This is a genomic window from Lacibacter luteus (genome assembly GCF_004118265.1).
Classification (GTDB): Bacteria; Bacteroidota; Bacteroidia; order Chitinophagales; family Chitinophagaceae; genus Lacibacter; species Lacibacter luteus.
This window is the reverse complement of the sequence record NZ_SDHW01000001.1, coordinates 1,268,770-1,326,097: the sequence shown is the minus strand read 5'-3', so window position 1 is coordinate 1,326,097 and position 57,328 is coordinate 1,268,770. Positions and strand designations below refer to the sequence as shown.

Here is a 57,328-nt window from a genome sequence, read left to right as displayed (position 1 = left end):
GGTAGATGCAAGCTGGTACATTGGAAAATTCTTTTTCAATCCACAGGTATATATCGATTATTATTTGCTGAGCAGTCAGTACAAATGGTCGTCGATGTTTAGTATACAAACAGGATTTATGTTTTAATCTTCTGTACATAATTCCTTCTTAACATATTTTTACAGCGCTAAAAAAATGATTGGCACTTAATTAGCCGTTAAACATCTAACTAAAATCAAATCGAATGAAAAAGATTCTTGTTATCCTTCTTGTTGCAATCACCGCATCTGCTACATCATTTGCCCAGTTTCGTATAGGCCCGAAATTAGGCGCCAACATCGGTAAGATCGATGGTAAAGGTTTTGATGAACAATATAAACTGGGTTATCATTTAGGTGTGTTTGCCGAAATTCCACTCGGAAAGAAATTCGGAATTCAACCCGAAATTTTATGGAACCAGATCAACTCCGATACAGTTTCCGGTTTTAAAAGTATTTATACCGAATTGCAAAACCAGGATATTAAAAATCCTCAATTGAATTATTTGAGCATTCCTTTATTGCTTTCGTACAAACCATCTAAGTTTCTTTCGTTGCAGGCAGGCCCTCAGTATGGTATTCTCTTAAACAATAGCAAGAGCTTTGTGGAAAATGGCAAAGAAGCATTTAAAAACGGCGACTTCTCTTTGTTGATGGGTGTGCAGGTGAAAATATTAAGTGCACGTGTGTATGGCCGTTATGCGATTGGGTTAAGCGACATCAATGACATCAGCGATCAAAACAAATGGAAAACAACAGGCTTTCAACTTGGTGTAGGTATCGGTCTTTAAAGCTTACAATCAACATATATCAATGGCCTTCCGTTACGGAGGGCCTTTTTTATGCCATTTATAAACATGTTCTTCTTATAACTGCAGTACACTCGCTATATTTAACTTCTAAAAACGCTTCTATGAACCGAACAAGATTAAACCTGTCATTGTCCATTGTATTTCTTTTTCTTTTTGTTTCAACATTTGCACAACAGCTTACCGGTAAACTGCCTTTCGATACAAAGGTGAAAACAGGAAAGCTCGAAAACGGACTTACATTTTTCATCCGCCCCAACCAAAAGCCCGAAAAAAGAGTAGAGCTGCGTTTGGTTGTTAATGCCGGTGCTATTAATGAAGATGATGATCAGCTGGGGTTGGCACATATGATTGAACACATGGCCTTTAACGGCACAAAGAATTTTAAGAAGAATGATATCGTATCGTACCTGCAGGAAATTGGTGTGGGCTTTGGTAACGATCTCAATGCATACACAAGTTTCGACGAAACTGTGTACATTCTTCCCATACCAACCGATAAAGCAGGTAACCTTGAAAAAGGTTTTCAGATACTGGAAGACTGGGCGCACAATGTTTCCAACCTGAATGAAGATATTGATGGCGAACGTGATGTTATACTGGAAGAAAGCCGCCTGGGTAAAGGTGCCGATGAACGCATGTTCCGTAAAATATTACCCGGCTTGTTTGCAGGTTCGTTATATGCCGATCGTTTGCCGATTGGTAAAGACAGCATCATTAAAAACTTTAAGTACGATGTTATCCGCCGTTTTTATAAAGACTGGTACCGTCCCGATCTGATGGCAGTAATTGTGGTGGGCGATATTACTGTTGAACAGGCAGAAGCATTGATCCGCAAACATTTTGCCGGCATTAAAAATCCTGCAATGCCACGTGAGCGCAAGTATGCATCTGTACCTCCTTATGCTGCAAACGAAGTAATGGTACTTACCGATAAAGAAGCGTCATCGGCAGAAGTGTCTATCAACTATCCTGTTTTTAAAAGTGAAGCAACAACTACTGTTGCAGATTATCGTAACAGCATTATCCGTTCGTTGTTTACCCGTATGCTCAACCAGCGTTTGCAGGAGTTAACACAGAAAGAAAATCCACCGTTCAATTTTGCATCGGGTGGTTTTGGTTCGTATGCAAGAGGCTACGATGCATTTTCTATTTATGCAGGTGCAGGTACAAGCGATGTAAAGAAAACATTGCAGGCGTTGCTGGAAGAAGTTGAACGTGTAAAACGTTTTGGCTTTACTGCATCCGAACTGGAACGCAGCAAAAAAACAACAGAGAGTTATTACGAACGTGCTTACAACAACCGTGATAAAAATGAAAGTGCAAATTTTGTAGATGAATATGTGAACTATTTTCTCAAGAACGAACCTTCGCCTGGCATTGAATACGAATTTGCAAAAGTAAAAGAATTGTTACCCGGTATTACTATTGATGAAGTAAATGCATTGGTGAACAAATATGTGAAAGCTGTTGACAATCGCTTTACCTACATTACACAACCCGAACCAAAAGCAGGGGAGAAACTGCCGGAAACAAAAGAGTTGCTTGCTTATTTTTCTGCAGCTGAAAAAGCAGAGATCAAGCCTTACGAAGATAAAGCCGTTGCATCTACACTCATCGAAACAAAACCTGTTGCAGGCAAGGTAACAGCAACAAAGAAAGATGCAAAGCTGGGTACAACCGAATTAACACTCAGCAACGGTATTAAAGTAACCTTAAAGCCAACCGATTTTAAAGCCGATCAGGTATTGATGTCGTCAGTTCGTCCCGGTGGTAAAAATCATTATGGCGCTGCGGATAAATACAATGCCGAATATGCGGTGCAGGTTGTACAGTCGATGGGAGTGGGAGCATTTTCACCAACCGATCTGCGCAAGGTACTTGCAGGCAAAACGGTGCAGGTGAATCCATACATCAACAATGCAAGTGAAGGTGTGCGTGGTAATTCAACAGTGAAAGACATTGAAACGTTGTTCCAGTTAATATGGTTGTATTTTACAAACCCACGTGTTGATACAAGTTTGTTTAAATCGTTTGTGCAACGCAACCGTTCGCAATATGCCATGATGAGTGCAAATCCGCAGTTTGCATTTGTTGATACATTGTACAGTGTGTTGTACAACAACGATCCATTGGCGCCTGTTGCTTTACCCAAGGCCGAGAACTTTAATAAGATTGATCTGAAGCGTGCGGTTGAAATTTATAAAGAACGTTTCAGCGATGCGGGCAGTATGGAATTTGTGTTTGTTGGAAGTTTTAAAGAAGCAGAAATCATTCCGTTGATTGAACAATACATCGGCAGCTTGCCAACAACAACAAAGAAGTTTACAGCGGTTGATAACAAAGTGCGTACGGTTAAAGGCAAAAAAGAAATGACGGTGAAAAAAGGTACAGATGAACGTAGTTTGATTGTTCAGTTTCATTCGGGTGAAGTGCCATATAGCCAGGATCTGGAAATGAAAGCACAGGCTGCAACGGAAGTGCTCAACATACGTATCATTGAAGAGTTGCGTGAAAAGATTGGGGGTATTTATGGTGGTGGTATTTATGGTGGGTTGGAGCGTGAGCCGTATAACAATTATTCGTTTGCTGTGCAGTTACCTTGCGGACCTGAAAAAGCAGATACATTATTAAAAGCGGTGAACAGGGAGATCAAAGACATAGCTGTAAAAGGTCCATCGCAAAAGAATCTTGATAAAGTAAAACAGCAATGGCGTGAGCAGCACAAAATTGATCTGAAAGAAAATGAAGATTGGTTAACTGCACTTACCGAAAGTAAATTTCCGGGTAACAATATCGATTACTTTATCAATTACGAAAAGTATGTTGACAAGCTTACGGTAAAAGATGTTCAGCTTGCTGCTGCAAAATTGCTCAATGGTCCGAATGTGTTTACTGCTATTCAGATGCCGGAAAATTATGTGCCGGGCGAAGAAAAGAAAACAGCCGAACGTGCCAATACTATTCTGCAGACCATTGAAATTGATAAACCCGAGATCAAGATTGAGTTATTTGATAATGGCGAAATTGATGGCGACAGTGTAACCGTTTATTTCAACAGTTATCCGGTACTCAGTAAAAAGCAATTAAACACACAGGCCATTGTACTGAATGTAAAGGCGCTGAAAGGCAGAAAGAATACATTGGTGATGTTTGCAGAGAACCTCGGCAAAACGCCTCCTAACACAGCTTTAATGCGTGTTACAGCGGGAGGTAAAGTGTACAACATTACTGTTGAGAGCGACACGAAGAAAAACGGAACAATTGTGTTTAAGTGGAAGGAATGAGAGGATGAGTAATGAATGATGAGTTATCAGAATGGTTATCCCTCCCTGGAGGGGCGGCAACATCTAAAACTTTCTACATAACAGAAAGGGTGGGTAAAAGAAGAGGCCGATGCATCGCATCGGCCTCTTCTTTTTATGAATGATGTTTGTTGAAACCCTGTCGGCGGCTTACAGCCCCGACGGCGGTTGAAGTGAAATTTGGTTGTCACCAAGGTCGAATCTCGACTCTCACCTTCGCAGAGCTACGGAGAGCAGGTCGCTCGATTCTTCCGTCCGCCCTTCGGTCCTGAGCGGAGCCGAAGGACGCTCAGGATTAAATCACTTCCACATTCCTTTCAACAAACGCAGTAAGATCTGCACCTTTCAACATGCCTTGCGCAAGCAATGCCAAATCAAAAGCCTGCTTTGCAATAGCTGTTTGCTGTGCTTCATCGGCCGATAAAATTTTGCTGATGATCTTATGGTTTGCATTCACCGCAACTTTGTAGTTGTCGGGCATGTTACCATAAAAGCCCATCATTCCGCCGCCGCCCATTTTGCTCATCTCTTTCATACGACGCATCCATTCTTCCATGGTAATGGTTACGGGCATCGCTTCTGCAGGCAAGCTTTCAATCTCCACTTTCATTGCAGCATTGTTGATGGCTTTTTCAAACACTGCTTTCAGTTTTGTTTGTTCATCATCTGTAAGCTGGTGTTTTTCTGCATCGGCTTTTTCAATCAGCTTATCCAGCACATCCGCATCTACACGCTTCATACGTGTTTTGTCGAGTTTCATTTCCAGGTGCTGAATAAAGTGCGTATCGATAGGTGAGTTCATCAGCAACACATCGTAATTCTTTTTTGTTGCAGCCTGTACAAAACTGTGATGATGTTCGGCATCAGCCGTATAGAGGTAAACAAGATTGCCATCCTTGTCAGTTTGGAAATCTTTCACCTTTGCGTTGTATTCCTCAATGGTGTAATGCTCGTTGCTGGTATTGGTGAGCAACAAAAAGTCTTTTGCTTTATCGTAGAACTTTTCGTCGGAAATGGCACCGTACTTTACAAACAAACCAATGTCGCTCCATTTTTCTTCATAACCCTTGCGGTCTTTTTTAAACAGCTCGCTCAACTTATCAGCAACTTTACGGCTGATGTAGCTGTTGATCTTTTTTACATTGCTGTCGGCCTGCAAAAACGAACGGCTTACATTCAACGGAATATCCGGCGAATCAATTACACCATGCAGCAACAATAAAAATTCAGGAACAATATCTTTTACTTCATCGGTAATAAATACCTGGCGGCTGAAGAGCTTGATCTTGTTTTTCTGTACTTCAAAATCATTTTTCAGTTTAGGAAAGTAGAGTACACCGGTAAGGTTAAACGGATAATCTACATTGAGATGAATCCAGAACAAAGGCTCTTCGCTGAAGGGATAGAGCTCACGGTAGAAATCAAGATAATCTTCATCTTTCAGTTCGCTGGGTGCTTTTGTCCAGATAGGGTTGGTGTTGTTGATGATGTTATCAACTGTAACCGATTTGTATTTTGTTTTGCCTTCTTCATCAACACCATCTTCCACACTTTCTTCTTTTGTACCAAACTGCACAGCCACCGGCAAAAATTTCGCATATTTATCGAGGATGCTGCCAATGCGTTGCTCTTCTAAAAACTCTTCCGATTCGCTGTTGATGTAAAGAATAATATCGGTACCACGTTCGGTGCGGCTGCCATCTGTAATTTCAAATTCTGTACTGCCATCGCAGGTCCATTTTGCAGGCGTTGCTCCATCCTGGTACGAGAGTGTTTGAATTTCTACTTTCTCTGCCACCATAAATGCAGAATAGAAACCTAAACCAAAACGGCCAATGATCTCATTCGCATCTTTTGCTTCTTTAAATTTTTCCATGAACTCAGTAGCATCTGAGAACGCAACCTGGTTGATGTATTTTTTAATTTCATCAGCCGTCATACCAATCCCGTTGTCGGAAATGGTGAGTGTTTTGGCAGCTGCATCAACCGACACGTTTACTTTCAGTTCGCCTGTTTCTTTACCGTAGTGGCCAAGACTTGCAAGACGCTTTAATTTCTGCGAAGCATCCACTGCATTGCTCACTAATTCACGCAGAAAAATTTCATGATCGGAGTATAAAAACTTTTTAATAATGGGGAAGATATTCTCCGTGTTGATCGAAATGGTTCCTTTTTCCTGTATCATATACGTTTAGATATGGTTTTTTAACTGCTTTCTCTTCTCAATTGCTGTTCCAAACAGTGGTTATTTGCCACATTGACAGCACCCGACAGCCAGATAGTTTGCCAACAAAATCATTTTTGGCACTGACTTTGAAAACACTAACCCATAAATTGGTTTTTATGAAAAAACTTATCATGGCTGTTCTGCTTGTATGTGGAGTAGTTACAGCAGAAAAAACATCGGCACAGGTAAATGTCAATATCGGCTTACAGCCCGGATGGGGACCCACAGGTTACGATTATGTAGACTATTATTATCTCCCCGATATTGAAACCTATTACTATGTACCGAAGAAGCAATTTATTTATCTCAATAATGGTCGCTGGATTTATTCGGCAGGCTTACCATCACGCTATCGTACATACAACCTGTACAACGGTTACAAGGTGGTTTTAAATACGCCTAAACCTTACTTGCAGCATGCCACATACAAAGTGAAATATGCAAAGTATAAGGGCAATAACGGCAAACAGGTTGCATTAGGTAAAAACAAAGTAAAAACAGCGTCGTACGCACCTGGTGCAGGTAAAGCAAAAGCCGGTAAGCCCGGTGGTGGCGGAGGTACAAGTAAAGGAAAAGGTAAAAACAAACATTTATAGGTTTACAGATGGTTCAACAGTTGGTGGTTTAAAAACAAAGCCCTCTCTTTCGGGAGGGCTTTCTGTTTGTGTATGAAATAGTTTAGTTAAGCGTAACATCGTAAAAATTCCAGCAACCTTCTGTACAGTTTCCTTCACGTACTGTAATACGTTTTGTATCGTCGGGTATACGTTCAAAAAACACAAAAAAAGTTACAGCGCCTTTTGGTTGATAACTGTAACTGTTAAACCCTCCAAAGCCATACTGCCCGAGCAGATTGTACACTTTCCCGTCTTGATCGGTTATGCTGAAGGCATGTTCGTTACCCGGCGGATTGAGTGTGAAATTTTGTGCTGTGGATTCAAGATTCTTTGCTGTAAAACGTAACACCGTATAACGTGCAGTGTTGAAAGCTGTATCCAGTTTAATATACTTACTGGTTGATGCCATACTGCCTGCCAGTTTAAACATCTTTTGAATACGTGGCACCATATAGTCCCATTCTGTACCTACGGTTGATAAAGAGCTGTCGCCCCACGACCATGATCTTTCAGGAAACTTTGCCTGTTCAATACGGTTGATGAAAAACACATCGTGTGCAGCTGCAATAAACGGCGATATATAAAACAGGTTTATCGAGTGCGTGGTAGTGCCACGCAGGCTGCTGTTGCTTTCAATTACCGAAACACTGGCATTTTTACTGCCGAGGATCATCGATTTTTTGCGGTTGCTGTTTTCATTCAGCGGTTCCCAATTGCCCGATGCATTTTTTTTGAAGATGGTAATGTTGTTCGTTTCAACTTTTACATATTCATCTTTTGAACGAAGGAACTGCCATTCGCCTTCAAGTGTACCACTGGAGTACGTTTGCGAAAAAGTAAGCTGCACTGATAAACAAAGAAATGCAGCCAGAATAAATGTTTGTTTCATATACAGATTTTGTGATTTGAGGAAATGCGAAAATAAAGGTTCATTACTTTTCAGCAATACCTACAATGCAGTAATTTAACTGTAAAAAAAGATGAACAGCGATGCAGGTAAATGGATCATAGTGGCAGGAGTGCTGATTGTTTTGGTTGGTGTAGTTGTTTATTTCTTTCACGATAAACTACATTGGATAGGCCGGTTGCCCGGCGATATCCGTATAGAAAAGGAAAACTTCCGCTTTTATTTTCCGCTTACAACAATGATTTTGGTAAGTGTGCTGCTCAACATTGTTATACGTGTTGTAAAACGTTTTACAGAATGATGAATGAACTGCAACAAATGCTCGATGCTTGCAACTTGCCTGCAATGAAAGTACAACAGGTTACAGGTGGGGATATTAATGAAGCTTATCTTTTGTACAATCATGAACAACGCATTTTCTTAAAACTGAATGATGCAATGCGGTATCCTGAAATGTTTGTACGTGAAGCAGAAGGGTTAAATGCATTAAGAGCCGCAGAGGCATTTCATGTGCCCGAAATAATTGCAACAGGTGTAACCGGTACAAAACAATTTCTGTTGTTGCAATGGATCGAACGTACACAACCGGCACTGCAGTATTGGGATGTTATGGGGAAACAGCTGGCTGCATTGCATTTGCAAAAGCAACCAATGGCCGGTTGGAAAAACGATAATTACATTGGCAGTTTACAACAAAAGAATACGGAGCAGAACAACTGGCCTTTGTTTTATGCAGAGCAACGTATACTTCCTTTAGCAACGAAATTGTGTAACAGCGGAGCGTTTACAGCCAAACAAATGCAGCATACAGAACAGCTTTGTAACCGGATTGCAGCTATTTTTCCCAATGAACCACAAAGTTTGCTGCATGGCGATTTATGGAGCGGTAATCATTTCCCCAATGAAAAAGGGCTTCCCGTGCTTATAGATCCTGCTGTTTACTGTGGTCATAGAGAAATGGATATTGGTATGAGCTGTTTGTTTGGTGGTTTTGATAAACGTTTTTACGAGGTGTACAATTACTGGTATCCGCTTGAAACCCTTTGGCAGCAAAGGTTACAGCTTACACAGCTTTATCCTTTGTTAGTGCATGCGGTATTGTTTAGCGGCAGTTATATACAGGAAGCGGCAGCAATTTTGGCCCGTTTCGGACAATAAAAACGGTATGTAAAAAACAACGATTTCCCCAATGAAAACACAGCTTATTCACATTCTGAAAAACCTTTTTTTGAGAATGATTGCTGAATATAAATTTTGTCCTAAATTCATTCTGTTAACAATTACTATTACCCATTTTTATTCTAAAATTTAAAACAAATGGCAACAAAAAAGAAAGCCGCTCCTAAAAAAGCCGCAAAGAAAGCTGCTCCTAAGAAAGCCGCTCCTAAAAAAGCTGTAAAGAAAGCTGCTCCTAAAAAAGCCGCTCCTAAGAAAGCTGCTCCTAAAAAAGCTGCAAAGAAAGCTGCTCCTAAAAAGAAGTCAGCTCGTAAGCCAAATGCTGCATTTATGAAAGCGCTTACTCCAAGTGCTGATCTGGCTGCAGTAATCGGTAACAAGCCTGTACCACGTACAGAAGCTGTTAAAAAAATCTGGGCTTACATTAAAGCAAATAAATTACAGGATGCTAAAAACAAACGCATGATCAATGCAGATGCTAAACTGAAGCCGGTATTCGGTGGTAAAGGTCAGGCATCAATGTTTGAAATGGCGAAGTTCCTGAACAAGCATTTAAGTTAATCAACAGATTCCTGATAGACGAAAGGGCATCCATTGGGTGCCCTTTTTATTTGCAACAGTTTTTACTGCTACTGTGTTTCTCCTTTATTTTGCGGCATGAATGAATGGCTGCTTTATACGCTTGTTTGTGTTGGTGCCATGTTTGCCGGGTTTATTGATGCGGTGGTAGGTGGTGGCGGACTGATACAGGTACCTCTGTTGATGATCTTGTTTCCCGAACTTTCGCATGTACAGGTAATTGCGAGCAATCGTTTTGCATCGGTGGCAGGCACATCGGTTGCAGCCTATCAATACATTACTAAAATAGGGGTTGATACAAGTGTGGTGCTTGTAACAGGTACAATGGCTGCTGTAACATCGTTCAGCGGAACATTTGTAATGGAGATGATAAAGCCCGAAGTATTTAAACCACTGTTGTTATGCATCATTATTGTGCTGGCAGTTTATACGTTTGTAAAAAAAGATTTTGGTGCGGTACATGCTGTTAAGTACACTGGCAAACAATTTATGTTTGTATGTGCAGGCATTGGTGCGGTAATTGGTTTTTACAATGGATTTATTGGTCCCGGTACAGGCAGCTTGCTGGTGTTTGCATTTGTAAGTGTTGCCGGGCTTAATTTCTTACATGCATCGGCATCATCAAAAATTGTAAATGCCATTGCCGATGTTGCATCGCTTATCGGCTTTCTTTTAAATGGTGCCGTGGTATTTAAAATTGCGTTGCCTATGATGGGTTGCAATATGCTCGGCGCTTATATTGGCAGTAAAGCAGCCATCCTCAAAGGGAATGTATTTATCCGTTATGTTTTTCTGTTGGTGATTGGCATACTTATTCTCCGGTTGGGAAGAGATGTTTTTTTTCACGCTCCTTCATAAACAACAAAAGCTTCCTGTAAGAAGCTTTTGTTGAAAATCACTGAAAGCAGTTCACTCAGAATCGCTTTGTTATTTATCGGATTTAGCTTTTGATTTAGCAGTTGCTATCTCTTTCATTTTTTCAATTGAGCTTGTATTGAATGGGTATTTTTCCAACGCCATCTTGTAATATTTTTCAGCATTATCCATATCGCCTAAAATGAAATAGTATTCACCAAACGAATCGTAAGGGTTGCAACCATCGGGGTATAGCGCAATGTATTTTTCAAAATGTTGTTTAGCTTTTTCGTTGTCTTTCTTTTCCTGCAGATACATATACCCGAGTATATTATGTATTGGAGCCGATTCGGGAAACTTCTTTACATATTCTTCTGCAGCAGTAAATTGCTCAGCAGGCGTTGGCCGTGTTAAAACATAATAAAATCCAATGAAGCCGCCGTCGGGAAACATGTTATAAAGATCGGCCCATGTTTTTTGGTTGTCGGCCTGTTTGTTTCCGGGCGTTGCAAGTTTTACAAACAGCTGTTCCCCGGCAGTTTTACCCACAGCGCTTGCTATTGCACGTTCTGCAAATTTTTTCTTCGTTTCGCCATTCGTTAGGAACGACATAAGTGTAAGTACAACTGTAAAATTGGAATCAGCTTCCAGTGCAAGCCCGAAATTGTGATAGGCTTGTGCAAATTCAATGTTCATCATATGCGAAGCTCCTTTTCTTGCATAGGATTTTGCCTGTTCGGAAGAAGAAGTCCACGTCATTTGTTTTTTCTGTGCCAGGCCGTCGGCAGTTAAGCATAACATAAAGAGAATAGCCAGGCAGGCAGTTAATGTTTGTTTCATACAACTGTTCTTTGGAGGTTAAAAGATGATTTGATTTTGGGTGGGAGTAAACAGCAGTCTGGAAGAGCCGGAAGAAATGTAAAGGGAAACAAATAAGGTACAACAAATGAATGCATTTGCAAATGACCGTTGTCAGTTGCTGTTTTTTTGTTGTATTTAATTGAGCTCCCGGTTAGTTTATTATTGCATTGTAAGGGCCAAAAGCAAACAAGCCCTTCGGGTGTATAACCTGAAGGGCTTGTTTAAACTTGTATTGGTTTTTATGCCTGTTTAGGCGCATCGGCACCTGCACTTACTTCGGCCCATGTTTCTATATCGTGTTTCAGTTCTTCCACTTTAGCACGTGCACCTTTTAATGCGGCAGCGCCTAACAGTAAACGCAGCGGAGGATTTTCTGTTTCTGTAATCATGATCATTGACTTTGCAGCAAGCACCGGATCGCCGGGTTGGTTACCACTGTAACCACGGATATCACCTTTGTTTTTTCCTGCAGTAGTTGCATAATCGGCAATAACCGTAGAACTGTCTTTTGCACTGCGGCCGGCCCAATCGGTGCGGAAGCCACTTGGTGCAATAATGGTTACTTTAATGCCCAACGGAGCCACTTCTTTGCTCAAGGCTTCGCTTAAACCATCTACGGCATACTTTGTTGCATTATAAAATCCAACGCCGGGAAACGAACGTAAACCGCCAATAGAGGAGATGTTGAGAATGTGACCAGTCTTACGGCCACGCATATGCGGTAAAACCTCCTGCGTCATCTTTGCCAGGCCAAATACATTGATCTCGAACATGCGACGTACTTCTGTTTCTTCACTTTCTTCAACAGCGCCAAAATAACCAATGCCTGCATTGTTCACCAGCACATCAATCTGCCCGAATTTGCTGACGGTTGCTGCAACAGCTTCTTTGATTTGTACTACATCCGTAACATCAAGTTTTACTGCAAGAGCAGTATCTGTATAGTTGGCAACAATATCTGCAACATCGTTTGTATTGCGTGCAGCAACAGCTACACAATAACCTTGTGCCAACGCTTCAATTGCCAGCGAACGGCCAAAGCCGGTTGAGCAACCTGTAATAAGCCAAACTTTTTTCATCTCGCTTTTTTTTATGTTTTATCGGTTGTTTAAAATTATATCAGCAGTTGCTGTCATCAACAGCACAAGCTGCATTGTCTGCTGCAAGTACAGTTACAGGTTGTTCTTCTTCCCACACTTTCTGTAACACATCGGCAAATACTGCTGTTGCCTGTGCGCCCGATACAGCATATTTGTTATTGAAGACAAAGAAAGGTACGCCACGAACGCCGATCTGTTGTGCACGCAGCTGATCTTCGTGTACATCTTGTGTAAACTGTTCGCTTGCTAAAGCAGCTGTAACCGCTTCTGCAGAAATGCCTGCTGCAGTTGCTGCCTCTGTTAATGCTGTTTGATCGTTGATGTTTTTTCCTTCGGTGAAGTATGCTTTTAACAACGCTTCTTTTACTTCGTTCTGCACATTGTGCTCTTTTGCCAGGTGCAGTAACCGGTGTGCAGTAAACGTATTGCCGATGATGGCTTTCTCCAATTGAAATTCCAATCCTGCTGCTGCTGCAGTTGTTGTTACATACGCATTCATGCGTTTGGCTTCTTCTTCGCTTACGCCTTTCCGTTGTGCCAGGTATTGGTTAAGACTGGTACCGGGCGCAGGTGCAGCGTCAGGATCTAACTGAAAACTGCGCCATACAATTTCTACATTTTCTTTTTGATCGAATTGATGCAATGCTTCCTCAAAACGTCGTTTGCCGATATAACAGAACGGACAAACAACATCGCTCCAGATTTCTACTGTCATGCTTTTTAAAATTTGCTGCAAGTTACGGGCAAGTGCTGCAAGCGAATGAAGTGCAGAAGAGGAAATAACAAAGTGGTGACAAAGGGGTGGGGTAAAATCTCGGTTGAAAAGTAATACTAAAGCTTCGCAAATCCTTTTCTCAATGCTTCCAAATAAAGTCCTACACGGCTCCGTACCTGAAATTCTTGTCAGCCGAGGGGCGCATAGCGGCCCCCGGAATTTATATGTTCGATGAAATTACATCAACATCAAGTGTCTTGTCCTGTTTATCTCTGTAACAGGAGCGTCTTTCTTTTCTTCGGATGACTTAAAAAATCAGGTACGGGATTTTTCCCGTATTCCTTTGCGCTTTTTCTCCTTTTATCACAAAGAAGTGTTATGCAGTTTTGATGCAGGCTAGGAACAGGCTAAGTAAGAATTGTAGGCATGTATGAGGGTTAATATTATATGGGTTAGTGCGTATTCATTTCAAACTACCTGGTTCTTTTTGCAGTGAAAATTTAAATTCAATAAAAAATAATGAATAAAAACGCATTTATAATTACTAATGCTGTGCTTGCTATTTCAGCACTTATACTTTGGTTGAAAGATGAAAAGGCAGTTAGTGTTTTTTTGATTTCAATCCTATTGTTGTTTTTCATTTTTTGGATTTTAGTGAGAGTAGTTTTTAGGGTAAAATATACTTACGGTATTTCCGACATTTTTATAGGTGACGAAGGCGGATTTAGTTTATCAAGGTTGCAGGCTGTTGTATGGGCATTTATAATAATTGCTTATCAGTTGTCTGTTGCAATAGCCTTAGGTGTAAATCAAATGCCAAATGCAATGTATTATTACGAGCTGACTTTTTCAGAGGAAACGTTATTCTTATTGGGGCTGAGTTTAGGTAGCTATATTTCTGTAAAAGGAATAACTGTTGATAAAATTAACAAACATCCTGAGTTAATTAAACATCGCAAGCCTAAGTTTTCTGACATAATTATTGGAGATAATGGCATTGATTTTAGCCGGGTGCAAATGTTAATATGGACTGTAATTGCCCTGTTTGTTTTTAGTACAAAAGTAGTCTACTTCATAAACGAAATTATAGGTGTGACGGATCCCAGTCAATTTAAAGTGCTATTCAATAGTAATGTAGACCAGTTTTTAGAGTTTAAAAAAGATGGGAATGAAACAACTAAAGGGCATCTCCCATATTTGCCCTGGTCTTTTTTAGTGCTGATGGGGCTAAGCCAAGGAGCATACATTGGCAAAAAACTCATACCAACATTTAAGTTAGACGATTTAAAGTTGAACAAAGAAGAAGAGCTCAGAATTACGATAAGCAGTTTAAACACAAAAAAAGCGTTGCTCTCAAATATTTTAACAAAGACAGCCGCAAACAATATATCAGAAATTGACAGAAAAAATATAGCAAACCTTGAAAATGAAATTGCTGCGGCCCAGAAGAAAGTTGAAGAATTGAACAAAGAAATGCAATTAATACAAGAATATAAGAAATAAAACATGGGAAAGAAAACTGCTGTTCTTGTTGGCTTGGGTGACTATTATTCGGAACGGGCTACCGGCTACTCTTCATTGCCCTTTGTTTACCAAAACCTAAGTGATTTGGTTGATATTTTAACGACTTATAAATGGACAGTTTATACGCCGATTGTTGATTCAGCAGCCACTGAAAAGAATATTTTCGATTCAGCAATTGAAAAAATTGGCTCGCTTGAAAGCGATGGATGGTTTCTGTTCTATTACACCGGGCACGGGGCGCTAAAAACAGACAGCGAAATGTACCTGGTTAATTCTGCGGAAAATTTCAGGTATGATTTAGTATTGCCAATCAATGATTTTATTTTTAATTATGAATATACTAAGCTAACGGAATTCTTTCGCTCAAAATGCCCGGATGGGCATATGATTACAATTGTTGATTGTTGCCATGCATATGGCTTAATAACAGACTTTCAAACTCAGCAAAGCTTTCATACAATTATAGCTGCTTCGCAAAAAGAAGAACAGGCATATTATGCAGACAATAGTTTTTTCTTTAAAGCCCTAAAACAAACACTGCTACAAACAAACGAATTTCAACAGATAAAAGATAGTATTGAAATCATCCTTCCAAGAATGTATCGGTTCAGTAATTGTGTGATACATATTGCTGATAATTTCCAAAACTCACAATTATAAACTTTAAAACATGAAACAAAAACTACTTACTTCATTACTTTTTGCCGGCTTCTTTTTTTCAATTAGAGGGTTTGCGCAGGAAAACCAAAACACTAATATTAAGCAAAGTGTTTCAGGAATTACAAAAGAAACTGTAGATAAAATTTTACCTGTTCTTGAAAAGCAAAAAAAAGAAGACCTTATAGCCTTATTAAAGGGCTTGTTAAAAGACGGTGGCTCGGGGTTTAAAGATGTGACAACGGTAAAAGGCTTAGAAGGCTTTTGTAAAGAAATTTACAGAAGTGATAATGATAATATTTTTACAGAAATCGAGAATAACGAAAACATTGCGATCGTTTTTTTATACCGTAACATAACAATTGTTGTACAAGATATAGCTGCAACAGCCACTACACCAGCTACTAAAGTTAATAACTTGAAAATAGATTTTGAGTCATTAAATACAATTTATCTCCACAAAGACAAGTCGACTAATAAATGGTCTAACTATTTATTAGAAACAAAAAAAGTGTATGTTTTTATGCTTGATCTTGAAGACAAATGGTACCAGGCTTTTGAAAAAAATAATTTTGAAAAGAAATTTTCAAATTCAGGTGTGGACATAAATTATAAGACCAGTTTCTTCAAACAGAGTTTCAAGGATTTGGCTTCTGTATATAGTGCGGTAGGTGCAATGGGAGGGGGGGCTTCTGCAAAATCTAGTGAAATCAGTTTCAAACTTACAATGATTGAAATTGATCCCAAACGAGTAAAGGCTCCCTGCGATATTGTTGTAAAAAATAAGTCGTTCAAAGAGGATTTTAAAATTGCAGTACACGAACGCAACTTTGTTAGCTTCCAGGTTGGGTTGGCTAACAATAAATTTAGTGCGAATAATTTTTCTATAGCCAATAACAACCTTGTAGTTAAGCCGAATGCTACACAAAAAGAGGAATGGAAAAGTAATTTAACTGCTCTGATTGCATTTCATCCATTTGGAAGGGATATTGATAATTTCAATCCGATCTGGAAGTCGATCTTTGCAAGAAACGCAGATATAGAAAATAAAAATAAGCGTGCAGCCAAATGGTTTTACAACAATCTTTTTTCCCGTATTGGTATTTACGGCGGCGTTAAGATCTCAAAAGATCCGCTAGCAGGATTAACTGCCGGATTTAATTATGCACTAACAAAAGAATTTTCAGTGAATGTTGGCTGGACATGGACGAATGAAGTTATACCACAGGTAACAGAGATCGGTACTATCACTTCTTTGCCCGATGCGTTGAAATATGCAAAGAGAGATTATTCAGGACCCAAATTTTCATGGGGGCTGACATTTGCACCTTCATCTGTCATTAGTATGTTAGGACTAAAAGATAAAAAGGAAAATTAGCAAGTGACAGATGTTTATTCCTTTGAACTAATTTTAAAGAATAATACGGGTTAAAAAAAGCGACTCCGGCAGGAGTCGCTTTTTTTAAATACATGTTGAAACAGGATTATTAAACCTGCCAGGTTTTTTCCCACCTCATCTTTTCTTCCCATACCCCGCCGCATCCTCTGCCGCCATGCTCAATGCCTGCGCTACCTGCTCATACGCATCTGCTACACATATCTGCCCGTTCATAAGCATGGGCAGCAGCCAATCTCTGATTTAGAAAAGTTTTTAAAGTCGATAAGTTTAATGCTGGAGGTTGCAGTGAGAGATTTATAAAACTCTCTCCCTAAATCGTCGTAATCCAGCTTTAATGAAATTTCTTCGAGGTGGCGTTCGAGTTCGGTTGCTGAAATGCCGGGGTTTATTCTGCTCAGGCTATTCAGAAAAATGTGTTTAAAGATGTTGGCTTCTTCCTACCGCAGTTGGTGATCTTTCCTGGAAAGATAGCTGTAGCCCAACCGGGTAAGATGCAACAAAGCCGGGATTTTTACTCTTGAGTCTTCATTAAAGGCCTTGATGTTTCGTAAGTCAGATTGGGGTTTGTAAATAATGCCTGAAAGTATGAAAACTTGTTGACTGAATGGAGGTGAAGATTGGGCTTTGATAATTATTCAGGTCGCTCAGGCGTCAGGCGGGACACACTTCATCTGTGATCCTAAAAAGCCTCTTTTGCAAGAGGCTGAGTTATGAACTTCATAAGTTGTGTTAGAAGATTAGCAACGGCCGGTTCGGTTTACAATTTTGGGTTGTTATACAAAGATGGATAGATGATAGAATGTTGAAAAGGGTAAAGCATGAAAGTAAATACGGGAATTTTCCCGTGTGCTATCTTAACTGTTATGCTGATATTGACGGACAATCATCACTTCAACTCAAAATCATTTATTATGGCAAAAGAAAAAATGACACTGAAAACCTACGAATGGGAAAGTACAAAAGGCAGACTTAAAAAAAAGCCTGTTGCCAAGAATTATGACATGCCACATACCGAAGAGAATAATGGTACAAGTAATGTAAAATCTTATGGCATGCCCATAACGGTAAACGCCTACCAGGAAATGGTTAAAAAATTTAAGGATGAGGCGGCACCAGATCTTTCTGTTTTCAGTAAGCTGTTGCAGGTTACATTCAGTAAATCATCCATCATGCGGGTTTTAAGCCAGGAAGGATGTGAATATGTCAGCATTATGCAGGCGATGACCGAAGAGGAGCTTGAAGATGGTTCTAAAAAGAAAAAAGTAACTTTTGTATTGCAAGGATTGAATGCATTCAGGACGCCTGTTAAAGAGGATCTACTATTAAAAACAAATGAAGAGGATGGCAGTGAACGAATACACCGTGATGACGATCCTATAATTGAAGAAAGAGGAAATGGGGAAGAAGAGCCTGAACCTTTCAAATCACTAACAGGAGATAAAATAAAATCTCAAAGTCTTTCAGATTTTATGAAGGATTTATTTACAGCGATTGCAAAAAGGTAAAATGAATGTTGGTTTACATCTATTATTTTCTGATGTTGGTTTGCTTTGCCACCGGATTGTTTTATTTAAAATATACTTATATAAAACTTCTTGTGGCATTGCTTTCCTTTTCTATTATAACTGAAATTGCGGTAGAGATCATTGGAAAGGAAACAAACGGCTATTATTTTCTCTACCACTTTTTTATCATTATTGAATACATCTTCATCACACTCATTTTAAAACGATGGATCACGAATAAGTGGGTGCAAAAAATAATGATGATTTCTTTATTTGTATTTTGTTTTGCATCGCTACTCATTTCCCTGTTTGTGCAGGATTTCTCATTCTTTCCAAGCATTAATGCAAACATTGAAGGGATGCTGATCATTACCTGGTGTATTATTTCGTTTTTCTCTATTGTTCCGCTGGAGAATACAGCGATATATCAATTGCCTGTCTTTTGGGTTACGCTTGCCTTCTTTATTTATTTTGCCGGCACGCTTGGTATTAACGGTGTTTATAATCACCTGCTTTCGCAGGAAGCGGCAACCGCAAAAAAGATATACGGCATCTTTAATTCAGTTTCAAATTACGTTTTGTATATTTTGCTGACAATAGGTATACTATGCCACAACCAGGACCGGAAATACTCAGCGCTGCTATAGTTGTTTCATTCATTATACTAATGCTGTCGATTGTTGTGATTTTTGTAATGGTCAATTATAAAAAAAAGCAACAAATACACCTACATGAAAAAGCACTTATGAAAGAAGAATTTGAGAAGCAGTTTTTAAAATCGCAGTTCGAAGTACAGGAACAAACATTTCAGCAAATAGGGAAAGAACTGCACGATAATGTAGGGCAGTTGCTCAGCACTTCCCGTATGCTGATTGGTTTAACCGAACGTGAATTGCAGAATCCTCCTGATACTTTACTTACAGCTAACGCCACATTGGGGCAAGCGATCAACGAAATACGTTCATTGGCAAAATCGCTGGATAAGGAATGGCTGGAGCGTTTTAGTTTTTCGGAAAATATTCAAACCATGATCGAGCGTATTAATGCGGCAAAAGATATTGTTGTGGAATATATACAGTCGGTTGAGCTTCCTCTGCGAAGCGATGAACAGATCATCCTGTTCCGCATTGTACAGGAAGCTATTCAGAATGCAGTGAAACATGCGGGACCGACAAACATGCGCATTGCAGTTGAAGCAAATGAGAATATTTATCTGATAACAGTAAGTGATAACGGTAGGGGTTTTGATGTAGGTTCTGTTTCAAAAAGTATGGGACTTGCCAATATGGAGCATCGGGTGCAATTGTTGCAAGGTACTATCCATTTTAATTCTATTGCTGAGGGTGGCACTACCGTCGCCATTCGGTTACCTTTAAAAACAGAAGAACCATGAAAATAACCGTAGGTCTTGTAGATGATCATCAATTATTTTTAAAATCGCTCCGGCTGATGTTGGAAAGTTTTAAAGAATATGAAGTAGTGGTTGAAGCGCTGAATGGTGAGGATTTAAAAAGCAAACTAAAAACAAGTGGGAGTGTCCCCGACCTGATGCTGGTTGATGTAAACATGCCCGTAATGGATGGTGTTGCTACCAGCAAATGGTTGAGCGAACAGTATCCTGCTATGAAATTGATTGCTCTTTCAATGAACGATACTGATACCGCAATTATCGATATGGTAAAAGCCGGTTGTTGTGCTTATTTGTTAAAGGATACGCATCCTACAGAGTTGGAGAAAGCGTTGCAGGAAGTATTGTTGAAGGGATATTACAATGCTGATGCAGGTAATATTAATTTTCGCCGTTTATTATTAAAGTCGAACGAGCCGCCTGTTGTTGTGCTGACTGAAAAAGAAAAAATCTTTCTGTCATATGCCTGCAGTGAGCTTACCTACAAACAAATTGCTGCAGAAATGAATTTAAGCGAACGTACCATTGATGGTTACCGTGAAGCATTGTTTCAAAAATTTCATGTACAAAGCAGGGTTGGGCTTTGCCTGGAAGCATTGCGTAAAGGGTTTGCAAAATTGTAATTCTTTTAGATAATCAGTTATACAGTTACCTTTCAGGTGTGCCGCCAACGGTGGCTGGTTACGTCTGACGGCTGCCGCCGTACCGACGAGTGTTCTTCATCTGCGTTCCTCTGTGTTCATCCGTGGCTACTTTCTTCTCCGTGTCATTCGTGCAATTCGTAGTTCTGTTTATGTGTTGTACAGTCACCTGTCAGGTGAGCAGACAACAGTAGATTACTTCCCTTTTCCAAACTTCCAGGCAATTAAATTGTTAAAACACAGCTCTCTATTTTACAAGTATTTAGTGCAGTATTTGTGTAACAATTCCGCCTTATACTATGCAGCTTTCTTTCACAGTACAGCACTGGCCTCATATTTGAAACAGACTGTGTATAAAACATCCATTATGGCACAGCAAAACGAAATAAAAAAGAAAACGACAGAGGAAGAATCTGCTATCATAAAACCAGACCCGGAAACATTACACAAAACAGATCCGCAGGATAATATGAAAGGGCCTATCTCTTCGTTGGTGAATGGTGTAAAAGAAGTGGTGGAAGAAAATGATAAAGTGTCAAAAGAAGAAGCAACGAAGAAACGGGATGAGCATATGTAAAACTGGTTACAGGTTACGGGTTTCATGTTACAGGTAGGTCTCTGCGATTTCTGTTACACCGTGTGGTTTTTTTCTGCGTGGGATTGATATCTCATCAATTACGCAAGCGGAGAAAGGTACGTACTGTCATCTGTGACATCCGTGAGCAATTAAAGCTACTTTGCAATAAACGCATCGTACAAACAATTGATGGTTGAACGCATCACTGTATTCATGCCATCAGTATACGTTCCATTGCAACCATTGGTAATTACAACAAAACCAAATTCTTCTTTCGGGTTAAAGAACATCGCACTGAAAAGTCCGTATGCAGAACCGGTATGACCTTTCATTGTTTTTCCCTTGATCAGATTTTCAGTTGTCATGATCGCTAAACCATATCCTTCCTTGTCGGAAAGTTTGGTTTGCATTTGCTTTGCACTTTTCTTGCTGATGATTTTTGTTTTTTTATAACGGCCAAGCTGCATGTGCATGGTCATGTATGTTGCAAGATCGGTTGCTGAAATTTTCATGCCACCTGTTGGTGAAAAAATTGGCGTGCTGTAACCCATTTTATAATTGCGTATTTCTTCACTGCGTGGAGCATAGGCGCCGGGTGCTGCTGTAAACTTATCTTCTTTGCTGTTGTATTCGTAAATCGTTGCAAAGCGTGTTTTGTCTAACGAGTCTACACAATAGCCTGCGTACAAGCCAAGCGGATCGAGTACATGATGTTTTACATATTGATCGAAACGTTCGCCGGAAATAATTTCGATCATCGTGCCGATCATATTGAAGTTAAGATTACAATACTGGTAATCTGTTCCCGGTTCGTATGCATTGTAACATTTTTTCCAATCAGGATTTTTCTCCGGGTTAATGGCATCCAATGTAAAATAACCCTGGCTGTCGTTAATACTAGAGCGATGCGATAACAGCATCTTTAGTGTAATAACTGTTTGAGGAAACGTTGGATTACGTACAGTAAAGCCGAGCAGTTTGCTTACATCATCATCCAGTGAAAGTTTTTTTGCTTCAACTAGCTGCATGATTGATGTTGCAGAAAACGATTTTGAAATAGAAGCAATACGGAAGATATTTTCATCTGTTAAAGCCGTATTGCTTTCTACATCTTTTAAACCAAATGAATGGGTATAAATGATCTTCCCTTTTTTAACAACCGCAACCGAAAGCCCGATCACTTTGTTCTCTTCCATAATTGTTTTTATACCTGCTTCGGCTTTATCGGTCTGTGCATTGCTGCAGAGCGATGATAAAAGCAAAACAAATAAGAACAAACAGTATGAAAGTAGACGCATCATGTGTTGGCTTGGTGTTGAATGAATAAATGCTGATTCGTTCAGTTGGTTACATCATTCTTACAAACGTCTGATCCAGATATTACGGAACTGTGTTTTGCAGCTATGATCCTGTAACGAAATAACATCTTCGCCATGTGCGTTAGGATAATTGTGTAAACCGATATACAGTGTTAAACCTGAAATGGTTGCATTGTTCTGTACAACAACGCCATTGTGCAAAACGGTAATTCTTGCAGGCGCATCTAATTCTCCTGTTGGTTTAAAGCGTGGGGCAGTATAAATAATATCATAAGTATTCCATTCAAGCGGACTCCTTGTTACATTCACTAATGGCGCCTGGTCTTTGTATACACTTCCTGCCTGTCCGTTGCGGTAGGTTCTGTTGTTGTAAGAATCGAGCACCTGCAGCTCGTAACGGTTTTGAAAAAAGATACCACTGTTGCCACGGTTTTGTCCGCCGGCTTCTACAGTATCGGGCGCACTCCATTCAATATGTAATTGGCAATCGCCAAATGAAAGTTTTGTTTCTATACCACCACTGCCGGGCACTACTTCCATGTAGTCGTTGTTCACAATTTTCCATGCAGCCGGTTTTGTTTTGTCTTTCTGGCTCACCCATTGGTTTAGATTTTTACCATCGAACAATACAATGGCATCCGATGGTGCTTCACTGTCTTTTTTACCGGGAGTAATGGTTTTTACTTCGGGGTTCCAGATCTCTGTCATTTCCGGCCTCATGGCCATGGGAGATGTTGCTGGTGGCGTGCTTACATAAGGTTTTTGTTGAGCTTTAAGTAAGGACGAAGGCAATAACAGAACTGCCGATAGAATGAGCGATGAAAAAACTGGTTTCATGTTTACTGCAATTATTAAATAAATAACGGGTTCTTGAGAATTTAAAAGTATTGAAATCCCCACGAATTGACAGGAATGTTTCTTGTTCTGTTAAAAATTCAGCAATCGAGTTCTTGTGCCTGCGTAGTACGAATGGCGGCTATCATCAGTATAAACTACTATTCTTTGGAGAAAGTGATGCTGTGTAGGCCTGCCCGTTTGCAGATATAGTAATTTTACGTCAGTTTAATCCAGTATTCAAATTTCAATAATTCTCACTATGAAACGTGCTTCATCTTATAACGATGTTGTTAAGCACAACGTATTAACGGGCTTTAACCGGTTTGTTTATTTGGCACTGATTGCTATTGCAATTAATATCGTTGATAGTATTCAGTCCGGTTACGCTGAATACTATGATGTTTATGTACTGAGCGTTACTTCTCTTTTGCTGGTTGGCTCGTTGGTTTTGCATAGCAGGGGCTTTAAATTGCTGGCGAAGGTTATTTCGTTAATGGCGTTCAATATTGCTTTTTTTCTTATTTCTCTTGAACTGGGAATAAGGAGTGCAGTTTATCTGTATTATTTCCCGCTTATACTCGTTTACATTTACCTGTTTCGTACCGAAGGAAGAAAAAAATATGTACTCCTGTTTTCGGGGATTACAATATTATTTTTGCTTTTATCATTGATTTTGGCGGATGATAATTTTCAGTTTCCTGCCGATCGTTTGCACGAAGCGAAACGCACCTTTTATCTTTCCTTCTTTCTTTCCTTTACATTAACGGTTTATTATTTTATTCTCATTTACAATTACCAGGAAAGACTGTACAGTCGCATTTTGGTGCTGGAGAACAGACGCCGTAAACAGGAGTTACGTTCGGTCATTGAAAAACAGGAAACCGATAACCAGAATATTGTTTACGCATTGCGTGATAATATTAATCAAACACTTGCAGCAATAAAAATGTACCAGGGCGAAGCAATGCAGCAACAACACAATAAAGCTTTGCTGGAAAAAAGTTATATGCTTACCGATGAAGCGATGGTGATGTTTCGAAATTGTGTATGCAGTTACACCCCGCTGTAATTGCAGATATAGGGCTGATAGAAGGAGTTAAAGATTATCTGGCTTCTGTACAAAGTTTATACAAGGTTCGAATACATTTTGCTTGTAACGAACCAATGATTGAACATATTTCTTTGCAGGATAAACTGTCTGTTTTTCGAATCATACAGGATTATCTTGATATTACACTGCAGCATTCCGCAGCTGTAACCATAAAGGCAGAGATCCTGTATAAGCCGGGAAAAATTACCATTCGTTTATCGCAGAACGATCTGCAGTTTCGTTTTCTGCAGCAACAGAAAGCAACTGTGCAAAACAGCATCAGCAACCGTGTATCTTATTACAACGGAAATATTGAACAATTGGTAAAAGGTGAAATGGAAACAGTTGCAATGCATCTACGGCTTTCCTGAAACCCAAAGGGAATGCTTTAAAGCAGCAGCAACAGCAAACTGCTTTTGATTCATAATTTTATTTCGTCTCGTCCTTAAAAAATGTTTCGCCTTTTATGAGCCAGGAATAACCGAATGCAAGTAACGCAACTGTTTCTAAAGCGTAGATCGGTTTTAAATGTTTTAAAGCTTTGTACCACGATGGTATTACGCCAATAACTGCAATGCCTGCAATGCTCACAAGTATAACTATGCCACAAGCAATATAAATTCTGTTGCGGATAAGCTTGTTGCCTTTTACATCTCCATGACGGCTTGTTTTTGTAAAAAGAAAAAGACAGAAATAGGCAAATGTAAGAAACAGTAATACGGATGCTCCATAGTGCATAGCATTGGCAAATGCATTTTCCACTTTTGCCATGCGTGAACAATCGATGGGAGCAAAGTTGTTGTAATCGGTAGGGAACATTGCCACAAATGCTGCAAACAAACCGGCGAGCTTGGCTGCCCATTTATCTTTATTGTCGTAGCCATTATACGAAAACAGAAATAACGAAACGCCACATAATACACCAACAAATACATTGCCCATTTTGGTGTAAAAGAAATGACTGATGCTGGGCGGAAATTTGCAATTACCTTCTATAACAAAAAAGCCAAGCATCAATACAAAGGGCAGTGCCATACCCATAATGCCTACGGTTTTTCGTAAGGTAAGGTAGGAAATGAGATAGCGATCGTTGGGGTTGGAGCTATTCATCTGTTGTAATGTTTATTTGTTAAGATAGAGCTTTCCAGGCAAAGAGTTAAGAGTTACGGGGATGCATACTCGTAAGGCATAACCTTTAACCCGTAACATGTTTACACATTCACGATCAACACCGGTATATCCAATTCGTGACGTACAGTTTCAATTGTTTCACCAAACACATAATCTTTTAAGCCCTTGTGCCTGTGTGCACCCATGATCAGCATATCGGCTTGGGTATCTTTTACAAGCCGCACAATTTCACGTGTGCGGTTGTTATAACCTAATGCAGCGGTAACTGCATAACCCTGTTGTTGCAGGGTGCTTGCATACAGTTCAAGCCTTTGCCTGTCGTTGCGTGTTTCTTCATCATCGGTAGCTTCGCCCAATAAACGTGATGGAGCTGTTTCTACCACATGTACCAAAACATAAGTGGTATCTTTTCTTCCCTGGTGCAATGCATAGGCAATGAGTTTTTCATCATTCACAGAAAAATCAAGTGCAACTGCAATACATTTTATATCGGGCACATTCAGGTTGTTCAATGCAGGAACAGGGCTGTGCATTTTCGATGTTTCCCTGCGGAGTTGTCGTTTAATAAGTGGTAAGAAGGTCATCATCACAAACAACCATACAAACAGCAACGCCACAACAGGTATTAGAAATTTCCAGAAGAGATTACCCGGTTCATCATACACTGCCAGTATTTCCTGCAGTACAAGACGTACGTTGAGGAATACAAGAATGCCGGCTATACACCATGCTGCAATTTTCATCCAGAGGCCAATTGCAAATTCTCCCATCGTTTGTTTATCACTTACAAAATGAATAAGCGGTATAACGGCAAAGCCTAATTGCAAACTCAACACCACCTGGCTGAACACAAGCAGTGCATCAACTTTCTCTTCGCCATAAACAAGAATAACTATAATGGCAGGTATAATGGCAATTAAGCGTGTAAGCAAACGACGCAGCAAAGGATTGATACGCAAATGCAGGTAACCTTCCATTACAATTTGTCCGGCAAGCGTACCTGTAATGGTACTGCTTTGTCCGGCAGCAATTAAGGCCACAGCAAAAAGAATGGGAGCGAGCTTTGTACCAAGCAAAGGCGATAACAACTGGTGTGCATCTTCAATTTTTGCAACCTGTGTATTACCTGTTTTAAAAAATACCGTTGCAGCCAGCACAAGAATAGCAGCATTAACAAAGAAAGCGGCATTCAATGCAATGGTACTGTCAATAAAATTAAACTTCAACGCACGCCGTATGCTTGCTTTATCGGTACCGATTTTTCTTGTTTGTACCAATGCAGAGTGCAGGTATAAATTATGTGGCATTACCGTTGCGCCAATAATACCTACAGCAATATACAATGCCTCGTTATTTAAAGCAGTTGGTATAAAACCTTGCGCCATTTCGGGTATAGAAGGCTTTGCTAAAATAATTTCCACAACAAACGATGCACCTATAACTGCAACCAGCGAAATAATAAATGCTTCCAGTTTACGTATGCCATAGTTCTGTAACCATAACAGCAATAACGTATCGAATACGGTTATACCCACACCATAGATCAATGGTAAACCTGTTAAGAGATAAATACCCAATGCCATGCCAAGCACTTCTGCAAGATCGCAGGCTGCAATGGCAATTTCGGCTAATACATACAAACAGAAATTTACCAATGGCGGATAGGTTTCTCTGTTGGCCTGCGCAAGATCTCTCCGGCGAACAATGCCTAAACGTGCACTTAAACTTTGCAGCAACAAAGCCATGAGGTTACTCATGAGCAACACCCATATTAACTGGTAGCCGAATTTTGCACCGCCTTGCAAATCTGTTGCCCAGTTGCCGGGGTCCATATAACCAACACTTACAAGGTAAGCCGGTCCTGCGTAAGCCAGTATTCTGCGCCATCCTTTCACGGGTAAAGTGGTATCGACTGATGCATGTACTTCGCTCAACGATGTTTCTGTATGCTGCACTTTCATTTGTCTGTAGTATTTAAACCGTCTTTACCAAAATGGTTTTTGCCAGTTGTTCGCTTAATGTAATAATGGGTTGATTGCGGAGTTTTATTTCAACCGAACCATCAAATGCATGGCGTTGTTTTAATTCGAGTTTTGTACCGATGCCGATATTTTTCTGGCTCAGTAACTCCAGTAAACTGCTGCTTTGATCGCCTACACCTGTAACAACTGCGGCAGCACCTACTTCTAATTGTTGTAAGCTGAGGTTGCTGGTTATCGTCATTCTTCCTTTACTGTCGGGTATAGGGTCGCCATGCGGATCGGCTTTGGGATAGCCGAGAAATGCATCGAGCCGTTCAATTAATTCGGGACTGCTTACATGTTCCAGTTCTTCGGCAATATCGTGTACTGCATCCCAGTTAAACTGCAGCTTTTCTACAAGAAAATATTCCCACAATCTGTGCTTGCGGATAATGCTGAGCGCCAGTTTCTTTCCCTCAGGAGTAAGTTTTACACCGTAATAAGGTGCATAATGTAACAGTTTTTTTTCGCTGAGGCGCTTAAGCATATCCGTTACCGATGCCGGCTTGGTTTGCAGTTCGGCCGACAGTTCGTTGGTGGTTACATTCTCATCGCTTTGTTGCAGGCGCCAGATGGCTTTGATATAGTTTTCCTCTGCTGTCGAAAAATTCATTCGGTATGAAATTAAAATTTAGACAAATCTAAAAATAAATATTGAAACGGACGCATCTGTTTGGCTATTCAGCTTTAAAGCCGGCTGTATCCCCTCCGTGAGAGGGGCAAACGAATTTTAAGCGATCAACCCAACCAAAAGGGGTGGGTGAAAAATGCGATGTACATTGAGGTTCGACACTTTTCCAATTCCAAAACAATCCACTATCTTCAACGTTCATTTTTTGGATAACTACATGAACCGCTATTCTTCATTCGTACTGTTGTTGTTGTTGTCGCTGTTTGCCTGCAAAGACAAAAAGCCCAAAGAAATTACCGATGCAGATCTTACCACTGCCGATTTCATTGCGCTTGCGGCTACGCTTCCATACCCTGTATTGGTAAACGATACATTGATCAACCGTAAGGAAAAAGATTCGCTGCTCATTAACCAGGAAACGTATAAAACATTTGTTCCCGATTCGGTGTTTCAACAATTCTATCCCAAAACAAAAGGACTGAAGCTGTACCTTCTTGGTAAAATAAAGGATGGCGACAAAGGCAATTTTATTCTTGTAAAATCATTACAAGGCAAGAACAAAGGCGTTCAGCTTTTATACTTCGATAAGAAAGCAGCGTATGTAGGTTCGATGAATGTAACTGCTTTGCTGCCCAAAGGAACGGGAGTGCGTTATTGCCGTATCGACAGTAAGAACAACATCAGCTTTATACAGGAACGTAAAACAAATACCGGCGAACTGTGGACGAATGAAACCATCTATTTCATGGATGAGAAAGGTAAGTTTATTGTGGCGATGACCAACAGTACCGAAGACCTCAGCGATCTGATCATGGGTAACCCCATCGACAGCATGCCACGTACACAAAAATATTCGGCTGATTATTCCATCGACAAAAAGAACCTGGTTTCTATCCGTGATGGAAATACAGAAAAGGAGTTTGAATTTTTTATTCATTTCAGCAAACAAAACGGCGAATGTGTGGGTGAGGTAAAAGGTACCGGCGAGTGGATAGAAAAGAACAAAGGCATCTTTCGTGATGCATCGAGCGATTGTATTCTTACATTCGATTTCGGTACATCATCTGTACGCATATCCGAACAAAACTGCGGTTTATACAGAGGCATTACCTGCTTCTTCGAAGGCAGCTATCCGAAGAAAGCAGAGCCGGTAAAGAAGAAAAAGAAGAAGTGAGTAGTGAATGGTGAGTGCGTCTCCGTTAGACGTGATAATGTTTTCCTAACAACAAAACGAAGGATTGCTATTGCTGTCCGCATGTAGTGGTCCGTGGACTATTGTCTGTCAACTTTCAACTATGATTCCTCGTAAAAATATCAGCTCCGGTTCCCCTTGGGAAGATGTGGTAGGCTATTCGAGAGCTGTTCGTATAGGCAATGTTATTGAAGTGGCAGGTACAACTGCTATGGATGGAGATGTGCTTATTGGCGAAGGCGATGTATATGCGCAAACAACATTCATTCTTCAGAAAATAGAACGTGCTTTAGCCGAAGCAGGCAGTAGTTTGTCTGATGTGGTGCGTACACGTATGTTCATTACCGATATCAGCCGCTGGGAAGAGGCAGGTAAAGCACACGGCGAGTTTTTCAAAACCATTAAACCTGCTTCTACAATGGTGGAGGTTTCTGCGCTTATTGATGAGCGTTTGTTGATTGAAATTGAAGCTACTGCTGTATTGCCCAACGTTTGATGTTGATAAGACAGTACCCTAAAAAGGGGCTGTTTGCGTTTTTCAGGTTATATTGCGGCCCCTAAGTAAAGAATAATCGTCTATGGCCTTTAATCACTACAATGTTCCTTATGCAACTGATAATGCATATGCAAAAAGAGTCGCTTATTTTTCAATGGAGTTTGCTGTACATCAACCGCTTAAAATTTACAGTGGTGGTTTAGGTTTCCTTGCAGGCTCACACATGCGCAGTGCATACGAGTTAAAGCAGAATCTTATTGGTATTGGTATTTTGTGGAAGTTTGGATATTACGATCAGGCACGCAACCAGGATCAATCATTGCAAGTGCAGTGGAACGAAAAAATCTACAATTTTTTAGAAGATACAGGAATTAAATTCCAGATCAATATTCACGATCATCCGGTATGGGTGAAAGCATGGTATCTTAATCCTGAAACGTTCAAGAGTGCTCCTATGTTTTTGCTGAGCACCGATTTACCGGAGAACGATTATGTATCGCAAACCATCTGTCATCGTTTATACGATGCCAACGTTGCTACAAAAGTTGCCCAGTTTATTTTGCTGGGTGTTGGTGGTGCAAAGTTGATTGATGAGATCGGTTTTAAACCCGATGTGTATCACTTAAATGAAGCACACGGTATTTCATCGGCATTTTACCTCTACAATAAATTCGGAAGTGTTGACGAAGTGAAAAAGCGTATGGTGTTTACCACACATACTCCCGAAGAAGCAGGTAATGAAAAACATGACATGTACCTCTGCGAAAAGATGAGCTACTTCTGTGGCTTGCCTTTAGATGAAGTACGTAAGCTCACCGGTATTTACGACGATCAGTTCAATCATTCATTAGCTGCATTACGGTTTGCACGGCATGCGAATGGTGTAAGTGCTTTGCATGGTGAAGTGAGTCGTAAAATGTGGAACCATTACGATGGTATTGCACCGATTACGCATATTACCAATGCACAGAACTGGCGTTACTGGGCCGATAAGCAATTGTATTTTTCAATGGATGAAAGCAACGAAGAGCGTTTTGATGATCGTAAAGGTTATCTCAAACGTCGTGCATTTGATCTTGTTGCCGATCAAACAGGAAAATTATTCGATCACAATGTATTGACCATTGTTTGGGCACGCCGTTTTGCAGGTTATAAACGTGCAGAACTGATCACCCGTGATCTTGATCGTTTCAATGCATTACTCAGCAATAAAAAATATCCTGTGCAGATCATCTGGGCAGGTAAACCTTACCCGGTTGATTATCCTGCTATCAGCGATTTTAATAATCTTGTTCACCTGAGTAAGAATTATAAGAACGTAGCCGTATGCACCGGTTATGAACTGGCATTGAGCAAGCGTTTAAAACAAGCTGCTGATGTGTGGCTCAACAATCCACGTGTACCACGTGAAGCAAGTGGAACAAGTGGTATGACGGCAGCCATGAATGGTGCAGTTAACTTCAGCACATTTGATGGATGGATCTGCGAGTTTGCTAACCATGGTAACAACAGCTTTATTGTACCTCCGGTTGATTACAGTGCGATGCATGTACAGGAGCAGGATCAATACGATCTTGATCAGATGTATGAAATCCTGGAGCGCCAGATATTGCCATTGTATTACGATAACCCGGCTGTATGGCGCCAGATCACTCAAAACGGTATGCGTGATGTTCGCTTCCAGTTCGACAGTAACCGTATGGCACATGAGTACTACGAGTTAATGTACAACAAGCAATAAACTTTCAACTAAACGTATATGATCCCTCTGCAACGCAGGGGGATTTTTTATTGCTTCTGTTTTTGCTGAATATTGAGTCCGTTGATCTGCTCTTTATAATCGGCAGGAAGCAGCAGACTTTTCAATAACCAGTCCATCTTCATCAATCTGCTGATTTTGTATAGCGGTACAACCGGTGTGAGTAAAGAAAAATCACTGAACTGTAACAACTGTTTCACCAGTTCAGGCACAACTAATTTCTGTCCTTCTATCAACACTTTGAAACGCATAGCGCCAAGATGTTTCTTGTACTGCAGAAAAAGATCTTGTGTATAGTTGCTTGTTTGCAGATCGTTTTGCAAATGCGTTTCTCTAACCGGAAGCCATTCGTTATAAGTGGGAGGGAGTTCCTTTAATTCCATACGTACACCTACACGGTAAAACACATTGTACACTTCTTCTTTCTCTTCAGCACTTAAATTCCTTTCGAGTAATTCGTAAGCGGAGATGGAGTAATAGATGAGCATAAACAGCACATCACGATAAGCCCAATCGGGAATGGAATAGCCTCTTTTATTTTCAACGCCTGCATGTATCTGCCGCATAATGTCAATGGCTTTGTTGGCATCTGCTTCGGAAGTAAAAACTATTTTACGTGCATAATCTACGGTAGAAAATAAACGACCAAGCGGATCGGAGGGAAGTTTGCCGGTAAAGTATAACCAGTCAACTGCTTTGTTTAATGCAAACTCAGCTGAAGCACCGGCGAAAATAAAAAGCACCGTATCGCTCTTGCCCCAGATTTGCCGAACAATGGAATCTTCGTTTACAAAGAATGACATAAGGGTGGTTTTTTGTTAAGGTTATTTATTGTGAGAAAGAAGTACGAGATACCAAGTACAAAGTACGGAAGTTGTCACTGCACTCACGAATGCTTCCCGAAAATCCAAAATCCAAAACCCCAAATCCAAATTCCTATTCACTGTATTCACTCAACTCCAGCCAACGCATTTCTTTTTCATCGAGCAGGTTAGTTACTTCACCAATGCGGTTGCTTAATTGCTGCAGTTCATCGAAAGGAAGATTGCCGCTGTTGAGTTTTGCAGTGATGGTTTCTTTCTCGGTTGTGAGCTGTTCAATTTCTTTCTGCAATAATTCAAACTCACGTTTTTCTTTAAAGCTGAAACGTTTTTTCTCTACTGTCGAACCCTCGACTTCGCTCGGTTTCTCCGGCACCGCACTTCGACTTCGCTCAGTGCTGGCTACCGACTCTTTATTATCGGCTGCCGACTTCTCATTCTCTTTCTGATGAATACGCAGTTGTGTATAGTTGCCGGGAAAGTCGGTAATAACACCGTCGCCTTCAAACACAAACAAATGATCAACCAGGCGATCCATAAAATAACGGTCGTGACTAACAATGAGCAAACAACCGGGGTACTCTGTTAAGAAATTCTCCAGTACAGCTAATGTTGGCAGATCAAGATCGTTAGTAGGTTCATCCAACACCAGGAAGTTGGGATTGCGGAAGAGGATCGACAACAAATGCAATCTTCTTTTTTCACCACCACTTAACTTTGAAATGTAAGTGTACTGTTTATCCGGATCAAACAAAAACAGCTGCAGAAATTGTGCAGCACTCAACGAGCCTCCACTTGCCAAAGGAAAATTCTCTGCAATATTTTTTACGTATTCAATTACACGCAGGTCTTCTTTTATTTCCAAACCTTTTTGCGAATAGTTGCCAAACACAATGGTATCACCTACATTGATCTTACCGCTGTCGGGTTCCTGTATGCCTTGTATAATATCGATGAAAGTTGATTTGCCTGCACCGTTTTGTCCAACCACACCAACACGTTCACCTTTTTTGAATGTGTAATCAAAGCCCTTCAGAATTTGTTTTTCACCAAAGTTCTTGTACACTTTTTTCATCTCCACTACTTTGCCACCCAGTCTGTTCATCTTCATGTTCAACTGCACCTGCTGATCTTCGATGCGTTGTTTGGCTTTAGCTTCTACTTCATAAAAATTATCCTGCCGGCTTTTGCTTTTAGTGGTACGTGCTTTTGGTTGCTTGCGCATCCACTCCAGTTCTTTACGGTAGGTGTTTCTTGCTTTATCAATACTTGCCAGCTCGCTTTCAACACGTGCTGCTTTCTTTTCTAAATAATTCTGGTAATCGCCTTTGTATTCGGTTAAGGTGCTGCCGTCGAGTTCCCACACTTCATCACAAACTGCATCTAAGAAATAGCGGTCGTGTGTAACAAGTAACAGCGTAATATTTTCTTTGTTGAGATAATGCTCCAGCCATTCCACCATTTCCACATCAAGGTGGTTGGTAGGTTCATCCATAATAAGTAATACGTGTTTGTGATCAAAACCAATATCGATCAAGGTTCTTGCAAGTGCTACACGTTTACGCTGACCGCCTGATAACGTACCCACTGCTTGTTGCAGATGATGGATGTTGAGTTTACCAAGTATCTGTTTCACCTTTGCATCAAAATCCCATGCACCAAGTTCATCCATTTTTACAATGGCTTCGTTGAGTTTTTCTGCATCGTTCTCTTCACTGATGGCCTCGTATTCTTTAATGGCGTTGATAACAGGATGGTTGTGCTGAAAGATATTGTCGAGTATGGTTTTATTTTCATCAAAGCCGGGTTCCTGTTCAAACAGGGCAATGTCCACATCTTTGTTCACCCAATACTTTCCATCGTCGGCAGTTTCTTTACCGGCCAGTATTTTTAATAAAGTGGATTTGCCCGAACCATTGCGTGCCACCAATGCAATTTTATCGCCCTCTTCAATATGAAATGAAATATTCGAAAACAGGGGCGTAATGCCGTAACTCTTTGTTAACCCTTCAACAGAAACATAATGCATGGCGCAAAGATAGTTGAACATGTCGGATGGCTGATTTAGGATGTATGATTTTCTGAACTTTGAAATGTATTTACATCCTACATCATAAATCCGACGTCAGAAATGTGCATTGTACCAGATAAGAAAACAAATGGCAATGGTGAGTAATACGATGAGCAGGGGATTGAGCCATCTCCATTTTTCCTGCTGCTGTTTTTTCTGCATGCTTTGAAAAATATGTTTGTTCCATTCGGGAAGATGAACAGCTAATTTAAAAAGCTGGTTGGCGACAGGTTTTGCTGCTGTGTACGGAAAGGGCTGTATGCTTTTTAGCATGCTGGCAATAATCGATGCGTGTACATCGGTTTCTTTCTGATCGATCAATATGCTGATGGTATCATCGTTCAGCAGCTTTGTCATGCGTTCGGCAACAGCTTTGTAATTCATACGATGAATATCCATCGTGGCCACCTGCTTGTTCAGCTCCAGGCATTTTATAAGTATGGCAGGCGCTGTAATTAATTCTTCGCCTATTTTTTTACCACTTGCTTTGTATAACCATCGTTCCTGTAAATACAGTTCTTTTTTCTGTGGATTGGTGAGCACTTCATACGCTTCTTTTATTTCGGCGAAACGTGCAAGTGCATACGGGTCGTCGTTGTTTTTATCGGGGTGATAAAGCATCACCAGCTTACGGTAAGCCTGCTTTATTTCAGGTAAGCTTGCCGATGGTTCAATTTCAAGTATGGAGTAATAATCTTTCAGAGCCGCAAAGCTACTTCATGCACGCAAAAGAATTTCAGTGCAACGAAATTTGTTATTTTTAACCCGCATGCTGCGTTACCTGTTTTTACTGTTCCTCTTGCTTCCTGCGTTTACAAAAGCAGGCGACTCAACTGTTGTTGCAGAGAAAAACGTTCGTTTGAAAGGTTATCGCAAAATCTTTTACCAGGTTATTTGCATGCATCCCAAACTTAATTCTCCGCTTGAACGTGCTTTACTGAAACATTACCTGCAGGGCAGTGGTACTGCGTTTGAACTTTCTACTGCTGATTTTCAAAAGATGAAAGCGTTGCTACGTTTATTGCCATCGTCCACAACAAACTGCCGACCGGTAACAAAAGATTATTGTGTGATCCCTGCAAACCTTAGTGACGATGATTACTTTGGCTGGGCATTGGGAAATATTACCGTTGTATATAACAACGAGCAGTTGCCTGTTACATTTATTGATCGTTACGATTTTAACCGTAAGCCAAAAGGGCAGCGAAAAGTAAAAGGAGAATTAGTGACGAGGATATTTGGTTTGATTGCACCACGAAAAGCAAAAGTATTTCTGGTAACCTATAATGCCAATGCTTATGAGCTGCCCTAGCTGATTTTTTTACTATCGGGCAATTGAAAAATGAGTGTTTCGCCGTAAACCGATGCCGGTGTTTGATAACCTGCTTTGAATTTTCCCTGTACAATTTGTAGTGCAATGTGTAAGCAACCCCATGCAGTTACACTGTAACCATTGCCACATTGTAAAGAAGCCGTTCGTTCTTCAGCTTTTGCATTCCATACTTTACCCCAGATGAATGTATTGCTTTTGCTGCGTTGTTCATCTGTTGGGCCTGCAGGTGCCGCATCAATACGTTGTTGAAGACGTTTGCGTATGAAAGAAGTACGCAGCAACCAGTTGAAGAGAAATTGAAATTTAAGTAAGCGATATACCGTTGGTTTCATTCCTGTAAATACTTCAATGTTGGGAATGCCGGTTGTGTGATGTGCTGTTGAAATATCGCCCCACTGCAAACTCATTACAAAACGTTTTTGCCCGGCTGCATTTAACCACATGCCTTTATGACCAAACGGTTTTTGTACAAGTTGATGATTGCTGCGTACCAATGCTTTTTCGCCAATACGCTGGATCATTGTGGTAGCAGTGCCATGACTTAACCCGCCACCACTGCTGATGAATGCCAATTGCAGATGTGTGGCATCAGGTAATTCGTTTTTCAAACGAAGTGCAATACAATCGGTAGGAATTACATCAAACCCTGCGCCGGGTAACAACATAACGTTGGCTTGCTTTGCTGCTGTATCATATTGTTTGATGAATTCAAAAACAGGTATATCGCCGTTGATGTCGATGTAATGTGTTTGTGTGGCGATGCATGCTTCGATCATTTGTTTGGCAGTGAGGGAAAACGGTCCTGCTGCATGGATAACCAGTTGCACATCGGCTAATTGCTGATGAAGAACTGTTGCATCATCCAATGAAAAAATGCGATAGGGAAGTTGATATTGGTTGGCGAGTGCTGCAATCTTCGCTTCGTTTCTTCCAGCAAGAATGGGTTGCAGATTGTATTCACGTGCATAACGGGCAATCAGTTCGCCGGTATAACCATTGGCACCATAAAGCAATACATTATTCTTTTGCATATGCAGCATGTATTACTTCCATTCAATAAAGCTGATGATCTCTTCGAGGTATTGCTGATCCGTTGTATCAAACGTATGCAAATCAACACTGTCAACATCCAACACCGCTACTACTTCGTTGTTGCGGATAACGGGCAATACAATTTCTGATCTGCTTAAACTGCTGCAGGCAATATGACCCGGGAATTTTTCTACATCAGGAACAATGAGTGTTTTTGCTTCGGCCCATGAACTGCCGCAAACACCTCTTCCTTTGCGGATGCGTGTACAGGCAACCGGTCCTTGAAATGTACTCAACACCAATTCCGGTTCAGCAGATTTGATGGCAGACTTCACCACATAAAACCCAACCCACAACCAGCCAAACTGTTCTTTCAGTGCAGCACAGATATTACCCAGATTAGCTGTAAGATCGGGTTCGCCTTCCAGCAATCCTTTGATCTGCGGAATGAGTTCTTTGTATTGCTCTTCCTTTGTTCCCTGTATGATGTGTAGGTCTTCTGCCATGGGGAAAATATTTGTGCAAAGGTAGGATGAATGGATAATGAAAAATGGATAGTGGATAATGCAGATGCAACAATCAAATGCCCCGGCAATTATCCATTATCAACTATCAATTATTTTGCAACCACCACCTTTAATGTTTTCTCAAAATTATCTATCTGCAACTTTACAATATATGTACCTGCAAGTAAGTTACTGGTATTAAAGCGAACCAACTGTTTGCCGATTGATTGAAAGCCATCTACCAGTTTCATGATTTCTCTTCCATCGCTATCAAGTACAAAGAGTAAAACTGCAGTTCGCTTATTTAAAGTATAGTTGATGATCGTATGTGTTGCTGCGGGGTTTGGATTGGCGATCATTTCAATATCCTGCGCAGGGCTTGTTACTTGTGGCTGCGGTTTTTCAACAGCAGGTTTCGGTTTTTCATCTGTAGGTTTAGGATTTTCAACAACCGGTTTAGGTGTAACGGCAATGGTTACCGGCAGAAGCGATACTTCTTTTACATTGCTTGCCACACTTTCGTTATGGAAACGATCGAGACTTGTAACTACGTAATAGTAAACCGTTGACGTAAGATTGCTGTCAATAAATGTTGTTGTTTGATCGTTGGCAGTAACATATTGTATTGCTTCAACATCATCTAAATTCACTGTAGCATTGTTAAAACGGTACACCACAAACTGTCTTACTTTGTCCAGTTCATTTGTTGCAGCTGCAGGTTTTGTCCAACTGAGTTGTACATGATTGTTTTTGATCTGCGCCGTTACATTACTTACCGGTTGTGGGGGGTTGTTATCACGCCAGGGCATTGTTGGTAATAGTGCAGGTGCAGTGTAGAGATGCTCTTCCAATGAATCCCGGAAATGTAACGGGTTGATCATAAAATAACGGGTGCGAAAAAAGGTGCTGCCTAACACATTGCTGTATGTTCTGTTCAGCCGCACCTGGTTATTGATTTGTGATGCATTATTCCATCTTGGATCATTGTCTAATTCTGCATTTAATTTATAAACAGCCTGTCCGCTGTAAATATGCCGGCCATTTGCAATACTGTTCCACCACGGTATAAGTACAGCATAATCTGCAGTAGTAAAACCAATGCTCCAGTAAATTTGTGGTGTAACATAATCAACCCATCCCTGCTGCAACCATTTTTTTGTATCAGCATATATTTCACTGTAGCTCTGCAGACCACTTGTTACCGATCCTGTTGCATCACTGCTTTTATTGCGCCAGATACCAAAAGGCGATACACCAAATTTTACCCATGGTTTTACTGTTTTAATACTGTCGTAGCTGCGTTGAATCAACAGGTTGATGTTATCTCTCCGCCAATCACTTTGATTGTTGAAACCTCTTGCGTAAGCAGCAAAGCTTGCATCATCATTAAACCGTGCACTCGTGCCGCCGGCACCGGGATAAGGATAAAAATAATCATCGTAATGAATGCCATCAATATCGTAACGACGTAATGCATCCATTACAATGGAAATAACATAATCACGCACAGCAGGAATACCCGGGTTGAGGATGCGCAACGAACCTTGTGCAAGCAACCATTCGGGATGTGTTTTGGCAACATGCGTTGAAGCATAATTACCGATAAGATTATAATTGTTTACTGCACGGTAAGGATTGAACCATGCATGTATTTCAATACCACGTTTACGACATTCATCGATCATGAATTGTAATGGATCGAAACCGGCTGCTGGTGCAACACCCTGCGTTCCTGTTACAGAAGCACTCCACGGTTCTAATTTGCTTGGGTAAACAGCATCGCATTCATTTCTTACCTGGAAGTAAATAGCATTGATACCTGTTTGCTGATGCATATCGAGCAACTTGATAACAGAATCTTTTACTTCCTGCACAGTGCGTACAGATGTACTTGGCCAATCAAGATTTAAAAAGGTAGATACCCATGCAGCCCGCAATTCTCTTTTCGGCGGAGCTTGTGCATTGGATGCGGTTATTACAATAAACAGGCTGAGGAAGCAAATGATGAGTCGATTCATAAGATGTTGATAGCTGTGCAAAATAAGTGTTTTTAAAATGGATGCTTTCAATCGTAAAACTATTAAGAAGAAATTAGTTGTTTGCGATTGTTTACAAACAAAAAGGAAGCCAATGACTTCCTTTTGTTCGTTTAATGGTTAAGATGGGATACTATGCTAAATGTTTTTTAAAGAAATCAATCGTACGTTGCCATGCAAGTTTTGCGGCGGCTTCGTTATAACGGGTAGGAGCAGTGTCGTTGTGGAATGCATGATTCACATCGGGATACATGTATAACTCATACGTGATCTTGTTATCTTTCAAAGCCTGTTCATATGCAGTAATGCCTGCATTGATACGTTCGTCGAGTGCTGCATAATGTAATTGTACGGCTGATTTTATCTTTGGTACATCTGCAACAGCAGCTTGTCGTCCATAAAACGCAACTGCTGCTTTTAATTCAGGAACGTTTACGGCAAGTGTATTGCTCATGCCACCGCCCCAGCAAAAACCAACACAACCAAATTTTCCGTTACTGTCTTTTCTTGTTTTGAGATAGTTGAACATGTTGACAAAGTTGGTTTGTGTTTCCTGCGCATTCAGTTTTGTAAACAAAGTTCTTGCTTCATCTTCATTTGCCGGTGTGCCACCTAATGGAGCAAGTGCATTGGGTGCAATAGCAAGGAAACCTGCTTTTGCTGCACGGCGTGCCACATCTTCAATATGCGCATTCAATCCACGGTTCTCGTGTATCACTACAACTGTTCCATATTTTGCTTCCTTCTTTGGCCGGGCAACATAAGCTTTCATTTCACCTGTTACTGCAGGGTAAGTAATGTATTCAGTAAACAGATCATCATCGGGAGTAACAGCAGCTTTGGCATAGTTGCCTTCGAGAAAGGGGAGAATAGCGACTGCCGCTGCAGTGCTGCCTGTGAGTATTGCTAAGCGTTTCATGAACTCACTTCGTGGAAGTGGCTTATGAGTGTATTCGTCGTATAGATTAATAATTTGCTGATCCATTGCGTGTTGATTTAGGATGAGAAGTTACAATGTTTTGATGGAAACCATCAGCCGTTTATAGAAATGAAGTGAACTTGATGTAATTTGTCGGAAATGGCCTTATAGTTTGTCGTACCTGCACATGCAAATTTCATAATTGCACAAGTAGCTTTGTTTAAACAATCATTCAATCAAAAACATAAACCAATTTATCATGCAACCAAAAACAATCAACATTCTTTACTGGGTTTTTACACTCATCTTCGGCGCTCTGATGATCTTTTCTTCTGTAGGTGGTATTGGACCAAATGAGCAAACAATTGAGATCTTTCATAAATTTTTAGGCTACCCCATTTATTTTATCCAGTTTATCAGTTGGGCAAAGATCGTTGGTGTAATTGCGTTGTTACTTCCACTACCCAAAACAGTAAAAGAGTGGGCTTATGCAGGATTGTTTTTTGATCTGTTGGCTGCTGTTTATTCAGGTATTGCTGCATCAGGAAAATTTGATCCGCAGATGTTAGGAATGTTGATGTGGATTATTCCCGGAGTGCTTTCTTATTATTTCTGGAAAAAGAAAACAGCTGTGAATAGCTAAAGAATTTTTGAGCCTAGTATAAAGCAAACGCCCCGTTCACTGAACGGGGCGTTTGCATATTGCCAATTCACTATTTGCTTATTTAATTACGCTTCTTCTTCCATATAACTGCTAACAGGTTCGCAAGTACAAATGAGGTTACGGTCACCGTATGTATTGTTGATGCGGCTTACACTTGGCCAGAATTTGTTTTGTGTTACATAGTACAATGGAAATGCAGCCTGTTGTCTGCTGTATGCATGATTCCATTCATCAGCCATCACCACAAACTGTGTATGCGGTGCATGCTTTAATGGATTATCAGCTTTATCAGCAGTACCATCTTCAACAGCACTGATCTCCTGACGAATGCTGAGTAATGCATCACAAAAACGATCAAGCTCAGCTTTGTCTTCACTTTCTGTTGGTTCGATCATGATCGTACCGGGTACAGGGAAGCTCATTGTTGGTGCATGGAAACCATAATCCATCAAACGTTTTGCTACATCTTCTGCTTCAATACCAGCTGTGTTTTTAAACGGACGCAGATCAACAATAAATTCGTGTGCGCATGTACCGTTAGCACCTGTATAAAGAATATCAAAATCTTTTTTCAATCTTGCCTTCATGTAGTTGGCATTGAGAATAGCATATTCAGTTGCACGTTTTACACCATCTGCACCCAACAAACGGATATATGCATAACTGATGAGCAGGATAGAAGCCGAACCATAAGGAGCTGCACTTACTGCACCCTTTCCATTTTGATCAACATGACCGGGCAGGTAAGGAGCAAGATGTGCTTTCACACAAATAGGTCCCATGCCGGGGCCGCCGCCACCGTGTGGAATTGCAAATGTTTTATGCAGGTTCAGGTGACAAACATCAGCACCAATTAAACCGGGTGATGTTAAACCAACCTGTGCATTCATATTTGCACCATCCATGTACACTTGTCCGCCGTGCTGGTGAACGATAGCGCAAATTTCTTTTACGCTTTCTTCAAAAATGCCATAGGTACTTGGGTAAGTGATCATCACACCTGCAAGGTTGGCGCTGTGTTGTTCTGCTTTTGCTTTAAAGTCGGCCACATCAATGTACCCGTTCTCCAATGCTTTTACCACCACTACTTTCATACCCACCATTACCGCACTTGCAGGATTTGTTCCGTGTGCAGAAATAGGAATCAAAATAACGTTACGGTTTGCATGTCCGTTTGCCAAATGATAATCACGGATGGCTAACAAACCAGCATACTCACCTTGTGCACCACTGTTTGGTTGCAGACTGGTTGCATCAAAACCGGTGATCTCTGCTAAGTATTCTGATAATTCATCAACGATCTGTTGATAACCTTTTGTTTGATCGGCCGGTGCAAATGGATGTATTTTGCTCCAATGTGCCCAGCTCAACGGCATCATTTGTGTAGCAGCATTCAGTTTCATGGTGCAGCTACCCAATGAGATCATAGATGTATTCAACGAAAGATCTTTGTTCTCCAGTTGTTTCATGTAACGCATCATCTGGCTTTCGCTGTTATGCGTATTAAAATTCGGATGCGTTAAGTAGGCGCTTTCACGAACGAGAGATGCAGGGATGTGGTTCAGTTGCACATCTTCTTCAACAGAAAAATGAACAGGATCAACATCGTTTACAAAACAGTTGATGAGATCGTAGAGATCTTCAAGGTTGGTTGTTTCATCAATAGAAATACCAACTGTTGTTGTATCAATGATACGCAGGTTGATCTCCTGTTTTTCTGCTTTTGCTTTTACAGTTGCAAGATCTGCTACTTTAACGGCAATGGTATCGAAGAAGGAATTGCTTACTAATCCAAAACCTCTTTCTGCCAATGCATCGCCCACAACCTGTGTTAATACGGCTACACGTGTTGCAATGGCTTTTAATCCCTGCGGACCATGATACACAGCATACATAGCAGCCATGTTGGCGAGTAATGCCTGTGCCGTACAAATATTTGAAGTAGCTTTTTCACGTTTGATGTGTTGCTCACGTGTTTGCAACGCCATACGTAATGCACGGTTGTTTTGTGCATCAATACTTACACCAATGATACGGCCGGGGATAGAACGTTTAAATTCATCTTTGGTGGTGAAGAACGCAGCATGTGGTCCGCCATAACCAAGAGGTACACCAAAACGCTGTGCCGAACCAAAAGCAACATCAGCACCCAGTTCGCCTGGTGAAGTAATCAACGTTAATGCCAACAGATCAGTTGCCATTGCCACAAATCCACCTACACTTTGCACCTGCTGAATAAATGCACGGTAATCTTCAACTGAACCGATATTGTTAGGGTACTGCACCAATGCACCAAAATAAGTTTCATCAATGGCAGCAGTTTTATAATCGCCGAAAACAAGTTGAATGCCCAGCGGTGTACCACGGGTAATGAGTACATCTTTTGTTTGCGGGAACACTTCGTTGTCTACAAAGAACTTCGGTGCTTTAATAACATCTGTTTTGTTTACATGATGAAACAGCATGTTCATTGCTTCTGCAGCAGCAGTTGCTTCATCGAGCAGCGAAGCATTGGCAATCGGTAAACCGGTAAGATCGCTCACCATGGTTTGGAAGTTGAGTAAGCTTTCCAAACGGCCTTGCGAAATTTCGGCCTGGTAAGGGGTGTACTGTGTGTACCAGCCCGGGTTTTCAAAAACATTACGCAGAATTACAGAAGGCGTAATGGTATCGTAATAACCCTGGCCAATATAAGTTTTGAATAATTTATTGTTGAGCGAAACGTCTTTCAGATGCTTCAGCAGATCAGCTTCACTCATTGCATCGGGCAGGTTGAGTTTTTCGTTGTGGCGGATGGCTGCCGGTACGGTTTTGTCGATCAGTTCATCCAGGCTGTTTACGCCAATGGTTTTTAATAAGCTTGCTTCCGATCCTGTAGTACCAATGTGTCTGCGGGAAAATTCGTTTTGTTGTGCTTCAAAAAGATTCATGTGTTTCGTTCGTTTAAACAGATCTGTTATTTGAAAAGAAGCTGTTTCCAGCCCATCTTTAGCTTTTCCTCATGCCGAAAAATTAAAGACGTGCAAAGTTACGGCCAGAAGCAATTCAAATAAACGCATGTTAGCGGTTGGGGAAAGGCTGTGAAAACGGTTGCACAGGGTAAAATGCTATTCGCTGCGAGCTACAAGCTGCAAGCCGTTTCCCGATTTTTATAGTAGTTTATAAATAGCAGGTTATGTATTTGCTTGCAGCGAGTAGCGAACAGCATGCAGCTTATCCTATTTTTTCAACAAAACTTCTAACTGATCGAAGCAGATGGAAATGCCTTGTTCAAAGCCCATTTCCACAATGGTTTGTAAACTTTGTTCTGTGGGGTAGATCATTTTAAACTCTACTGTTGTTCCTGTTGCCGTTTCTTTGAACACATTATGTCCCTTCGACACAGGAAGTTCCGGGTTGATCGTTCCGTTCTCATCGCAAAAACTATCTTCTATTTCAAAACCTTTGTGGTGGGTGATAGAAAGATAATCCATGCGAGCCCAGTGGCGCTGATCTTCAGGCCCAACCATGGCGTATAACCAAAAGCCGCCCGGTGTAAAATCCTGCTTTTTTGTTTCTGCACGCCAGGGTGAAGGTCCCCACCATTGATCGAGTAATTTACTTTCGGTAAATGCACGCCACACATCTGCAACCGGGGCATCAAATTCTCTTGATACAACAATTGATTTTGCCTGAAAATCTTTTGTAACGTTTGTTTTATTCGTACTCATTTTTTTGTTGTTTTTATCGTTGATAATAGGTTGTCTAATTGGTTGAATCTCGTATCCCACATTTGCCTGAATGGTTCAATAAAATCAGCTACTTCTTTCATCTTTTTTGCGTTAAAGTGGTAATGGATTTTCCGCCCGCTTTGTTCCTGCTTCACCAACTCACATTCGGTTAAAATGCGCAGGTGTTTCGATATAGCTTGCCGGCTGCTGTCGAAATGTTCGGCAAGTGCATTTGGTGTCATTGCCTGCGTGGCAACCAGTAAAATGATAGCCCGGCGGGTGGGGTCGGCAATTGCCTGAAATACGTCTCTTCTCATTTCAAAAACGGAGTTAGGAAACCGTTCGGTTGCAAATATACGTGCAACCATTTGGTTTCTCAATATTTTCTTTCTTTTTTTCTGGCAAACTTGTATAGCGTACAAATAACCTGCCTCTTTCGGCTATGGCTTACATTTGCAGCATGGCAGAGGATCTCTTACATAATTGGGAAAAAAAAGCAGCAGAACGGCAAAAAGAATATGCCCGTTTTTTGAAACGTGCAGAAAAAAATAAAGTGCTGAAACAACTGCCCGATCTGCATGAAGAAGCTTTTGAAAAAGTTGATTGTCTGCAATGTGCCAACTGTTGCAAAAATTATTCGCCCCGTTTTAAAACACCCGATATAAAACGCATCAGCAAACACCTGCGCATGAAGGAAGGAGAGTTTATTGATAAGTACCTCAATCTTGATAACGAAGGCGATTATGTAGTGAAAACAAAACCCTGTCCTTTTCTTGGTGCTGATAATTACTGCAGTATTTATGAAGTGCGTCCGTCGGATTGTGAACGTTTTCCTTATACAGATGAAGATGTGATATTGAAGCGACCACATCTTACACTTAAGAACAGTACTTTTTGTCCGGCTACTTATTATGTACTTGAAAAATTACTTGTTGCAAAGTAAAATTTTACATAAGCAATTTAATTTCTATTTTCAAGAACAAACAACTGTGGTTGTTTATAACTTACGTTCACAAAAACACATTGTATGAAATTAGTTTCGCAGATAATGGGCATTTTTCTTTTGGTTGTAACAGCTGCCGCTTGTACAAAGGGATTTTATATTGACGGGAAGAAAGCTGTGCAGGTTAAAGTGACCGATCTTGGAGAAATGTATTCAACCTATAACATTACCGAGAGTGAGCAAACAGAGGTAAAGCGCCAGTTAACAGACAAAGGGTTGATGAGTGAAATTATACGCTACAGTAAAGAGAACCAATGGCCTGATGCTGTTAATACATTAGACGAACGTTTAGAAAACCGCTCGGTGATGATGAAATATAATTTTTACAAAGTAGCAAGCTTTGGAAACAAAACCATTGTAGCTGTGCCACAGGAAAAAAACAAACATATGCCTGCTGCTTATATACCACAAGGGCCGATGTACATCATTTTTGCAAGCAAGGTTATTGCATCGAAATAGATTTGGAACACTGCATTTCAAGGACCGCTCATGCGGTCTTTTTTTATGCAAAAAAAATCCCCGCCTTGAAAGGAGGGGAGACGGTTAATCAGTTACCATTAACCATTAAACCTTATCATCACACAAATAGACTAAGATTTTATTTTTTGAGTTGCATCAGTTTGTCATATTTCGGGCAGAAGATGGCCGGATTGCGGGTTTCTGAACTTTACGGGCAAAAAAAAACCTCTTCCGTAAAGGAAGAGGCGCTAATCAGTTACCATTAACCATTAAACCTTATCATCAATGGCAAAATAGCTATTTTTTTTTAATTATTGTTGAAACGTTAAATTATTTCCAATTCCCTTTAAACGTACGGGCATAGTCATCAAAGCTTTGCACGCCAAATTTCTTTTCTGCAAAATACTTCACAAGCATTTCCATTTCGCTAACTTCCAGCATGCCCGATATTGGTTGAGGTGCATCATTTTCGCCTGGTATAATCACCGTAGTAGGATATGCCAGCTCTCCATTGGTAAGCATCAAGGCTATTTCATTGGTTTTATAGGATGCGTTATACTTATAGGTTTTACCTTTCCAGCTTACATCTGCTTTTGTTTCGGCATTGAGCTTTACCAGGTAAAAATTATTGTTGAGGTATTCAATGAGATCTTTATTACTGTAGGTTTTTTTATCCATCACTTTGCACCAACCACACCAGTCGGTATACAGATCAATCAAAACGGGGCGGGGAGCGGTTTTCAACTTTTGTTCTACCTCTGTAAGACTGCTCCATTGCAGCTTGGGTTTGGGTGCTTCGGTTACAAATGCACCGAAAGAAATAAACAGAACTGTAAGGGCGGAATAAAAAGACAACTTTTGCATGCTATTTTTGTTAATCTTATTCATTTAAACGCTTATAAGTGCATAAAATTGTTGTTACAGTTACCGGAGCCAGTGGTTCCATCTATGCAAAATTACTGCTGGAAAAACTTTCTGCAGCAAAGGAACAGTGGACAGAGGTTGCTTTAGTTATGACGGAAAATGCAAAGGAAGTGTGGCGTACCGAACTACAGGACGAATCGTATAAACAACTTCCGTTCAAGGTTTATTCCACAACCGATTTTCATGCACCTTTTGCATCGGGATCGGGTCAGTTCAATACAATGATCATTATCCCTTGCAGCATGGGTACACTGGGCCGCATTGCAACAGGTATTTCCAACGATTTAATTACACGTGCAGCTGATGTGGTGCTGAAGGAAAGAAGAAAACTGATTTGTGTGGTGCGTGATACGCCGTACAATCTTATTCATATCCGCAATATGGAAACAGTAACGCTTGCAGGTGGAATTATTTGCCCGGCAACACCCAGTTTTTACAGCGTACCAAAAACAATTGAAGAAGTTGCTTCAACAGTTGTTGACCGTGTGTTGGATCTTGCAGGGATTGATGTGAAAACGTTTCGGTGGGGAAATGAAGAGAAATGAGTGATGAGTGATGAATGATCAGTCGCCGCCATCACTTCCCGAATCACCATCGCTACTATAATTCCTGTCGTTCGATTCGCTGCTTTGAAATGGAATATCCCTGTTTCTGCGATAGCTGAAAAAGGCGATGGTTAATACAATCGATAAAATAATGCCGATCCACATGTGAATTTATTTTATTCTGTGATTAGCAATTTTATATTTTTCTTTTACATATTCAAATTCAAAGCACTCATCGGTAAGTTTTAGAATTCTGAGCTTTTTTATAGAACCATTTTTATTTAAAATGATCAGGTTTTGTTGTGTGTCTACTTTATAGGTTGCATTGAATTTATTAGTTAGACTATCTCTTTCAATTCTTTCGTAAAAATATTCACCACCTTTTGTAAATACATTTTTGTAATAGGTATCTTTTTTTCCTTGTCCGGCAATACGCCATTCACCGTGTAGCTTACTAAAATTAATTCCTTCCCCACACAAAGCTGTTACATAATGCGGATAAATCTCCTCGTAAAATCCAGCTTTAATGGCTGCATTAACAGTTTCTTTATCTGAATTAACAATATTGTTATTTACATCTTTTTTTGCCCAATTCAAATCTTTCATACGAAAGAAAAAATCTGAAAATTCAGTAATTGGAGAGCTTCCCTCCACAATAAACGAATAAAAATGTGTGCCTTCTGCATCTTTAAATTCCATATGAAATTCAGGGCCACAATAATGGGAAGTAGAATCAAATGTTGGAATGACTCCCTCGGGAAATTTTTTCAAGTATTTTATTGTATTAATAAGCGTATCTAAGTAAGCCTTGTTTAATTTTCCAACATGAGTTTTGAAAAGTACAGGTTCAATTGAGATGGGGAATCTTGAAATAGAAGAATCTGTATTGAAATCATGTGAAAGGAACCAATAGACACCGAGCCCCTTATTGTATGCATTAACAGAATCTGTTCGATATATTGTAAGGGCCTTGATATATTCTATTCCGGAGTTTTTGTTTTTTTGGGAACATGATACTCCAATTAATAAGAAAAAGAATATGAACCCTCTTTTTTTCATGAAGCTTTATTTTGCAGTTAATTCTTCATACACTGCTGCCAGCGAACGTTGGATGCCATCGCCAATCCATTCTGTTACGCCGGGTATCGCTTTGTTTTTAAGGAAGTCTTCTTTGCTTGTTCCTGCTTTCACTTCTTTTTCACCAAATGCAAGCAAATTTTCAAAGTAGTGTTGCATGGCTTTGATGTCGTCCATCTTACCATACACTTCAAATCCTTCCGATGCATGACCATAAACAAAGGTTGTTTTCTTGCTGAAATGTTTGGTTGTTTTTTCCAGTACGGCAATCCAGTTTTTTATGGAAGCACCTGCGGTACGGTCGATGTATGGGTAGCGGCGGTTGTTGATGAGGTCGCCCATGTGTACAATATCTGCATGTTCAAAATGAATGAGTGCATCACCATCTGTATGTGCTGCACCAAAATACTGCAACGTGATTTTTTCATTGCCAATTTTCTGGCTCCAGGTTTTACCAAAAGTTTGATTGGGATAGAGTTGTTTGTCTTCGCTCTTGCTTTGTTTGGCTACACGTTCCTGATTGGCTTTTGAATTTTCATGCGCCAATACATGTTCTACAATTCCTTTAAATGAAATATTACCGCTGCTGTGATCGCCGTGATGGTGGGTGTTGATGAGTAACTTGAATGGTTTTTCAGAACGGGTCTTTAACTCATCAATGAGGTGTTTACTCTGGTCGGGAAACTGTGTATCAACCACAACAATACCTTCTTTGCTCAAGTAGAAAAGAATAGTGCCGCCACGTTCGGTAAACACTCCAATATCATCTGTCAACATTTTTATTTTCCATGCAGGTTGTTGCAGTAATTGTGCAAGTAAGTTTTGCTGTACAGCAAGTGCGCCTATTGTAAGTGCAGACGATTGCAGGAAATGTTTACGGTTCATACATGTTGATTTATTACCTGTAAAATAAACAATCTGCTGTTTTGTTTACAGACAGGAAATGTATTAGCCGATAAATTGGATGAATGGTAAATTAATACTCCAGTTTTCGAAGGCTGGGTGCTTTAAACCAGGTAACAGTAACGACAAGCAAGGTCATGCAGCCGCCGAAAATAACAGAAGGGACTGTTCCTAATAACGATGCAGCAGTTCCGCTTTCAAACTGTCCAAGTTCGTTACTGCTGTTAATGAAGATAGAGCTTACGCTGCTTACACGCCCACGCATTTCATCAGGCACAAAGAGTTGCAAAACAGTACCACGGATGATCACACTCACGCCATCGAACAAACCGCTCACAAACAGTGCAGCAAAACTCAACCAGAAATTTTGCGAAAGTGCAAATACAAGAATGCAAAGTCCGAATCCGCCAACAACATAAAACAGTTTTTGGCCTTGGTTGTTTTTTAACGGCTTCCAGGTAAGTGCAGCAATGGCAATAAAATTACCGAGATAAGTTGCTGCTGTTAACCAACCCAAACCTTCGGGACCAAGATGTAAAATGTCTTTTGCAAAAACAGGAAGCAATGCAGTAACACCACCAAACAAAACAGCAAACATGTCCAGCGTCATCGATCCTAATAATGCCTTTTGTGTAAGTATGAAATGAATGCCTTCTTTCACGCTTTCCCATGTACGGGTATTGCCGGGTTTAAATAAAACAGGTTTTTGTTTTACGTTTTGCATACAAAACACAGCAATCAATACAAGCGATGATACAACGGTAAAGGCAATGGTAACATTGGTATAACCCATCAGCAAACCTGCAACACCCGGACCAATTACTGCAGCCAGCAGCCATGCCATGCTGTTAATGGAAGTTGCTCTTACCAACTGAGTTGGAAGTACGAGCTGCGAAAGAAATGCACTGAATGCCGGACTGCTGAATGCACGAATGGCGCCTGTAGCTGCAACCAATGCGTAAATACTCCACTGCACAGCCGCAGGCGAAGTTGTATGAATAAAATAATCGGAGGTAACAAACAACATACCCAGCATTACAAAAAAGTACAACAGCATACAAATGCTGATGAGGCGTTGCTTATTGCTGCGGTCGATCTTAACACCTGCAGGTAACGCTAATAAAATAGCAGGAATCACTTCCGATAAACCAAGTACGCCCAATGAAAGTTTACTCCCTGTTACTTCATATAATTTCCAGCCAAGTAAAACAGGAGTCATGCGTAAGCCTGCAAGAAAAATTAAACGTGCTGTAACGTACCATGCAAACTCATTGTTTAACAGAAAGGGTTGCCTTGTATGCGTACTCATGGTAATGTAATGTAGTGCTGACCTTGTTCGTATTCCTTATCTAATGCTTCAATTACAATTTGCAAATGCTTTTCATTGCCAAGAAAATCAGCATTGCTGGCATCAATAAACAACGTTTTAATATTGTGTTGCTTGATGTATTGCGTATAAGTTTCCTGGATACTGAACAGGTAATCGTCGGCTATCTGTTGCTCATAACTCCGGTTGCGTTTACGGATGTTCTGTTGCAGGCGTGAAACAGGCGAATGCAGGTAAATAAGCAACTCCGGTTGCACCAGCTGCTGGTGAATGATATCGAACAGGTTTTGATAGAGCCTGAACTCATCTGCCGGCAGATTTACTTTTGCAAACAGCAGGCATTTTGTAAACAGGTAATCCGAAATAGTAATGGAGTTGAAAAGATCCTGTGTGTGCAGTAATTCTTTCAGCTGTTTATATCGCTCAGCCATAAAAAACAATTCAAGCGGAAACGCAAACTGCTTTGGATTTTCGTAAAATTTAGGCAGGAAAGGATTGTCGGCAAACTCTTCCAGTATCAATCGGGCATTGTAATGTTTGCTTAGTAAATGTGCCAGTGTTGTTTTACCGGCACCGATATTCCCTTCTATTGTTACAAAATTGTACTTCATCCGGCGGCAAATTAAAACATGCGTGGAATTTGCAGAATGAACTTATTCAGTTTGTGGAAAAGTATGCGTTGGATCGTCTTGCCGTTGTTCAACCCAAACAAGCAAAAGAAGCAAACTAAGCAGCCTGACTGTTATTAATTCAGCTTTTTCACCGGCAGCAGATCGGCGCACTCTCTTAATAAAGTACCAATGGTTTTGCGGTAAACAGGATGGATTTTGCGTTCGCCAAGCTCAGCAAGAGGGATCAATACGAAGCGACGGTCTTGTATGGCCGGGTGGGGCAGGGTAACTTTTGGCGAATGATAAATAAGATTGTCGTAAAACAAAATATCCAGATCAATGGTGCGTGGGCCATATTTTTCGGTACGGATGCGGCCGAGCTCCTGTTCAATGTTCAGCAGTTCCTGCATCAACTCATCGGGCAAAAGCTGTGTATGGATAATGATGACCTGGTTGAGGAAAGCTGCTTGTTGGGTATTACCCCATGCTGCAGTTTCGTACAAAGCCGATTCTTTTACAAGGCCGCCGCAGCGTTGTCTTATTTCTGCAATTGCTTTTTTTAAATACTGTTTCCGTTGCCCCTGGTTGCTGCCCAATAAAATGTACGAAACATGATAAGCCATGCTGTAAAAATAGGGCAGTAAAAAATAATGCGAAGGGTTGCCAACCTTAAAAAGGCTGGCAACCCTTTAAAAAGTTTTCGGGGCAACTGCATAAACAAATAGCTTTGCGGCATGAGTAATAACTACAGCCAGTGGCAAGCAATGCTGGCTATTTCCAAAGCAAGTTTCCGGGCAATCTTTCGCAGTCCATCGGCAGTTATTTTCAGTTTCGCCTTTCCCCTCATTTTTATACTGGTGTTTGGATTTATCGGTGGTGGCAGCCCAACAGTTCGCATAGGTTTTACCAAAACAACCGATACAACACAACGCAATGCTGTTTACCAGCAACTGGCGAAATACAAAACCATCCGTATTGTTGAAAAGAGCGAAGAGGAGTTGCGGAACGATTTATCGAAAGGACGTATTACAGCGTTGATCGATATGCAGCCGAATAAATCGGATACGTTTCCTTTGTACAATATCAGCCTGTTAACATCAACAGCAAGTGTTGATCGGTTAGCTATTCTTCAATCAACTTTAAAAGATATTATTGTAAACATCGATCGCAGGGCTGCACCTGATGCACCTACTTATGCAAAAATTGATTTGCCTCCACCAATGCCGGGGCGTGTGTATAAAGCCATCGACTTTATTCTGCCCGGCCAGTTAGGATTTTCTTTATTAAGTGCCGGCGTGTTTGGTGTGGCGTTTTTGTTTTTTAACCTGCGTCAGCAACTGGTATTGAAACGCTTTTTTGCAACACCCATCAAACGTGGATATATTTTGTTTGGCGAAGGCATCAGCCGTGTATTGTTCCAGTTAATTACAGCAGTAGTTATTCTGCTCATCGGAAAATTTGTATTTGGATTTACATTGGTGCATGGCGTTGTTACATTTATTGAACTGCTGATATTGAGTTTGGTGGGGCTGATTGTTTTCATGGGCTTTGGATTTATTGTAAGCGGCCTCGCAAAGAACGAAAGCACTATACCGCCTTTTGCAAATATGTTTACGCTGCCACAGTTTTTATTGGCGGGAACATTTTTCTCAATCGATACTTTTCCAAAATGGTTACAACCGCTTTGCCGCATATTGCCCTTAACACATTTGAACGATGCCATGCGTAATATTGCGTTTGAAGGAAGTCATTTAATTGATTGCGGAAAACAGCTGGGCATTCTTGGTTTGTGGGGTATTGCATTGTACGCTGTTGCCATTAAAGTGTTTCGTTGGGAATGATGCAAAGTACGATGTGAGAGGTACGAGGTACGAAGTAAGGGTACTTCAACTATGAACTATAAACCATGAACGATCAACTTTTTCTATGCGTTTACTAAAAATGTTTTTGTTTGTTTTGATTGGCTTGTTTGCTGTCATTACTATTATTGGGTTGCTGATACCATCGAGTGTAAAAGTGTCGAGAGGTGTTATTGTAAATACCGACAGCAGCAATGTGTACAAGGAGTTGAGCGATGTAAAGAACTGGAACCAATGGTTGCCATGGATAACAGCCGATAGCGGTGCTATTGTGCAAACCTCTGCTGTTACCAATGCACCGGGCGCTTATTTTAAATGGAAAGGAGTGAAGCTGAACAGTGCAGGCACCTTCACCATACAGTCCATTAAGCCCGATGAAATTCTAGTGCTGCATGAAATAAAAGATATGAATACTTCCGAAGGTGGTTTCCGCATCAGAAGCATCAGCAGCAATACAACAGAAGTGCTTTGGTATATGGAGTACAAACTGAAGTGGTATCCGTGGGAACGTTTCTTTGGCATCTTCATCGATAAAATTATCGGTTCGGCTTTTGAACAAGGACTTGAGCAATTCCGCAGTTATACCGAACAGAAGTATGGCTCTTCAACAGCTGCACTTACCAGGGAAAACTGATCTTGCCCATCGTTACTGAAGGAATACCTTTCAATGTTTTTCCAAATTCAATAGTGCCGCCGGCAATACATTCATTGGCAAGTATTGCAAACAGCACCGCTTCTTTTGCATCAGGATTAATACCTAAGTCGCTTGTTAGTTTAATTGGAACAGCAGGCAATAAAAGTTTTATCCGTTCCATTAATAAAGGATTGTGCATACCACCACCACTTGCATACAAAACAAAGTTGCTGTTTCCCTGCATGGTTTTTTGCACCGCTTCTGCAATGGTTTGTGCGGAAAAAAGATTAAGTGTTGTCATTGCATCGGCAGCGCTGATGGTTTCAATACCTGCTTTTTGTTTTGCGGTTTCGAGGTAAGCAAGATTAAATAATTCCGGTCCGGTTGTTTTAGGAAAGCCCTGTTCAAAAAACGGATGATCTTTTAATGCGTTTAACAATGCTTCATGTACTGTGCCCTGTCGTGCAACGGCAGCATCTTCATCAAAATATTTTCCGGTTATCTCCTGTTGAATCAACGCATCCATCATGGTGTTGCCGGGGCCGGTATCGGTGCTGAAAATTTTCTCTGCATCCATAGATCCGGGTAAGAACGTAAAGTTGGCAATACCGCCCATGTTCAACATAATGCGGTCTTCTCCTTTCTTCGAAAAAATAAAATAATCGCCATACACTGCAAGTGGTGCACCCTCGCCACCGGCAGCAATATGTTTCTGACGAAAATCGCTGATGGTGATGATGCCCGTATCAACCGCCATATGATCGCCATCGCCTATCTGTAAAGTTGCATTGCTGAATTTTTCCTGTTGATGCAATGCTTTTGGTGCATGATAAATGGTTTGCCCGTGGCTGGCAATCAAGTCAACATCTTCTTTTGCAATTTGATGCTTTGCTAAAAAGCCATTGATCATTGCTGCCTGTTGTTGGGCTACCCATGGGTTGAGCAGACAGAGTTTTTCAAGATCAACTTCTTTTTTTGAGAACACCGATTTGATCTCGGCTTTAAAATCGGGATCGTAAGCAATGGTTTCAAAGGCAAGCAATTGAATATTTGTATCGTGCCCTTCGCCTTCAATGCGGCAATAAGCAATATCTAAACCATCTACAGAGGTGCCGCTCATTAATCCAATAATGTAGCGTTGCTTTTTTTGTGCAATGGCAGTAAGCGCCTGCATGTTCCTGTTCATACAATAAATATAGTAAATGCCCGTATTTGCGAACTATCTGAATTTTACATGCCGATTTATGCCGTTCATAAATAATAAGGCTGCATTTTTTTGCAGGTTTTTTAATCTTTAGTAATTTTCTGATGCCTTTTTTAAAAGATTAACAGCCAAAACCAGCATGCTTAAACAGGAACGACAAGCCTTTATTGTGCACCAGGTAAACCTGCACAACCGTGTACTGTCATCCGATCTCAGCACACAAATGAATGTGTCGGAAGATACCATTCGTCGTGATTTGCAGGAGCTGGCCGATAAAGGAAAAATAATCAAAGTACATGGTGGCGCATTATCCCGTTCGTTCAACAGCTCCATCAATTCTTCCAGTGTATATAGTATTGATGCAAAGAAAACCATTGCACAAAAAGCCGCATCGCTTGTTAAGGATGGCATGTTTGTAATGAGTACCGGCGGTACTACCATTATTGAAATGGCAAAGGCGCTGCCCGATAATCTGCACGCAACATTTATTACAGGAAGTTTGCCTGCAGCATTGGAGTATATACATCACCCAACTATTGAAGTGATTTTTATTGGCGATAAGCTTTCGAAAAATTCACAGATCACCATTGGCCCCGATGCTATTTTAAAGATCAGGCAGTTTAAAGTTGATCTCTGTTTTCTTGGAATTAATGCACTGGATATAAAACATGGTTTAACCGATAATGATTATGATGTGGTGCAGGTAAAAAAAGCCATGATCGAATCGGCGAATGAGGTCATCGCTTTATCTATCTCCGAAAAAGTAAACACATCGCAAAGCATACAGGTTTGTAAGGTTAACGAATTTGATACACTTATAACCGAATTATCACCCGATGATAAAATTTTTCAACCGTATAAAAACGCCGGACTTAGTATTCTGTAACGATGAAAGCCTTCACAAACTAAAAACTGAAAAATGAAAAGATGTAATGAGAAAAAGACAGGCAGATGGATACATCTGTTTGTTTGGCCGGCAATGTTACTGCTCTGTTCGGTTGCAACCGCACAGGTAACTATTTCGGGTAAAGTAACCGGTGCAGGAAATGCGCCTGCAGTAAACGTATCGGTTGTAGTGCGTAACAGCACAGCAGGTACATCAACCGATGCAAATGGTGCTTACAGCCTTTCGGCAAACCTGAAACCCGGCAAGTATGTGCTGGAGTTTTCGGGTGTAGGTTTTAAATCTACCACTTCAAGTGTAACAATTGAAAGTGGAAAAAGCAGTTATACGATCAACGCCGAATTAAGCGACGACGTTTTAGGTTTAGATGAAGTGGTAGTAACAGGTACAGGTGTTGCTACAAAAAAGAAACAATTGGGCAATGCTATTTCAACAGTATCGGGCAGAGAGTTAACAAGAGGTGGCGCTACATCAATTGATATGGGGCTGCAGGGTAAAGTGGCCGGTGCACAGGTTACACAAAACAGTGGTAACCCTGCCGGTGGTGTTACTGTTCGGTTACGTGGGCCAAGTACGATTGTTGGTTCTTCTGACCCCTTATATATTGTTGATGGTGTAATTGTCAATAACGATTCACGCCAGTTGATCGACTTGGGAGGTTATGCACAAAACAGGTTGGTTGATATTAATCCGGCGGATATTGATCGTATTGAAATCATTAAAGGTGCTGCAGCTGCTGCCATTTATGGTTCAAGAGCAAACAATGGGGTGGTGCAGATCTTTACCAAGAAAGGCCGTGAAGGAAAGCCACAGTTCAGTTTCTCTACACAATTACGCAGCAGTACACTCCGTAAAAAAATGGAGTACAACCAGGTGCCTTTCCGGTTTACAAATTTTACAGCAAGCGACCTTACAACAGTTCCGGTACAGCGTTACGATTTGCAGGATAAGATCTTCCAGAACGGAATAGGTACAGAAAATGTGTTGTCTGTTTCGGGTGGTACAGCTAACACAAAATATTATGCGTCCGTTGCTAACCTTTATAACGAAGGTATTATACGTAATACCAATTTTATGCGCAATGGCTTTCGTTTAAACCTGCAGCAAAAACTCAACAAAACAACCACTCTTAATTTTAATACAGCCTATACACACAGTACAAGTAAAGAAATTCCAAATGGTGGTATTAATGAAGCGTATGGTGCATTAACCGGATTTATTTTCGGCAATAACTATGTTAATCCCGATAAAGATCCTGCCACAGGTATTTATCCATCTGTAAATGCTACTGCAATTGTTGCACGTACCAATCCGTTGGAAGCAATTGAACGTTTCGATTTTCGCCAACGTACAAGTCGTATTGTATCAAGTGCACAATTAACCATTAAACCGGTTACAGGTTTAAATATCGAGTTTACTTCGGGTATTGA

58 protein-coding genes (2 of these 58 running past the window's edge) are annotated in these 57,328 nt (G+C 40.6%); 30 read left to right on the top strand and 28 right to left on the bottom strand.

Features of this window, described 5'->3' with window-relative positions; translation table 11 throughout:
* The 3 genes from ESA94_RS05160 to ESA94_RS05150 all read left to right on the top strand — a co-directional run.
* Positions 1–127 carry the final stretch of a hypothetical protein gene (locus ESA94_RS05160; protein WP_129129771.1) on the top strand. It extends 902 nt beyond the left edge of the window, so only the last 127 of its 1,029 coding nucleotides appear in the window; the start codon falls outside the window, past its left edge; the stop codon is at positions 125–127.
* Between the two features lie 97 nt (positions 128–224).
* Positions 225–809 carry a porin family protein gene (locus ESA94_RS05155; RefSeq protein WP_129129770.1) on the top strand — a complete coding sequence of 195 codons (585 nt, stop codon included), beginning with the start codon at positions 225–227 and terminating at the stop codon, positions 807–809.
* 122 nt (positions 810–931) lie between these two features.
* On the top strand, positions 932–4,114 hold the full coding sequence (locus ESA94_RS05150; protein WP_129129769.1) for a M16 family metallopeptidase: 3,183 nt from the start codon (positions 932–934) through the stop codon (positions 4,112–4,114).
* Positions 4,115–4,427: 313 nt separating this feature from the next.
* On the opposite strand, the gene htpG is transcribed toward ESA94_RS05150, so the two are convergent.
* Positions 4,428–6,317, bottom strand: a complete 1,890-nt coding sequence (gene htpG, locus ESA94_RS05145) for a molecular chaperone HtpG (RefSeq protein ID WP_205755908.1) — start codon at positions 6,315–6,317, stop codon at positions 4,428–4,430.
* A 158-nt stretch (positions 6,318–6,475) separates the two neighbouring features.
* On the opposite strand from htpG, the gene ESA94_RS05140 reads away from it, so the two are divergent.
* Positions 6,476–6,955: a hypothetical protein gene (locus ESA94_RS05140; RefSeq protein WP_129129768.1), complete on the top strand. Its 480-nt coding sequence runs from the start codon at positions 6,476–6,478 to the stop codon at positions 6,953–6,955.
* A gap of 82 nt (positions 6,956–7,037) precedes the next feature.
* Here ESA94_RS05140 and ESA94_RS05135 read toward each other — a convergent pair whose 3' ends face one another.
* On the bottom strand, positions 7,038–7,865 hold the full coding sequence (locus ESA94_RS05135) for a hypothetical protein (RefSeq protein WP_129129767.1): 828 nt from the start codon (positions 7,863–7,865) through the stop codon (positions 7,038–7,040).
* Positions 7,866–7,956: 91 nt separating this feature from the next.
* On the opposite strand from ESA94_RS05135, the gene ESA94_RS05130 reads away from it, so the two are divergent.
* From ESA94_RS05130 to ESA94_RS05115, 4 genes are all read left to right on the top strand, one after another.
* The gene (locus ESA94_RS05130) at positions 7,957–8,184 is read left to right on the top strand and encodes a DUF2905 domain-containing protein (RefSeq protein WP_129129766.1); all 228 of its coding nucleotides are present in this window, start codon (positions 7,957–7,959) and stop codon (positions 8,182–8,184) included.
* Complete coding sequence (locus ESA94_RS05125) at positions 8,181–9,041, top strand: fructosamine kinase family protein (protein WP_129129765.1); 861 nt, start codon at positions 8,181–8,183, stop codon at positions 9,039–9,041. The genes ESA94_RS05130 and ESA94_RS05125 overlap by 4 nt, the downstream gene beginning before the upstream one ends.
* 159 nt (positions 9,042–9,200) lie before the next feature.
* Positions 9,201–9,620, top strand: a complete 420-nt coding sequence (locus ESA94_RS05120) for an SWIB/MDM2 domain-containing protein (protein ID WP_129129764.1) — start codon at positions 9,201–9,203, stop codon at positions 9,618–9,620.
* A 96-nt stretch (positions 9,621–9,716) separates the two neighbouring features.
* Entirely contained in the window at positions 9,717–10,496 is a 780-nt protein-coding gene (locus ESA94_RS05115) for a sulfite exporter TauE/SafE family protein (protein WP_129129763.1), read from the top strand.
* Between the two features lie 69 nt (positions 10,497–10,565).
* Here the strand turns inward: ESA94_RS05115 and ESA94_RS05110 are convergent, their stop codons facing one another.
* The 3 genes from ESA94_RS05110 to ESA94_RS05100 all read right to left on the bottom strand — a co-directional run bounded on the left by ESA94_RS05110 (position 10,566) and on the right by ESA94_RS05100 (position 13,169).
* Positions 10,566–11,333 carry a tetratricopeptide repeat protein gene (locus ESA94_RS05110; protein WP_129129762.1) on the bottom strand — a complete coding sequence of 256 codons (768 nt, stop codon included), beginning with the start codon at positions 11,331–11,333 and terminating at the stop codon, positions 10,566–10,568.
* Positions 11,334–11,593: 260 nt separating this feature from the next.
* On the bottom strand, positions 11,594–12,433 hold the full coding sequence (locus tag ESA94_RS05105) for an oxidoreductase (RefSeq protein ID WP_129129761.1): 840 nt from the start codon (positions 12,431–12,433) through the stop codon (positions 11,594–11,596).
* Between the two features lie 40 nt (positions 12,434–12,473).
* Complete coding sequence (locus tag ESA94_RS05100; RefSeq protein ID WP_129129760.1) at positions 12,474–13,169, bottom strand: DsbA family oxidoreductase; 696 nt, start codon at positions 13,167–13,169, stop codon at positions 12,474–12,476.
* Between the two features lie 519 nt (positions 13,170–13,688).
* On the opposite strand from ESA94_RS05100, the gene ESA94_RS05095 reads away from it, so the two are divergent.
* The 8 genes from ESA94_RS05095 to ESA94_RS05060 all read left to right on the top strand — a co-directional run bounded on the left by ESA94_RS05095 (position 13,689) and on the right by ESA94_RS05060 (position 20,880).
* Positions 13,689–14,672, top strand: a complete 984-nt coding sequence (locus tag ESA94_RS05095; RefSeq protein WP_129129759.1) for a hypothetical protein — start codon at positions 13,689–13,691, stop codon at positions 14,670–14,672.
* A 3-nt stretch (positions 14,673–14,675) separates the two neighbouring features.
* Positions 14,676–15,353 carry a caspase family protein gene (locus ESA94_RS05090; RefSeq protein ID WP_129129758.1) on the top strand — a complete coding sequence of 226 codons (678 nt, stop codon included), beginning with the start codon at positions 14,676–14,678 and terminating at the stop codon, positions 15,351–15,353.
* Between the two features lie 10 nt (positions 15,354–15,363).
* Positions 15,364–16,728, top strand: a complete 1,365-nt coding sequence (locus ESA94_RS05085; RefSeq protein ID WP_129129757.1) for a hypothetical protein — start codon at positions 15,364–15,366, stop codon at positions 16,726–16,728.
* A 932-nt stretch (positions 16,729–17,660) separates the two neighbouring features.
* On the top strand, positions 17,661–18,254 hold the full coding sequence (locus ESA94_RS05080) for a hypothetical protein (RefSeq protein WP_129129756.1): 594 nt from the start codon (positions 17,661–17,663) through the stop codon (positions 18,252–18,254).
* Positions 18,255–18,346: 92 nt separating this feature from the next.
* Complete coding sequence (locus ESA94_RS05075; RefSeq protein WP_129129755.1) at positions 18,347–18,901, top strand: hypothetical protein; 555 nt, start codon at positions 18,347–18,349, stop codon at positions 18,899–18,901.
* 98 nt (positions 18,902–18,999) lie between these two features.
* Complete coding sequence (locus ESA94_RS05070) at positions 19,000–19,647, top strand: sensor histidine kinase (RefSeq protein WP_164972656.1); 648 nt, start codon at positions 19,000–19,002, stop codon at positions 19,645–19,647.
* Positions 19,644–20,285, top strand: coding sequence for a response regulator transcription factor (locus ESA94_RS05065; protein ID WP_129129753.1), 642 nt, complete (start codon positions 19,644–19,646; stop codon positions 20,283–20,285). Before ESA94_RS05070 ends, ESA94_RS05065 begins: the two co-directional genes overlap by 4 nt.
* 385 nt (positions 20,286–20,670) lie before the next feature.
* Positions 20,671–20,880, top strand: a complete 210-nt coding sequence (locus ESA94_RS05060) for a hypothetical protein (RefSeq protein ID WP_240670990.1) — start codon at positions 20,671–20,673, stop codon at positions 20,878–20,880.
* A gap of 155 nt (positions 20,881–21,035) precedes the next feature.
* Here the strand turns inward: ESA94_RS05060 and ESA94_RS05055 are convergent, their stop codons facing one another.
* Positions 21,036–22,181 carry a serine hydrolase domain-containing protein gene (locus ESA94_RS05055; protein ID WP_240670989.1) on the bottom strand — a complete coding sequence of 382 codons (1,146 nt, stop codon included), beginning with the start codon at positions 22,179–22,181 and terminating at the stop codon, positions 21,036–21,038.
* Positions 22,182–22,238: 57 nt separating this feature from the next.
* A complete protein-coding gene (locus ESA94_RS05050; RefSeq protein ID WP_129129752.1) occupies positions 22,239–23,036 on the bottom strand; it encodes a 3-keto-disaccharide hydrolase in 798 nt (265 codons plus the stop codon).
* A gap of 259 nt (positions 23,037–23,295) precedes the next feature.
* Here ESA94_RS05050 and ESA94_RS05045 point away from each other — a divergent pair, with 259 nt between their 5' ends.
* Together ESA94_RS05045 and ESA94_RS05040 are read left to right on the top strand one after the other, a co-directional pair.
* A complete protein-coding gene (locus tag ESA94_RS05045) occupies positions 23,296–24,105 on the top strand; it encodes a hypothetical protein (protein ID WP_129129751.1) in 810 nt (269 codons plus the stop codon).
* The gene (locus ESA94_RS05040) at positions 24,084–24,497 is read left to right on the top strand and encodes a hypothetical protein (protein WP_129129750.1); all 414 of its coding nucleotides are present in this window, start codon (positions 24,084–24,086) and stop codon (positions 24,495–24,497) included. The genes ESA94_RS05045 and ESA94_RS05040 overlap by 22 nt, the downstream gene beginning before the upstream one ends.
* 58 nt (positions 24,498–24,555) lie before the next feature.
* Here the strand turns inward: ESA94_RS05040 and ESA94_RS05035 are convergent, their stop codons facing one another.
* From ESA94_RS05035 to ESA94_RS05025, 3 genes are all read right to left on the bottom strand, one after another.
* The gene (locus ESA94_RS05035) at positions 24,556–25,236 is read right to left on the bottom strand and encodes a hypothetical protein (protein ID WP_129129749.1); all 681 of its coding nucleotides are present in this window, start codon (positions 25,234–25,236) and stop codon (positions 24,556–24,558) included.
* Positions 25,237–25,337: 101 nt separating this feature from the next.
* A complete protein-coding gene (locus ESA94_RS05030) occupies positions 25,338–27,218 on the bottom strand; it encodes an Nramp family divalent metal transporter (RefSeq protein ID WP_129129748.1) in 1,881 nt (626 codons plus the stop codon).
* 13 nt (positions 27,219–27,231) lie between these two features.
* Entirely contained in the window at positions 27,232–27,891 is a 660-nt protein-coding gene (locus tag ESA94_RS05025; RefSeq protein WP_129129747.1) for a metal-dependent transcriptional regulator, read from the bottom strand.
* Positions 27,892–28,126: 235 nt separating this feature from the next.
* Here ESA94_RS05025 and ESA94_RS05020 point away from each other — a divergent pair, with 235 nt between their 5' ends.
* The 3 genes from ESA94_RS05020 (at position 28,127) to glgP (ending at position 31,338) form a co-directional block, all read left to right on the top strand.
* Positions 28,127–29,083: a hypothetical protein gene (locus tag ESA94_RS05020; protein WP_129129746.1), complete on the top strand. Its 957-nt coding sequence runs from the start codon at positions 28,127–28,129 to the stop codon at positions 29,081–29,083.
* Between the two features lie 121 nt (positions 29,084–29,204).
* Positions 29,205–29,597 (top strand): RidA family protein, encoded by a 393-nt coding sequence (locus ESA94_RS05015; protein ID WP_129129745.1) that lies wholly within the window; start codon positions 29,205–29,207, stop codon positions 29,595–29,597.
* A gap of 82 nt (positions 29,598–29,679) precedes the next feature.
* Positions 29,680–31,338 (top strand): alpha-glucan family phosphorylase, encoded by a 1,659-nt coding sequence (gene glgP / locus ESA94_RS05010; RefSeq protein WP_129129744.1) that lies wholly within the window; start codon positions 29,680–29,682, stop codon positions 31,336–31,338.
* A gap of 47 nt (positions 31,339–31,385) precedes the next feature.
* On the opposite strand, the gene ESA94_RS05005 is transcribed toward glgP, so the two are convergent.
* The 3 genes from ESA94_RS05005 to ESA94_RS04995 form a co-directional block, all read right to left on the bottom strand.
* On the bottom strand, positions 31,386–32,159 hold the full coding sequence (locus tag ESA94_RS05005) for an oxygenase MpaB family protein (protein ID WP_129129743.1): 774 nt from the start codon (positions 32,157–32,159) through the stop codon (positions 31,386–31,388).
* Positions 32,160–32,292: 133 nt separating this feature from the next.
* The gene (locus tag ESA94_RS05000) at positions 32,293–34,206 is read right to left on the bottom strand and encodes an ABC-F family ATP-binding cassette domain-containing protein (protein WP_129130261.1); all 1,914 of its coding nucleotides are present in this window, start codon (positions 34,204–34,206) and stop codon (positions 32,293–32,295) included.
* A gap of 96 nt (positions 34,207–34,302) precedes the next feature.
* Entirely contained in the window at positions 34,303–34,932 is a 630-nt protein-coding gene (locus ESA94_RS04995; RefSeq protein WP_262708024.1) for a J domain-containing protein, read from the bottom strand.
* 55 nt (positions 34,933–34,987) lie between these two features.
* Between ESA94_RS04995 and ESA94_RS04990 the strand changes: the two genes are divergently transcribed.
* The gene (locus ESA94_RS04990; RefSeq protein WP_129129741.1) at positions 34,988–35,560 is read left to right on the top strand and encodes a hypothetical protein; all 573 of its coding nucleotides are present in this window, start codon (positions 34,988–34,990) and stop codon (positions 35,558–35,560) included.
* Here ESA94_RS04990 and ESA94_RS04985 read toward each other — a convergent pair.
* The 4 genes from ESA94_RS04985 to ESA94_RS04970 form a co-directional block, all read right to left on the bottom strand.
* On the bottom strand, positions 35,557–36,612 hold the full coding sequence (locus ESA94_RS04985) for a saccharopine dehydrogenase family protein (protein WP_164972655.1): 1,056 nt from the start codon (positions 36,610–36,612) through the stop codon (positions 35,557–35,559). The genes ESA94_RS04990 and ESA94_RS04985 overlap by 4 nt on opposite strands.
* Positions 36,613–36,624: 12 nt before the next feature.
* Positions 36,625–37,119: a GAF domain-containing protein gene (locus ESA94_RS04980; protein WP_129129739.1), complete on the bottom strand. Its 495-nt coding sequence runs from the start codon at positions 37,117–37,119 to the stop codon at positions 36,625–36,627.
* A 110-nt stretch (positions 37,120–37,229) separates the two neighbouring features.
* On the bottom strand, positions 37,230–39,137 hold the full coding sequence (locus ESA94_RS04975; RefSeq protein ID WP_129129738.1) for a family 10 glycosylhydrolase: 1,908 nt from the start codon (positions 39,135–39,137) through the stop codon (positions 37,230–37,232).
* 151 nt (positions 39,138–39,288) lie between these two features.
* The gene (locus tag ESA94_RS04970) at positions 39,289–40,140 is read right to left on the bottom strand and encodes a dienelactone hydrolase family protein (protein ID WP_129129737.1); all 852 of its coding nucleotides are present in this window, start codon (positions 40,138–40,140) and stop codon (positions 39,289–39,291) included.
* Positions 40,141–40,333: 193 nt separating this feature from the next.
* Here ESA94_RS04970 and ESA94_RS04965 point away from each other — a divergent pair, with 193 nt between their 5' ends.
* Complete coding sequence (locus ESA94_RS04965) at positions 40,334–40,717, top strand: DoxX family protein (RefSeq protein WP_129129736.1); 384 nt, start codon at positions 40,334–40,336, stop codon at positions 40,715–40,717.
* 86 nt (positions 40,718–40,803) lie between these two features.
* Here the strand turns inward: ESA94_RS04965 and gcvP are convergent, their stop codons facing one another.
* The 3 genes from gcvP to ESA94_RS04950 form a co-directional block, all read right to left on the bottom strand.
* Positions 40,804–43,668, bottom strand: coding sequence for an aminomethyl-transferring glycine dehydrogenase (gene gcvP, locus ESA94_RS04960; RefSeq protein WP_129129735.1), 2,865 nt, complete (start codon positions 43,666–43,668; stop codon positions 40,804–40,806).
* Between the two features lie 288 nt (positions 43,669–43,956).
* A complete protein-coding gene (locus ESA94_RS04955; protein WP_129129734.1) occupies positions 43,957–44,448 on the bottom strand; it encodes an SRPBCC family protein in 492 nt (163 codons plus the stop codon).
* A complete protein-coding gene (locus tag ESA94_RS04950; protein ID WP_129130260.1) occupies positions 44,445–44,765 on the bottom strand; it encodes an ArsR/SmtB family transcription factor in 321 nt (106 codons plus the stop codon). Before ESA94_RS04950 ends, ESA94_RS04955 begins: the two co-directional genes overlap by 4 nt.
* Before the next feature lie 143 nt (positions 44,766–44,908).
* Here ESA94_RS04950 and ESA94_RS04945 point away from each other — a divergent pair, with 143 nt between their 5' ends.
* Both ESA94_RS04945 and ESA94_RS04940 read left to right on the top strand, forming a co-directional pair.
* Positions 44,909–45,391: a YkgJ family cysteine cluster protein gene (locus ESA94_RS04945; RefSeq protein ID WP_129129733.1), complete on the top strand. Its 483-nt coding sequence runs from the start codon at positions 44,909–44,911 to the stop codon at positions 45,389–45,391.
* Positions 45,392–45,475: 84 nt separating this feature from the next.
* Positions 45,476–45,910, top strand: a complete 435-nt coding sequence (locus tag ESA94_RS04940; RefSeq protein ID WP_129129732.1) for a hypothetical protein — start codon at positions 45,476–45,478, stop codon at positions 45,908–45,910.
* Positions 45,911–46,240: 330 nt separating this feature from the next.
* Here ESA94_RS04940 and ESA94_RS04935 read toward each other — a convergent pair whose 3' ends face one another.
* Entirely contained in the window at positions 46,241–46,774 is a 534-nt protein-coding gene (locus ESA94_RS04935; RefSeq protein WP_164972654.1) for a thioredoxin family protein, read from the bottom strand.
* 38 nt (positions 46,775–46,812) lie between these two features.
* Between ESA94_RS04935 and ESA94_RS04930 the strand changes: the two genes are divergently transcribed.
* Positions 46,813–47,379: a UbiX family flavin prenyltransferase gene (locus tag ESA94_RS04930; protein WP_129129730.1), complete on the top strand. Its 567-nt coding sequence runs from the start codon at positions 46,813–46,815 to the stop codon at positions 47,377–47,379.
* A gap of 18 nt (positions 47,380–47,397) precedes the next feature.
* Here ESA94_RS04930 and ESA94_RS21355 read toward each other — a convergent pair whose 3' ends face one another.
* The 6 genes from ESA94_RS21355 to folK all read right to left on the bottom strand — a co-directional run bounded on the left by ESA94_RS21355 (position 47,398) and on the right by folK (position 51,920).
* Complete coding sequence (locus ESA94_RS21355; protein ID WP_164972653.1) at positions 47,398–47,544, bottom strand: hypothetical protein; 147 nt, start codon at positions 47,542–47,544, stop codon at positions 47,398–47,400.
* 6 nt (positions 47,545–47,550) lie between these two features.
* Complete coding sequence (locus tag ESA94_RS04925) at positions 47,551–48,438, bottom strand: hypothetical protein (RefSeq protein ID WP_129129729.1); 888 nt, start codon at positions 48,436–48,438, stop codon at positions 47,551–47,553.
* 6 nt (positions 48,439–48,444) lie between these two features.
* Positions 48,445–49,341 (bottom strand): MBL fold metallo-hydrolase, encoded by an 897-nt coding sequence (locus ESA94_RS04920; protein ID WP_129129728.1) that lies wholly within the window; start codon positions 49,339–49,341, stop codon positions 48,445–48,447.
* A 91-nt stretch (positions 49,342–49,432) separates the two neighbouring features.
* On the bottom strand, positions 49,433–50,668 hold the full coding sequence (locus ESA94_RS04915) for an MFS transporter (protein ID WP_129129727.1): 1,236 nt from the start codon (positions 50,666–50,668) through the stop codon (positions 49,433–49,435).
* The gene (locus tag ESA94_RS04910; RefSeq protein WP_129129726.1) at positions 50,665–51,297 is read right to left on the bottom strand and encodes a deoxynucleoside kinase; all 633 of its coding nucleotides are present in this window, start codon (positions 51,295–51,297) and stop codon (positions 50,665–50,667) included. The genes ESA94_RS04915 and ESA94_RS04910 overlap by 4 nt, the downstream gene beginning before the upstream one ends.
* Positions 51,298–51,431: 134 nt before the next feature.
* Entirely contained in the window at positions 51,432–51,920 is a 489-nt protein-coding gene (gene folK, locus ESA94_RS04905; RefSeq protein ID WP_129129725.1) for a 2-amino-4-hydroxy-6-hydroxymethyldihydropteridine diphosphokinase, read from the bottom strand.
* A 111-nt stretch (positions 51,921–52,031) separates the two neighbouring features.
* Here folK and ESA94_RS04900 point away from each other — a divergent pair, with 111 nt between their 5' ends.
* Both ESA94_RS04900 and ESA94_RS04895 read left to right on the top strand, forming a co-directional pair.
* On the top strand, positions 52,032–53,138 hold the full coding sequence (locus ESA94_RS04900) for an ABC transporter permease (RefSeq protein WP_129129724.1): 1,107 nt from the start codon (positions 52,032–52,034) through the stop codon (positions 53,136–53,138).
* A gap of 85 nt (positions 53,139–53,223) precedes the next feature.
* Entirely contained in the window at positions 53,224–53,790 is a 567-nt protein-coding gene (locus tag ESA94_RS04895; protein ID WP_129129723.1) for an SRPBCC family protein, read from the top strand.
* Here ESA94_RS04895 and ESA94_RS04890 read toward each other — a convergent pair.
* Positions 53,774–54,976: an anhydro-N-acetylmuramic acid kinase gene (locus ESA94_RS04890; protein WP_129129722.1), complete on the bottom strand. Its 1,203-nt coding sequence runs from the start codon at positions 54,974–54,976 to the stop codon at positions 53,774–53,776. The genes ESA94_RS04895 and ESA94_RS04890 overlap by 17 nt on opposite strands.
* A 157-nt stretch (positions 54,977–55,133) precedes the next feature.
* Between ESA94_RS04890 and ESA94_RS04885 the strand changes: the two genes are divergently transcribed.
* Together ESA94_RS04885 and ESA94_RS04880 are read left to right on the top strand one after the other, a co-directional pair.
* Positions 55,134–55,880: a DeoR/GlpR family DNA-binding transcription regulator gene (locus ESA94_RS04885; RefSeq protein ID WP_129129721.1), complete on the top strand. Its 747-nt coding sequence runs from the start codon at positions 55,134–55,136 to the stop codon at positions 55,878–55,880.
* A 33-nt stretch (positions 55,881–55,913) separates the two neighbouring features.
* Positions 55,914–57,328, top strand: partial view of a SusC/RagA family TonB-linked outer membrane protein gene (locus tag ESA94_RS04880; protein ID WP_205755907.1) — the 5' end (the start) only. 1,618 nt of this gene lie beyond the right edge of the window; only the first 1,415 of its 3,033 coding nucleotides appear in the window; its start codon is at positions 55,914–55,916; the stop codon falls past the right edge of the window.

Bases quoted from the DNA above. Each gene is read 5' to 3' on its own strand.
- ESA94_RS04910 (WP_129129726.1), bottom strand. From the start codon at position 51,297: ATGAAGTACAATTTTGTAACAATAGAAGGGAATATCGGTGCCGGTAAA.
- ESA94_RS05105 (WP_129129761.1), bottom strand. From the start codon at position 12,433: ATGAAAAAAGTTTGGCTTATTACAGGTTGCTCAACCGGCTTTGGCCGT.
- ESA94_RS05025 (WP_129129747.1), bottom strand. From the start codon at position 27,891: ATGAATTTTTCGACAGCAGAGGAAAACTATATCAAAGCCATCTGGCGC.
- ESA94_RS04965 (WP_129129736.1), top strand. From the start codon at position 40,334: ATGCAACCAAAAACAATCAACATTCTTTACTGGGTTTTTACACTCATC.
- folK (WP_129129725.1), bottom strand. From the start codon at position 51,920: ATGGCTTATCATGTTTCGTACATTTTATTGGGCAGCAACCAGGGGCAA.
- ESA94_RS05035 (WP_129129749.1), bottom strand. From the start codon at position 25,236: ATGAATAGCTCCAACCCCAACGATCGCTATCTCATTTCCTACCTTACC.
- ESA94_RS04915 (WP_129129727.1), bottom strand. From the start codon at position 50,668: ATGAGTACGCATACAAGGCAACCCTTTCTGTTAAACAATGAGTTTGCA.
- ESA94_RS04970 (WP_129129737.1), bottom strand. From the start codon at position 40,140: ATGGATCAGCAAATTATTAATCTATACGACGAATACACTCATAAGCCA.
- ESA94_RS05020 (WP_129129746.1), top strand. From the start codon at position 28,127: ATGAACCGCTATTCTTCATTCGTACTGTTGTTGTTGTTGTCGCTGTTT.
- ESA94_RS05015 (WP_129129745.1), top strand. From the start codon at position 29,205: ATGATTCCTCGTAAAAATATCAGCTCCGGTTCCCCTTGGGAAGATGTG.
- ESA94_RS05080 (WP_129129756.1), top strand. From the start codon at position 17,661: ATGGCAAAAGAAAAAATGACACTGAAAACCTACGAATGGGAAAGTACA.
- htpG (WP_205755908.1), bottom strand. From the start codon at position 6,317: ATGATACAGGAAAAAGGAACCATTTCGATCAACACGGAGAATATCTTC.
- ESA94_RS04955 (WP_129129734.1), bottom strand. From the start codon at position 44,448: ATGAGTACGAATAAAACAAACGTTACAAAAGATTTTCAGGCAAAATCA.
- ESA94_RS05040 (WP_129129750.1), top strand. From the start codon at position 24,084: ATGCAGTTACACCCCGCTGTAATTGCAGATATAGGGCTGATAGAAGGA.
- ESA94_RS05115 (WP_129129763.1), top strand. From the start codon at position 9,717: ATGAATGAATGGCTGCTTTATACGCTTGTTTGTGTTGGTGCCATGTTT.
- ESA94_RS04885 (WP_129129721.1), top strand. From the start codon at position 55,134: ATGCTTAAACAGGAACGACAAGCCTTTATTGTGCACCAGGTAAACCTG.
- ESA94_RS04895 (WP_129129723.1), top strand. From the start codon at position 53,224: ATGCGTTTACTAAAAATGTTTTTGTTTGTTTTGATTGGCTTGTTTGCT.
- ESA94_RS04935 (WP_164972654.1), bottom strand. From the start codon at position 46,774: ATGCAAAAGTTGTCTTTTTATTCCGCCCTTACAGTTCTGTTTATTTCT.
- ESA94_RS05065 (WP_129129753.1), top strand. From the start codon at position 19,644: ATGAAAATAACCGTAGGTCTTGTAGATGATCATCAATTATTTTTAAAA.
- gcvP (WP_129129735.1), bottom strand. From the start codon at position 43,668: ATGAATCTTTTTGAAGCACAACAAAACGAATTTTCCCGCAGACACATT.
- ESA94_RS04950 (WP_129130260.1), bottom strand. From the start codon at position 44,765: ATGAGAAGAGACGTATTTCAGGCAATTGCCGACCCCACCCGCCGGGCT.
- ESA94_RS05140 (WP_129129768.1), top strand. From the start codon at position 6,476: ATGAAAAAACTTATCATGGCTGTTCTGCTTGTATGTGGAGTAGTTACA.
- ESA94_RS04985 (WP_164972655.1), bottom strand. From the start codon at position 36,612: ATGCAAAAGAATAATGTATTGCTTTATGGTGCCAATGGTTATACCGGC.
- ESA94_RS04920 (WP_129129728.1), bottom strand. From the start codon at position 49,341: ATGAACCGTAAACATTTCCTGCAATCGTCTGCACTTACAATAGGCGCA.
- ESA94_RS05030 (WP_129129748.1), bottom strand. From the start codon at position 27,218: ATGAAAGTGCAGCATACAGAAACATCGTTGAGCGAAGTACATGCATCA.
- ESA94_RS05135 (WP_129129767.1), bottom strand. From the start codon at position 7,865: ATGAAACAAACATTTATTCTGGCTGCATTTCTTTGTTTATCAGTGCAG.
- ESA94_RS21355 (WP_164972653.1), bottom strand. From the start codon at position 47,544: ATGTGGATCGGCATTATTTTATCGATTGTATTAACCATCGCCTTTTTC.
- ESA94_RS05110 (WP_129129762.1), bottom strand. From the start codon at position 11,333: ATGAAACAAACATTAACTGCCTGCCTGGCTATTCTCTTTATGTTATGC.
- ESA94_RS05045 (WP_129129751.1), top strand. From the start codon at position 23,296: ATGAAACGTGCTTCATCTTATAACGATGTTGTTAAGCACAACGTATTA.
- ESA94_RS05100 (WP_129129760.1), bottom strand. From the start codon at position 13,169: ATGACAGTAGAAATCTGGAGCGATGTTGTTTGTCCGTTCTGTTATATC.
- ESA94_RS05005 (WP_129129743.1), bottom strand. From the start codon at position 32,159: ATGTCATTCTTTGTAAACGAAGATTCCATTGTTCGGCAAATCTGGGGC.
- ESA94_RS04925 (WP_129129729.1), bottom strand. From the start codon at position 48,438: ATGAAAAAAAGAGGGTTCATATTCTTTTTCTTATTAATTGGAGTATCA.
- ESA94_RS04890 (WP_129129722.1), bottom strand. From the start codon at position 54,976: ATGAACAGGAACATGCAGGCGCTTACTGCCATTGCACAAAAAAAGCAA.
- ESA94_RS05095 (WP_129129759.1), top strand. From the start codon at position 13,689: ATGAATAAAAACGCATTTATAATTACTAATGCTGTGCTTGCTATTTCA.
- ESA94_RS05070 (WP_164972656.1), top strand. From the start codon at position 19,000: ATGAAAGAAGAATTTGAGAAGCAGTTTTTAAAATCGCAGTTCGAAGTA.
- ESA94_RS05130 (WP_129129766.1), top strand. From the start codon at position 7,957: ATGAACAGCGATGCAGGTAAATGGATCATAGTGGCAGGAGTGCTGATT.
- ESA94_RS05000 (WP_129130261.1), bottom strand. From the start codon at position 34,206: ATGCATTATGTTTCTGTTGAAGGGTTAACAAAGAGTTACGGCATTACG.
- ESA94_RS04940 (WP_129129732.1), top strand. From the start codon at position 45,476: ATGAAATTAGTTTCGCAGATAATGGGCATTTTTCTTTTGGTTGTAACA.
- ESA94_RS05055 (WP_240670989.1), bottom strand. From the start codon at position 22,181: ATGATGCGTCTACTTTCATACTGTTTGTTCTTATTTGTTTTGCTTTTA.
- ESA94_RS04900 (WP_129129724.1), top strand. From the start codon at position 52,032: ATGAGTAATAACTACAGCCAGTGGCAAGCAATGCTGGCTATTTCCAAA.
- ESA94_RS05155 (WP_129129770.1), top strand. From the start codon at position 225: ATGAAAAAGATTCTTGTTATCCTTCTTGTTGCAATCACCGCATCTGCT.
- ESA94_RS05085 (WP_129129757.1), top strand. From the start codon at position 15,364: ATGAAACAAAAACTACTTACTTCATTACTTTTTGCCGGCTTCTTTTTT.
- ESA94_RS05050 (WP_129129752.1), bottom strand. From the start codon at position 23,036: ATGAAACCAGTTTTTTCATCGCTCATTCTATCGGCAGTTCTGTTATTG.
- ESA94_RS04980 (WP_129129739.1), bottom strand. From the start codon at position 37,119: ATGGCAGAAGACCTACACATCATACAGGGAACAAAGGAAGAGCAATAC.
- glgP (WP_129129744.1), top strand. From the start codon at position 29,680: ATGGCCTTTAATCACTACAATGTTCCTTATGCAACTGATAATGCATAT.
- ESA94_RS04975 (WP_129129738.1), bottom strand. From the start codon at position 39,137: ATGAATCGACTCATCATTTGCTTCCTCAGCCTGTTTATTGTAATAACC.
- ESA94_RS05090 (WP_129129758.1), top strand. From the start codon at position 14,676: ATGGGAAAGAAAACTGCTGTTCTTGTTGGCTTGGGTGACTATTATTCG.
- ESA94_RS05125 (WP_129129765.1), top strand. From the start codon at position 8,181: ATGATGAATGAACTGCAACAAATGCTCGATGCTTGCAACTTGCCTGCA.
- ESA94_RS05060 (WP_240670990.1), top strand. From the start codon at position 20,671: ATGGCACAGCAAAACGAAATAAAAAAGAAAACGACAGAGGAAGAATCT.
- ESA94_RS04945 (WP_129129733.1), top strand. From the start codon at position 44,909: ATGGCAGAGGATCTCTTACATAATTGGGAAAAAAAAGCAGCAGAACGG.
- ESA94_RS05150 (WP_129129769.1), top strand. From the start codon at position 932: ATGAACCGAACAAGATTAAACCTGTCATTGTCCATTGTATTTCTTTTT.
- ESA94_RS05120 (WP_129129764.1), top strand. From the start codon at position 9,201: ATGGCAACAAAAAAGAAAGCCGCTCCTAAAAAAGCCGCAAAGAAAGCT.